The sequence below is a fragment of the Aeromicrobium sp. Leaf350 genome (assembly GCF_916858655.1).
Lineage (GTDB): Bacteria > Actinomycetota > Actinomycetes > Propionibacteriales > Nocardioidaceae > Aeromicrobium.
This window is the reverse complement of sequence record NZ_CAKASL010000003.1, coordinates 680,384-738,054: the sequence shown is the minus strand read 5'-3', so window position 1 is coordinate 738,054 and position 57,671 is coordinate 680,384. Positions and strand designations below refer to the sequence as shown.

Here is a 57,671-nt window from a genome sequence, read left to right as displayed (position 1 = left end):
GGGCGACGCCCCGCTGGCCGAGCGCCGGGCCGCCGCCCTCTCGCTCGACTCCGGCCTGCTGGCCGAGCTGCTGGGCCGCGCCGAGCTGCGCGACCTGCTCGACCCCGAGGTCGTGCGCGAGGTCGAGGCCGAGCTGCAGCGCACCGCCACCGACTTCCGGGCCAAGAACCCCGAGCAGGTCGCCGACCTCGTCCGCCGCCTCGGCCCCATCCCGGCCGACGAGGTGCAGGAGCGCAGCACGGAGCCGTCCGAGGCCCCCGCCTGGCTCGCCGAGCTGCAGGAGTCGCGGCGCCTCATCGAGGTCAACGTCGGCGGCCGCGCCATGTGGGCCGTCATCGAGGACGCCGGTCGGCTGCGTGATGCGCTCGGCGTCGCCCTGCCGCTGGGGGTGCCCGCCGCGCACCTGGAGCCGCCCGCCGACGCGCTGGGCGACCTCGTCTCCCGGCACGCCCGCACCCACGGACCGTTCTCCGCCACGGCCCTGGCCGCTCGGTGGGGCCTCGGCGTCGGCCCGGTCCGCGACGTCCTCAAGCGGCTCACGGCCGACGGCCGTCTGGTCGAGGGCGAGTTCCGCACCGATGCCGACGACGCCGCGGGCCCCGATCGGACCGAGTGGGTCGACGCCGAGATCCTGCGTCGTCTGCGCCGCCGCAGCCTCGCGGCCGCCCGACGCCAGGTCGAGCCCGTCGACGCGACGACCCTCGTGCGCTTCCTGCCGGGCTGGCACGGGCTCGATCGCGGTCGCCGGGGCGAGACCGGGCTGCTCGACACGATCGACCAGCTCGCCGGCGTGGCCCTCCCGGCCAGCGCCTGGGAGTCCGTCGTGCTCCCGGCGCGGGTCACCGACTACTCCCCCGCGATGCTCGACACGCTCCTGGCCGAGGGCGAGGTCGCCTGGATGGGCGCGGGCACGCTCGGTCGCACCGACGGCTGGCTCCGGCTGCTCCCGGCCGACCTCACCGGCCTGCACGATCCCCTCGAGCTCGACCTCTCCGACCTGCACACGGCGGTGCTCGAGCGGCTGCGCGCCGGTGGCGCGTTCCGGTTCACCGACCTCACGGCCCAGCTCGACGATCCCGAGATCCAGGCGGCCGACGTGCTGTGGGACCTCGCCTGGGCCGGGCTCGTCTCCAACGACTCCTTCGCCCCCGTGCGGTCCCGGTCGGGCAGCCGCGGGTCGACCCGCGCCCGACCGACCGGGCGCCCCCGGCGGCTCAACGCCCGGGCGCTCCGGCCGGCCTCGCCCCCGGCCCTGGCCGGTCGCTGGTTCGCCCTTCCGGACGACCCGGTCGACCCCACCCGCCGCGCCGTCACGCGGGCCGAGCTGCTCGTCGCCCGCCACGGCGTGCTCACCCGCGGCGCCGTCATGGCCGAGCAGGTGCCCGGCGGGTTCGCCGACGTCTATCGCGTGCTGCGTGAGTCCGAGGACCGCGGCGCCGTGCTGCGCGGCATGTTCGTCGAGGGGCTCGGGGCCGCGCAGTTCGCCGCCACCTCGACGATCGACGTGCTGCGCTCCCACGTCCGCGAGAGCGACGACGAGTCGGGCGGACCCGCCTACGCGCTGGCCTCCACCGACCCGGCCCAGCCGTTCGGGGCAGCCCTGGCCTGGCCCGAGACCCTCGCCGCCGCCGACAGCACCCACCGTCCGTCGCGGCGCGCCGGATCGCTGGTGCTGCTGCACGACGGCGCCCTCGTGGCGTACGTCGAGCGCGGCGCCCGGCGCATCCTCACGTTCACCGACGACCCCGCGCACCTCACCGCGGCCGCCGCCGCCCTGGCCGACCTCGGGCGCACCGGCCGCGTCGGGCGCCTCCGCGTCGAGACGGTCGACGACCGCACGGTCGGCGGCACCGCCCTGGGCGAGGCCATGAGCGCCGCCGGGTTCAAGGCCCACCCGAAAGGCCTGCAGCTCCGATGACCACCTACCACCACGGAGCGTGCCGTGCCTGAGGGCGACACCGTGTTCCGCACCGCCGAGAAGCTCCACCGCGGGCTCTCGGGCCAGGTGCTGACCGTCTCCGACCTCCGGGTCCCGCAGCACGCGACCGCCGACCTCACCGGCCTGGTGGTCGACGAGACCGTCAGTCGTGGCAAGCACCTGCTGACCCGCATCGGGCCGTGGACCCTGCACACCCACCTGCGCATGGAGGGGGTCTGGCACGTGCACCCGCACGGCACCGCGTGGCAGCGACCCGCACACTCGGCGCGCGTGGTGCTGGAGACCGCCGAGACGCAGGCCGTCGGCTTCTGGCTGGGCATGGTCGACCTCGTGCCACGCGACGCCGAGCACACCGTCGTGGGGCACCTCGGCCCCGACCTGCTCGGCCCCGACTGGGACCTCGACGAGGCGCTGGCCCGACTCTCCGCCGCTCCCGAGCGGCAGGTGTTCTCGGCCCTGCTCGACCAGCGCAACCTCGCCGGATTCGGCACCGAGTACGTCAACGAGCTGCTGTTCGTGATGGGCGTGCGTCCCACGACCTCCGTCGCCGGGGTGCCCGACCTGCGGCGCATGATCGTGCGCGGCCAGCAGATGATCCGCGTCAACTCCACGCGCTGGGAGCGCTCCTTCACGGGCAGCACCCGGCCCGGTCAGGAGCGGTGGGTCTTCCACCGCGAGCGCAAGCCGTGCCGCCGGTGCGGCACCCGCATCGCCGACGCCGACCTGGGCGACGTGCCGACCCAGGAGCGCAACGCCTTCTGGTGCCCGCACTGCCAGCCGTCGGCGTGACGAGCTCGCTCGCCGCAGGCAACAAGCTCGCTCGCGAGCGGTGACAAAGTCTCTCGCGAGGGGTCAGACGGCGGTGGGGGCCTTGGCGGGCGCGGTGTCCCAGACCATGGCCTCGTCCAGGTCGGTGCGGCGGTGGTCGATCGAGTCGAGCCACCAGTTCTGGCGGATCGTCCACGGCCGGCTCGTGCCCTGCTTCGGCAGCAGAGACGCGACCCGCTGCACGTAGCCCGAGGTCAGGTCGAGCAGCGGGCGCTCGTCACCACCGGGACCGTCCGGGTGCGGCGAGCCGAAGCGGCGGCCCGTCGACCGCAGGTGCTCGACGAAGCTCGCGACGTACTGCGACGTCAGGTCGGCCCGCAGCGTCCAGGACGCGTTGGTGTAGCCGACGCACCAGGCGAGGTTCGGCACGCCGCTGAACATCAGACCCTTGTAGACGTACAGCTCGTGCGGGTCGAGCACCTGGCCGTCGACCTCGATCTCGGCCGTGCCGAACGTGACGAGCTGCAGGCCCGTCGCCGTCACGACCACGTCGGCGGGCAGGTGGGTGCCGTCGGTCAGCTCGATGCCGTCCTCGGTGAAGCGGGCGATGTGTCCCGTCGCGATGTCGGCCCGGCCGTGCCGCAGGGCGCGGAACAGGTCGCCGTTCGGCACGATGCACAGGCGCTGGTCCCACGGGTCGTAGCTCGGGTTGAGGTGGGTGTCGACGTCGAAGCCCTCCGGCAGCGCGCGGCGGGCCCTGGCCAGCAGGATCTTGCGCGCGAGCCTCGGGAACCGCTGGCAGAACTCGTAGAAGCCCACCGCGACCGAGGCGTTGCGGAACCTCGTGATCCGGTGCGCGATGCCGTCGGGCAGCAGCCGCCGGGTCAGACCCGCGAGGGCGTCCTCCTGCGGGAGGCTCGTGATGAAGGTGGGCGAGCGCTGCAGCATCGTGATGTGCTCGACCTGGTCGGCGAGCGACGGGATCAGCGTCACCGCGGTGGCGCCGGAGCCGATCACGACGACGCGCTTGCCGCTGACGTCGAGGTCGTCGGGCCAGAACTGCGGGTGCACGACGGTGCCCGCGTACGCGTCGAGTCCCGGGAACTCCGGGGTGTAGGCCGTGTCGTAGGAGTAGTAGCCGCTGCAGAAGTAGACGAACGACGCCGTCACGGTGACCGGTCCGTCCGGACCGTCCGCGGTCACGGTCCACCGGGCGTCGTCGCTGGACCACGAGGTCCGCACGACACGGTGTCCGAAGCGGATGTGGGGCACCACGCCGTCAGCCAGCGCCGTGTCCTCGATGTACTGGCGGATGTCGGACCCGTCGGCGATGGACTTGCGATGGGTCCAGGGCCGGAACGGGTAGCTCAGCGTGTACATGTCGCTGTCGGAGCGGATGCCGGGGTAGCGGAACAGGTCCCACGTGCCGCCGATGCGGTCGCGCGCCTCCAGGATCGTGAACGAGGAGCTCGGCGAGATCTCGCGGAGACGGTGCGCGGCACCGATGCCGGACAGTCCGGCCCCGACGATCAGGACGTCGACGTGGTCAGCACTCATGAGCCGCTCCTTCGATGTGACACTGCGAATGTCACCATACCGATGGTATGTCCGGTTGTCACCGTCCTTGCCTAGACTGTGCGCGTGACCGACACCGACCAGGCCGCCGCGCTCCCCACCACCGCCCCCCGCGAGGGCCTGCGCGGCTACGGCATCTTCCTGATCGTGACCGGCGGCATCTCGCTCGCCGCCGCGCTGATCCTGACGATCGAGAAGGTCAATCTGCTCGAGAACCCCGAAGAGGCCCTGGCCTGCGACCTCAGCGCGTTCGTGAGCTGTGGCGGCGTGGTGAACCAGTGGCAGGCCTCGGTCTTCGGCTTCCCCAACCCGCTGATGGGCATCGTCGGCTTCACCATCGTCGTGATGCTCGGCATCCTGCTGGCCACCGGTACGGTCCTGCCCCGATGGTTCTGGGCCGGCATCGCGGTCGGCACCACGTTCGGCATCGGCTTCGTGACCTGGCTTCAGAGCCAGAGCATCTACGACATCCAGGTCCTGTGCCCGTACTGCATGGTCGTGTGGCTCATGATGATCCCGATGTTCGTCGTCTCGATCGGACACGTGCTGCAGGAGTACCGCCCCGGGTCGGGTGTCGCCCGCTTCGTGACCGAGTGGCGGGTCCTCATCATCGCGCTCTGGTACGTCGTCGTCGCGAGCCTGATCTGGTTCCAGTTCGGCACCACCCTCTGGGCCTGACGTCGGGGCCCGACAGGGCCCTGACAGGTCTGACACCCGGGAGCCACCGGCGGGTCACCCGGCGTACACCGTCGGGTCACCGCGACTCCCTACGTTCCCGCCCATGCCCTTCTCCCCCCTCCGCCCGGCGCCCCGACGCCGGCTCGGGGCCCTGGTCACGGCCACGGCCCTGCTCGTCCCCCTCACGCTCCTGAGCGCCGCCCACGCGGCCGTGCCGGTGCACACCGACTCCGCCGACGACGCCGAGATCTCGCTCGAGGTGCTCGGCACCTTCGGCACCGGCCAGTTCGACGAGAGTGCCGCCGAGATCGTCGCCTTCCACGCCGCGACCGATCGCACCTTCGTCGTGAACGCGCTGTCCGGCGAGATCGACGTCCTCGACGCCTCCGACCCGACCGCGCCGACCAAGATCGGCTCGATCGTCGCCTCCGACGCCGAGGCCATCGAGTCCGGTGCCGCCGCGAACTCGCTGGCGATCCGCGCCGACGGCCTGATCGTCGCCGCGATCGAGTCGCCCACCAAGACCGACGCCGGCTGGCTGCTGTTCGCCGATGCCGCCACGCTGGACGTGCTCGGCACCGTGCAGGTCGGCGCGCTGCCCGACATGGTCACGATCTCGCCCGACGGCACGCGCGCCGTCGTCGCGAACGAGGGTGAGCCCGACGACGACTTCCTCGTCGATCCCGAGGGTTCGGTCGGCGTCGTCGACCTGCCGAGCACGTTGGCCGCACCCAGCCAGGAGGCGGTGCGGACGGCGACGTTCCACGACTTCGAGGAGGGTGGCACCAAGACGCTGCCCGAGGACGTCCGCGTGTTCGGGCCGACGCCCGAGGAGGGCAACCCGGTCTCGCGCAACCTGGAGCCCGAGTACGTCGCGATCGATCCCGACGGCGCCACGGCCTACGTGGCCCTGCAGGAGGCCAACGCCGTCGCGGTCGTCGACCTGGCCACCGCGACCGTCGACGAGATCTGGCCGCTCGGCTTCAAGGACCACTCCCTCCCCGGCCAGGGCCTGGACCCCTCGGACCGCGACGGTGGCGTGAACATCGGCACCTGGCCGGTCAAGGGCATCTACATGCCTGACGGCATCAACGCCTACGAGGCCGCCGGCTCGACCTACCTGGTCACGGCCAACGAGGGCGACGCCCGCGAGTGGGGCGACTACGTCGAGGGCCTGCGTGCCAAGGACCTCGGCAAGAACGGCGTCCCGCCGATCTGCGAGGGCGTCCCGGCCGCCGCCGCCAAGGGCGACGCCGCCCTGGGCCGCCTGAACGTCACGACGGCGAACGGACTCAACGAGGCGGGCACCTGCTACCAGGAGCTGTACTCCTTCGGCGGGCGCTCGTTCTCGATCTGGTCGACCGACGGCACGCTCGTCTTCGACTCCGGCCAGGAGTTCGAGGAGACCGTCGCCCGCGTGCTGCCGCAGTACTTCAACTCCAACCACACCGAGTCGAACTTCGAGGGCCGCAGCGAGGACAAGGGCCCCGAGCCCGAGAACCTCACGATCGGCACGGTCGGCGACCGCACGTACGCGTTCATCGGCTTCGAGCGCGTGGGCGGCGTGATCGCGTACGACATCACCGACCCGGCGAACGCCGAGTACGTCACCTACCTGAACAACCGTGACTTCACGGTGTCGGCCGAGGGGTCGCTCGAGGACGCCGCGGACCCGGCGGCCGTCCTGGCCTCCGCGGGCGATCTCGGGCCGGAGGGCCTGACGTTCGTCAAGGCCGCGGACTCGCCCACGGGGCAGGCGCTGGTGATCGTCGGCAACGAGGTCTCCGGCACCACGACGTTCTTCGGGGTCTCGGACCTCGTCGAGCCCGAGCCCACCCCGCTCGCGGTGACGCTCGACAGCCCGACGGTCCAGGCCGGCGGCACGCTGAGCGGCGACGTCACCGGCGCGGAGGGCGGCGAGCAGCTGGCCCTGACGCTGTTCTCCGATCCCGTGGCCCTCGGCACGGTCACCGCGACGCCTGCGGGGACCGCCGCCTTCTCGGTCACCGTCCCGGCCACGGTCCCGGCCGGGGCGCACACGCTGCAGGTGGCGGGTCCGTCCGGCACCGCCACGGTCGCCGTCACCGTGACGGCAGCGCCGGGTGCCGATACCGGGACCGGCAGCGGCTCGGGCACCAGCGCCTCGGGCAACCTGCCGGGCACCGGCTCGGAGCTCGACCAGTGGATGATCGTCGCCGCGCTCACGCTCCTTGTCGTCGGAGCCGGGCTCGCGACGGCCGCCGGACGACGTCGCACCGACGGGTGACGACCTCCCGCCTGGGCCGGCCCCTCGGGGGTGGGGCCGGCTCAGGCGGGGTGGGCCGTGACGACGTGCTCGGCGAACAGGCCGGGCCACGCCACGACCCCGTACGGCGTGCGCGCCACCTCGAGCCGGCTGCCGTGGATCGACTTGTGCAGCCGGTTCGCGGTCGTCATGGGGTGCGTCCGGTCTCCGGTCCAGGCGAGCACCAGCGTCGGCACCTGGATGCGCACGATCAGCTTGCGGTGCGGGAGGTCGCTCGCGGCGGCACCGCGCAGCACGGACGGCAGCAGCTCCTCCGGGACGGTCGGGAGCGTCTCGGGTGCGTGACCCATCGCGGGCACGGCCGGGGTGTCGACGTCGAGCGCGTGGAACGCCGTGATGCCCTCCCGCTCGACCAGCTCCGCGTTCGCGAGGTAGGTCTCGGCCTGGGCACGACGCGTGCGGCCGGCGGTCGGCGGGGTCACGAAGGTCAGGCTCGCGAAGCGTCCGGGGTCGCGGGTCGTGGCGTGCATGAGCGTGCCGGTGCCCATCGACGGGCCCACGCCGTGGACCCGCTCCCCCGGCGCGACGTGGTCGAGCAGCGCCAGCAGGTCGCCGGCCAGCCGGTCCCACTGGTAGGTCTCGGGCTCGGCCGTGCCCGTCGACCCCCCGTGTCCGCGAGCGTCGTAGCGCAGGATCCGGTGGCCACGCAGGGCCCGCGAGAGGTCGAGCCCGAGCTGGCGGTCGCGGTCGCGGCTCGAGGTGAGGCCGTGCAGCTGCACGACCAGAGGACCGTCGGTGCCGTCGACGTCGTACGCGATCGCGGCACCACCCGTGGTGAACGTGTGCACAACACCTCGCACTCTGTCGTCCTGCCGCCCGCGGCCCGGCGCCCCCGCCGGTGCCCGGTTCCCGGGCGTCGCCGCGCCTAGGATAGCCGCGATGCGCCTCACCAACGTCGCTCACATGAGGCTCCCCCCAGGGCGTGTGACGAGTCTCTCCACGGGGCTGGTCGGGCTGCCCGGCGACGCCGTGCCCATCTCGTACGACCAGCGACGCCACGTGGGAGCCGGCGATCGCGACGGGTCGTGGATGGCGCTCTCGTTCCGGCTCGACCACGACGTCTCGCCCGCGCAGCTGGCCACGGCGTGGGCTGCGGTCGTGGCGCGCCACGGGACCCTCCGCACCGCGTTCTCCCGCACCAGCGAGCCGGGGGGCCCTGACCGGCTCGACCTGCACGAGGTCGGGGTCTCGGTCGGCGAGTGGGTCGAGCACCGCCCGGCCGACTCCGAGGAGACCACGCGCGCCGTCCTGCGTCGCGTCCTGGACGCCGCCTGCCGACCGTTCGGCGAGCCGTCACACCGCCTGTGCGTGATCATTCCGGACGATCCCACCGACTCCCGCCCGGTGGCCGTGATCGCGGCCGACCACAGCCACCTCGACATGTGGTCGCTGCTGGTGCTGCTGCGCGACCTGAGGTCCTGCCTGGACGACCTCCTCGCCGGCCGTGTCCCCGGCGGTGACCTCGAACCCGCCGCCTCGTTCGCCGCCCACACCCGACAGCTCGAGGAGCGACCGCCCGCCCCGGCCGCGGTCACCGAGCGGTGGGCCGACGTCCTCGCGGCCGACGAGGGAGCGCTCCCCCGCTTCCCCCTGCCGCTCGGCGACGTGTCCGAGCCGCGGCCCGAGGTCGTCGAGGTGCGTGACGTGCTCGACGCCGTCGACCTCGAGCACCTCGCCAAGCACGCAGCCGACCACGGCGTGAGGATCACGGCCCTCGCCCTGGCAGAGGTCGCCGCCGCGACCAGCGAGCTCTCGGGTCGCACGCTCAGGGCGGTCTTCCCGGTGCACAGCCGCGACGACGCGGCGTGGAGCGGAGCCGTCGGATGGTTCATCACCAACTCGGTGCTGGAGTGCTCCGACCCCTCACCGCTCGGGTGCTCCTCCGCCCTGAAGGAGAGCCTCCGACTCGGTTCGCACCCCCTCGCCCCGATCCTGGGTCACCTCGACCGCGAGCTCTCCCCGCCCGGCATGTTCGCGCTGTCGTGGCTCGACTCGCGTCGGCTGCCCGCGGTGCCAGCCGGGCTCGAGGTGCAGTGGGTCTCGGCCGTCACCCGTACCGACGGGGTCATGGCCTGGTTCCTCGCGGGTGACGACGGCCTGCACCTGCGGTGCCGCTACCCCGACACCACCGAGGCCCGCGAGAACGTCGGACGCTGGCTCGACGCGGTCGTCGACCGTGTCAGGGGTGCGGCGCGCCCCACGCCCGTGCCGCACCCCTGACGCAGGTCAGTCGCGCCGCGGACCTGCGTGGCGGCCCGGGGTCGCCTGTCGGCGTCGGACCACGGCCACGCCGACGGCAAGCAGGAGCAGCCCGGCCAGCAGGAGCAGGAGCGCCGGTCCGCCGGTGCTCGGCAGCAGACCGATGACCGAGTCCGACAGGACGGCCGTGGGCGGCGTGACCCGGTTCTCGGTGCACCACGGGGTCGCCGGGTCGCAGACCGTCGGGGGCGACGCGTCGCCGAGCACGAGGAAGTTCGCGACCACGTCGTCGCCCCGCTGACCGAGGTCCTTGACCACGACGGCGTACTCCACCACGACCGTCGCCCCGCCGGCCAGCTCCCCGGTGACGGAGAAGCGCTGGTCGACGACGGACGAGACCTGCGCCCCGAAGGCGTCGCCCACGACGCGAGGCGCGCTGCTGAGCCGGGCGTCGTCGAGCACTGCGGCGAGGTGGTCGGTGTGGTCGAGCGGCGCACCGACGCCTCCCAGGTTGGTGAAGGTCAGTCGGTAGGTCAGCGTCTGACCCGCCACCACCTGCGTGCCCGAGGCCGGGTCGACCGACTTCGAGACCGCCACCTCCGAGACCGGGTTCGTCGTGCACGTCTCGGTCGCCGGGTCGCACTCCGACGGCGGCTCCTCGTCTCCGGCGAGCAGGAAGTTCGCCAGGACCGAGTCACCACGATCCGCGGCCGCCGCCACCGTGACCTCGTAAATCACCTGCGAGGTGGCGCCTGCGGGCAGGTCGCCCGCGACGGTGAAGCTCTCGTCGAGGACCGTGATCGACAACCCGTCGGAGCTGTCGAGGGCCGGCCCGGTCGTGAGCGCCGCGTCATCGAGCACCCCGGCGAGGTCGTCGGTGTGGTCGACGGACGCGGGCACACCGCCACGATTGGCGAAGGTGAGCGTGTACGTCAGCACCTGGCCGGGCACGACCGCGGTGCCGGACGCCGGGTCGACCGACTTCGTCGCCGTCAGCTCCGCCACCGGCGTCTCGGTGCAGAGTCGTGTGGCCGGGTCGCAGTCCGACGGCGGAGCGCCGCCACCCGGCACCAGGAAGTTGGCCAGCACCGAGTCACCGCGACCGGTCTCCTTGACCGTGACGGAGTACTCGACCACGGCGACCCGGCCGGCGGCCAGCTCGCCTCTCACGTCGAGGCGATCGCCCGTGAACGGCAGCGGCACGATCGACAGGCCGAAGCCGTCGTTTCCGTCGAAGGCCGGACCGGCGGTGAGGGTCGCGTCGTCCAGCACCCCCGCCAGGTGGTCGGAGTACTCCACGGGGACGCCGACCGCGCCCCGGTTCTCGAACGTCAGCGCGTAGGTCAGCTCCGCACCTGGTGCCACGGGTCCGGCCGAGGGCGTCACCGCCTTCGAGACCGCGAGCTCGACGACCGGGTTCGTGGTGCACGTCGGCGTCGCCGGCTCGCACGGCACCGGGGGCTCGGCGTCGCCCTCGACCAGGACGTTCGCCAGCACCGAGTCACCACGGTCGGCCGCGGCGGCGACCGTCACCTGGTAGGTCACGGAGGCGGAGGCTCCGCCCGGAACCGTCCCGGTGACCCGGAAACGGTCGTCGCCGGCTCCCAGCGGGCTCGGCGTGACCGTCAGACCGGGGCTGGACGCGACGGGCTGCGAGGTCAGGGCGGCGTCGTCCAGCACTCCGGCGAGGTGGTCGACGTGGTCGAGCGCGACGGCCTCACCGCCGCCGTTCGCGAAGGTCAGCGTGTAGGTGAGGACCTGGCCGGGCTCGACCGCGGTGCCGGAGGCGGGGTCGACCGTCTTCGTGACGCTGAGGTCGCCGGGCACCGGATGGGTGGTGCAGGTGGGCAGCTCGTCCGGAGCCGGCACGCACTCGGTCGGGGGCTCCTCGCCCGCCTCGACCAGGTAGTTGTCCAGGACGCCGTCACCCTGCGCCGTCGTCGACACCCGAGCCGTGTAGCTGACGGTCACGGAGCCGCCCCCGGGCACCCGGCCGGAGATGGCGATCTCGGCGTCCCTCAGCTCGGCGACGACGTCAGCGGACGAGCTGACCGGCGCCCCGACCAGCTCGGCGTCGTCGAGGAGGTCGGACAGGTCGTCGACGTGGTCGAGGTCGACCGTCGCGCCTCCGGTGTTGCGGAACGTCAGCGTGTAGGTGACCGAGTCGCCTCGCACCAGCGCGGCTCCCGAGCCCGGGTCGGACGTCTTCTCGATCTCCAGGTCGCCCGGGATCTCGGTGCTCGTGCACGACGTGTCGTCGCCGCCGTCCTCCGTGACGCAGTTGTCCAGCACGGCGTCGCCGAAGCCGCTCGCCTTCGGCACGACGGAGTAGGTCACGGTGACGGGGTCGCCACGGGAGATCGTGCCCGAGACCTCGAGCCGGTCGCCGTTGTGGACGGCGGTGACCGCCGGGCTCGACGAGACCGGACCGGAGCTCAGCGTCGCGTCGTCCAGCACGTCGGTCAGCACGTCGGTGTAGCCCACGGTCGCCGGCTGCCCGCCGGAGTGGGTGAAGGTCAGCGTGTACGTGACGGCGCCGCCCGGCACGAACGAGCCCGCGACGGCCTTCGCGACCGACACGTCACCGGGGACGGGGTGCGTGGTGCACGTGCGGGTGCTCGCGTCGCAGGTGGGCGGCGGCGCCTCGCCACGAGGAACGACGTAGTTGTTCAGGACCCCGTTCCCGCCGCCGGGCACCGGGTCCGGCACCTCGACCGTGTACGTGACCGTGAAGGTCTCCCCCGCCGGGACCGTGCCGGAGACGAGCAGACGACCACCCAGGAGCGCGGCCGAGAGCGCCGGGTCTGACGTGGTGACGTCGGAGACGGTCGCGTCGTCGAGCACGTCGGTCAGCACGTCGTCGTGCGCGACCGTCGCGGGGCGACCACCGGTGTTGGCGAACGTCAGCGTGTACGTCGCGGTCGAGCCGGGAACCAGGGGCTGCCCCGACGCCGGGTCGGAGGTCTTCGACACGTCCAGGGCGGCCGGGACGGCCGTGTTGGCCAGGACGCAGGCGATGTTCGCGCCTGCCACCGGCGTCAGCGGCCACGACCCCGAGAACGGCTGCCCGGTCGGCAGACCCTTCTGCAGCCCCGCGGAGTCGGTGCACGTGAGCGAGGCCGTGTACGCAGCGAGGTCCGTGCTCCCGACGCCCGCCTCCGTGAGGTGGTGGACCGAGGTCGTGGCCACGTACGTGCCCGTCGTGCCGGTGCCCGCCGCAACCGTCGACCCGGAGCCCGCGGTGACGGCGTTCGCCGTCGAGCTGACGACCGGGCCGGCCGCCGATCCGGGCCGGATGGCCACGGAGAACTGGTCACCGGCGCGGCCGCGCGGGACGTCGAGCGCCTTCGTCAGGGTGATGCGGGGTGCCCGCACGACGAGGGTCGCGTCCTCGGGCGGCTCCAGGAACGACGTCGTGACCTGAGACGGTCCGTTGACGTACGAGCCCTCGGCTGCTGCGGTGACGTCCACCGTGACGGTGCACGAGGCCTGCCCGACCGCCAGGTCGCCACCCGCCACCGTGACGGAGGTGGAGCCTGCGGCCGCCGTGCGAGTCAATGCCGCGCCGGTCGTGCTGGTGCAGGTGCCGCCCACGTTCGGCGACGTCGACACGGTGAGCCCGCTCGGGAGCGCGTCGGTGAAGCCCCAGTCGACCTTGCTGGCCAGCTCGGTCGTGTTCGTCACGGTGAAGGTGAGGGTCGAGGTGCCGCCCGGTGCGATGAGCCCCGGCGTGAACGCCTTGTCCAGGCTCGGCGTGGCGTCGAGGAGGCGCAGGTTGTCGATCGCGGCGTCGTTGCCGCTGCCCGTGCCGGTCATGTTGACCAGCCCCATGCGCAGCTCGCTCGCGGCCCATCGGATCGAGCCGGGGGACGTCAGGGTGGTGACCTGGGTGTTGGGCTGCGCCCCTTGGGGGCACCCTGACACCGGCGTGCCGAGGTAGACCCGGTCGGGCGTCGCATCGGCCGCGGAGGCGGAGGTCTGGACGAAGAAGCGCATCTGGGCAGGGTTCGCGAAGCAGTTCGTGTTCGCGACGTCCAGGGACGCGACGTAGTAGCGCTGGGCCGGAGCCGTGACCTGGGGCGAGAGCAGCTGCACGTGACCGGCGCCCGGGCTGATGCCGTTGTGGGTGTACGACGAGATCGCGTGGTTCGCGGGGTCACCGCCGCCCAGCGCGGTCGCCATGCTCCGGATCCCCGCATACCCGCTGTCGGGTCCGATGTTCGTGCAGCCACCGAGCCCCGCAGGCGGGTTGGCGGAGCCGTTGACCCAGATGCCGTTGCACGCCGCGGCATCCAGCCACGCGGCGTGGGCGCTGAACTCCGGGAAGGCGGTCGTGAGCCGTTGCGGCGCGGTGCCCGACCCCGACGCCGGCGGCTCGAAGTCCTCGGAGAAGACGGGCCTCGGCGCCTCGGGGACCCCGGCCGCGACCGGCCGCAGGTCGTCGGTCGCCACCAGCGGCACGTCGCCGCCCGAGCCCGGACGCTCGGCCTGCACGACCACCGACGACAGGACCAGCAGGAGTCCGAGCGTCGTGACCAGGCGGGCTCGGAGGATCCCTCGATGCATGCGTACTCCCTTTGACTTCCCCACCCGGCGCGGCAGGACGTCGCATGCGACCACGAGGTTGGCCCCTCGACGGGCTGGTGCGGGCGGATCGGGGACGGGGATCCAGGGGCGACGCAGGTCGCCGCGTGATTGACGTCACAGCGTGGTTGCGTGGCGCGACGGGTGGGTCCGGTGGGGTTCGGGTGCGGAACCCCGATCCTCAGCCGACCGGCGCTGCGGGGATCCCTTGCTGCGCGCCTTCGGCGCGGACGCAGGGGCCCACTCGATTCCCCGCAGCTCCACGACGAACGTGACGAGGCCCCGGCCTCCCCGCAAGAGCGGGGAGGCCGGGGCCTCGTCACGTCGTGGAGCTGCGGGGAATCGAACCCCGGTCCTGTAACGCTGCATCAGGGCTTCTCCGGGTGCAGTCCGTCAGACGCTTTTCTCAGCCCCGGTGCTCGGACGAACACGTCACCGACAGGCTCAGTCACGAAAAAGTCCCGATCACGCCCCGTGACACGGCGTGACCAGCAAGTCCCCTGCATGAGACAGACGATCCGGGACGGGGACGCTCCCGGGTCTGCCCTTCACCAGTCGCTGTCAGGCAGCGAGGGCGAAGTCAGTGCGCTTGGAATCGGCACTTATGGGTTGCAACGATCGTTTGAGAGATGACGTTGCCTTCTCTACCCGCTTCACCTGATCCGAACGACAACAGTCGAAACCGATCAGCCCCTCTTGAGTTATCTGCCCAGCATAGCGCTGCGGGCCGACGGGACATTCCCGTAGGCCCGCAGCGCCGGTCGGACCGGCTGGTCTCAGAGCTTGTAGTCCTTGAGGAGCGCGCGGCCGATGATCATCTTCTGGATGTCGGAGGTGCCCTCGCCGATCAGCATGAACTTGACCTCGCGCATGATGCGCTCGATCTCGTACTCCTTGGAGTAGCCGTAGCCGCCGTGGATCCGGAAGGAGTCCTCGACGACCTCGTTGGCGTACTCGGAGGCGAGCATCTTGGCCATGCCGGCCTCGACGTCCATGCGCTTTCCGGTGTCCTTCAGGCGCGCCGCGCGGACCATCATCGTGTGGATGGTCTCGACCTTGGTGGCCATCTCGGCCAGGCGGAACAGCACGGCCTGGTGGTCGGCGATCTGCTTGCCGAACGTCTTGCGCTGCTGGGCGTAGGCGATGCCGAGCTCGAAGCCGCGGATCGCCATGCCGCAGGCGCGGGCGGCGACGTTGACGCGGCCGACCTCGACGCCGTCCATCATCTGGAAGAAGCCCTTGCCCGGCTCACCGCCCAGGATCTGCTCGGCGGCGATCTGGTGGTCCTCCAGGATGAGCTCGGTCGTCTCGACGCCCTTGTAGCCCATCTTCGCGATCTTGCCCGGCACCGTGACGCCCTGGGCCGTCTCGCCGAAGCCGGCCTCCTTCTCGACCAGGAAGGTGGTCATGTTCTTGTAGACGCTCTCGGCGCCCTCGTCGGTCTTGCACAGCACCGCGACCAGCGTGGACGTGCCGCCGTTGGTCAGCCACATCTTCTGGCCGGTGATCGAGTACGAGCCGTCGTCCTTCTTGGTGGCCTTGGTCGAGACCGCCGAGACGTCCGAGCCCAGACCCGGCTCCGACATGCTGAACGCGCCGCGGACCTCGCCGGTGGCCATCTTCGGCAGGTACTTCTTCTTCTGCTCCTCGGTGCCGTGCTGCATCAGCAGGTACGCGACGATGAAGTGGGTGTTGATGACGCCCGAGACGCTCATCCAGCCGCGCGCGATCTCCTCGACCACCAGCGCGTAGGTCAGCAGCGACTCGCCGAGGCCGTCGTACTCCTCGGGGATCGTCAGGCCGAAGACGCCGAGCTCCTTGAGGCCCTCGATGATCTCGGTCGGGTACTCGTCGGCGTGCTCGAGATCCTGCGCGACCGGGATGATCTTCTCGTCGACGAACTCGCGGATCGTCGAGAGGATCGCGGTCTGCTCCTCGGTCAGGCCCTCGGTGCTGGCGAGACGTCCCATGCGTGACTCCCTGGTCAAAGTGTGTGCAACGACGGGGTGACTCTAGCCCCCGTCGATCGAACGCACGCGCTCAGTCGACCCGTGGGGCCTCGACCAGGTCCGTCTCCTCGGGCGCGCGGTGGGTCACCACGAAGGCCAGGCCCGCCAGGATCAGCACGAGTCCGACCCACACGCCCGCGTGCGGCACCTGGTCGAGGAACACCCCGGCGAGCAGGGCCGCCAGCGGCACCTCCAGCAGCAGGAGCAGCGAGACGATCATCGGGCTGATGACCGCGAGCAGGTGGTTGAGGATCGAGTGGCCGAGGAACTGGGCCGCGACCGTCACGCCTGCGATGAGCAGCCAGTCGCGGGTCGAGAAGCCGGCCAGCGGGACGCCTCCGACGACAGCAGCCGCCAGCAGCGCCAGGCTGCAGACGGAGTAGCAGACCGCGGTGTAGGCCGTCGTCGACAGCTCGGTGCGCACGGCGCTGCCGGCGACGAGGTAGAGCGCGGCGAACAGCCCGCCGGCGACGGCGAGCCCGTCACCCACGAGCGCGCGGGTCGAGACGGTGAAGTCGAAGCCCGAGACCACCAGGACGCCGGCGATCGCCAGGGCGCAGCCGATGCCGGCCTGGAGTGGCACGGACGCGCCGCGGATCCGGTCGATCAACATGACCCACACGAGCTGGGTCGTCACGAGCGCCGTCGCGGCAGCCACGGACGTGAGCTTGAGCGAGGCGACCCAGGTGGCGAAGTGCAGCGCGAGCATCAGCCCGGCCACGACCACGAGACGGCGACCTCGCGGCGACAGCGCCTGCAGCTCGTCGCGGCGCCGCATCAGCGTGATCGGGGCGAGCACGACCGAGGCGGCCGCGTTGCGCCAGAACGCGATCGCCAGCGCGGGCGCCGCGGTCGCGGCCATGAGCGGTCCGGACGCGGAGACGCCACAGATCGCGACGACGGCCAGGAGTGCGTTCACCGGGACAGTCTGCCCGCCGCCCAGCACGTGACGTCGCACCGCGTCGCAGCACCTACCCTCGATCCATGACTGCACCCCGCGACGCCGACGGGTCGAGCCGGGCCTGGCAGCGCGACCATCCCTGGGCGTTCGTGTACGACCGGATCTCGGGCGACTCCCGGGTCGGCGCGCTGCTGTGGCGCATCGGCGTCGGGTCCGGGGTCGACGTGCTGCACCGCCTCGCCACGAAGGAGCTCGCACGGCTCGAGCCGGGCTCGACCGTCATCGACATCCCGTGCGGCGGGGGCATCGTCCTGCGCGACCTCCCGCAGGACCACGGCCTGCGCTACCTGGCCGCCGACATCTCGCCCGCGATGCTCGAGCGCACGCGATCCGAGGCGCGACGCCGCGGCCTGGCCGGGATCGAGACGACCGAGATGGACGTCGGCGACCTGCCGCTCGACGACGGCTCGGTCGAGCTCGTGCTCGCCTTCACGAGCCTGCACTGCTTCCCGGACCCGCGCGCCGCCGTGGCCGAGATGGCCCGCGTGCTCGCCCCGGGTGGTCGGGTGGCGCTCAGCACGATCCTGACCGACACCCCGTGGCCCTACCGCGGCGTCTGGCCCGTCGGCCGCGCCGCGGGGGTCCTCGGCCCCGGCTGCTCCGGATCCGAGCTGCGCGCCTGGAGCGCAGCATCCGGCCTGGTCGACATCGACCTGCGGGCCGCCGGCGGGCTGGCCTACCTGACCGCAACCCGAGACTGACGCCGCCCGAAGATGTTGCACGGCGCGACCGGTGACAGAGTGGACCGCATGCCTGGCACCAATCTCACCCGTGAAGAAGCCCAGCAGCGCGCGTCCGTGGTCGCCGACCCGACCTACGACGTCGCGCTCGACCTCACCACCGGCACCGAGCGCTTCGGCTCGGTCACGACCCTGACGTTCTCGGCCACCGCCGGCGCGTCGACGTTCGTCGACCTGGTCGACGCCGAGATCGACACCATCACGCTGAACGGCGCGTCGATCGATCCGGCCGTCTACGCCGACAGCCGCATCCCGCTCGAGGGCCTGCAGGAGCACAACGAGCTCGTCGTCAGCTCGCGCAACCTGTACTCGCACTCCGGCGAGGGCCTGCACCGCTTCGTCGACCCGAGCGACGACAAGGTCTACCTCTACACGCAGTTCGAGGTGCCCGACGCCCGCCGCGTGTTCACGACGTTCGAGCAGCCCGACCTCAAGGCCGAGTTCACCTTCCACGTCACGGCGCCCGCCCACTGGCAGGTCGTCTCCAACTCCCCCACGCCCGAGCCGGCGCCCGTCGACGGAGACGCCGACTCCGCCACCTGGCACTTCGCGCCCACCAAGACCATGTCGACCTACATCACGGCGCTCGTCGCCGGCGACTACCACGTGGTCCGCGACACCTACACCGGAGAGCGCGGCGAGATCCCGCTCGGAGTCTTCTGTCGCCAGTCGCTCGTGCCGCACCTCGACGCCGACGACATCCTGCTCATCACGAAGCAGGGCTTCGCGTTCTTCGAGGACGCCTTCGAGATGGCCTACCCGTTCGGCAAGTACGACCAGCTGTTCGTGCCGGAGTACAACATGGGCGCGATGGAGAACGCGGGCTGCGTGACCTTCCGCGACGAGATGATCTTCCGCAGCCGCCAGACCCAGGCCGCCTACGAGCAGCGGGCGAACACGATCCTGCACGAGATGGCGCACATGTGGTTCGGTGACCTCGTCACGATGAAGTGGTGGGACGACCTGTGGCTCAACGAGTCCTTCGCCGAGTGGGCCGCGCACCACTCCAGCGTCGAGGCCACCCGGTTCACCGAGGCGTGGACCGGCTTCACCAACAACCGCAAGAACTGGGCCTATCGCCAGGACCAGCTGCCCTCGACCCACCCCATCGCGGCCGACAACTACGACCTGCACGCGGTCGAGGCGAACTTCGACGGCATCACGTACGCCAAGGGCGCGTCGAGCCTCAAGCAGCTCGTCAGCTGGGTCGGTCTGGACGACTTCCTCGCCGGACTGCGCGCGTACTTCGCGAAGCACGCCTACGGCAACACCGAGCTCGCCGACCTGCTGCACGAGCTCGAGGAGTCCTCGGGCCGGGAGCTGCAGTCGTGGGCGGCCGAGTGGCTGCAGACCACGGGCGTCAACACCCTGCGCGCCGAGTTCCAGACGGGTGACGACGGCGCGTTCACGTCCTTCGAGGTCGTGCAGACCGCCCACCCCGACCACCCCACGCTGCGCCGCCACCGCATCGCGATCGGCCTGTACGACCTGACGGACGGGCGCCTGGTGCGCCGCGAGCGCATCGAGACCGACGTGACGGGCGAGCGCACCTCGATCGACGAGCTGGTCGGGCGGTCGCAGCCCGACCTGGTGCTGCTCAACGACGACGACCTCACCTACGCCAAGATCCGCCTCGACGAGCGCTCGTTCGCGACGCTCGTGCAGGGCATCGCGACGTTCGAGGAGTCGCTGCCGCGCGCGCTCTGCTGGGGCGCGGCCTGGGACATGACGCGCGACGCCGAGCTGGCCTCGACCGACTTCATCGACCTCGTGCTGGCCGGCATCGGCACCGAGACCGACCTGGTCGCCGTCGGCGCCCTGCTGCGCCAGGGCCTGGGCGCGGTCAACCTCTACACGCCCGAGGACGACCAGGCCGAGCTCGCCGCCCGGTGGGAGGCCGGCATCCGCTCGCTCGTCGAGGCGGCGGAGCCCGGCAGCGACCACCAGCTCGCGCTCGTGCGCGGGTTCGCCGGCGCCGCGCTGACGCCCGAGTACCTGCGCGCGTTGCTCGCGGGCGAGCTCGAGGGGCTCACGGTCGACGCCGACCTGCGGTGGAGCCTCGTCTCGGCGCTGGCCCGCATCGGCGACGCCGACGCCGACGAGATCGCGGCCGAGCTCGAGCGTGACGACACCAACTCGGGCCGCGAGCGCGCTGCCGGGGCCCTGGCGCTGCGCCCGCTCGCGGAGGCCAAGGAGGAGGCGTGGCGTCGCGCCGTCGAGGACAAGACCACGCCCAACGAGACCCGCCGCAGCATCGCTGCCGGCATCCAGGTCGCGGGGCAGGCCGAGGTGCTCGCGCCGTACGTCGAGAAGTACCTCGAGACGGCCGAGACGATCATCGACGAGATGGGCGTCTGGATCGGTCAGATCGCGCTGATCAACCTCTTCCCGAACGCCAACCCGTCGCTGTCGACGCTCGACCGCGTCGACCAGTGGCTCCAGACGACCTCGGCCCCGGCCGCGGCCGTCCGCTACGTGTCCGAGGGTCGCGACGACCTGGCTCGCGCGCTGCGGGCGCGGGCCGGCGTGACCGGCTGACGCACCGCCCCGCACGCAGAAGGGCCGCTGGAGGGGATCCTCCGGCGGCCCTTCTGCGTGGTGTGGCTCAGTGGTGGTCGACGTCGCCCGTCGAGACGTGGACCTCGTTGCCCGGGGCCGGCGGCACGTAGTTGTTGCGCGACAGCAGCGACGTGAGGACCCAGATGACGACGATCAGGCCGACCGGGATGCCGACGAGCAGCACCGAGTAGCCGAGCCAGCCCAGGCCCTCCTCCTGCTCCCAGGTGATGGGGGTGTCAGCCATGGCGGCGGCCGGCGCGACGACCAGCATCGTGAGCACGGACGAGACGAGGGCGAACAGGCGCGCGGGGGTCGACATGCCCTCATCGTACCGGCCCGTACGCTGGAGGACATGCCGGACCTCGACCTGTCGTTGCCCGACGGAAAGCTCTACGAGTACCTCGTCGAACGCCCCGCGGGCGTCCTGATCATCGTCGCCGTCGCCCTCCTGGTGCGATGGATCGTCAAGCGATTCATCGGGCGCATCGTGCGCCGCGCCAGCCAGGGCACCGTTCCCGGCGTGCTCGCCAACTCCAAGGCGGGCGAGATGCTCGCCGACCTGCGTCCGGGCGCCTCCGAGCGCCGTCGCCAGCGCGCCTCGGCGATGGGCGACCTGCTCGGGTCGATCGCCACGATGATCATCATCGGCATCGCCTTCGTGATGATCCTGGACCAGGTGGGCGTCAACATCGCTCCTCTGCTCACCGGCGCGGGCATCCTCGGCGTCGCCCTCGGCTTCGGCGCGCAGACGTTGGTCAAGGACTTCCTGGCCGGCATCTTCATGATCATGGAGGACCAGTTCGGCGTCGGTGACGTCGTCGACATGGGCGAGGCCGCCGGCACCGTCGAGGCCGTGGGCCTGCGGGTCACGCGGCTGCGCGACGTCAACGGCACGGTCTGGTACGTCCGCAACGGCGAGGTGCTGCGCGTGGGAAACCAGTCGCAGAACTGGGCCCGCACGGTGCTCGACGTGACGGTCTCCTACGACGCCGACCTCGCACAGGTGCAGCGGGTCCTCGCCGACGTCGCCCACACGCTCTACGAGGAGCCCGCGCTCAAGGGCATCATCATCGAGGAGCCCGAGGTGTGGGGCGTCGAGCGGTTCGACAAGGACGGCGCGGTCGTCCGCGTCGTGCTGAAGACCGCGCCGCTCGAGCAGTGGACCGTCGCGCGGACGATGCGTCAGCGCATCAAGGCGAGCTTCGACGAGGCCGGCATCCGCATCCCGACCTCGTTCCAGACCACCGTCGAGGACCAGCAGTGACGACCTCCGGCGCCGCGCCCACCTTCTACGACGAGATCGGCGGACGCGCCACGATCGAGAAGATCGTGCACGTCTTCTACTCCGGCGTCGCGACCGACCCGCTGCTGCGGCCGATGTATCCCGAGGCCGACCTGGGCCCGGCCGCGGAGCGGTTCACGCAGTTCCTCGAGCAGTACTGGGGCGGACCCACGACCTACAGCGAGCAGCGCGGCCATCCCCGGCTGCGCATGCGGCACGCCCCGTTCGAGGTCACGCCGGCGGCGAAGGACGCCTGGCTCGCGCACTTCCGCGACGGGCTCGACGCCGCTGCCCTCACGCCGGAGCAGGACGCCCGCTTCTGGGAATACGCCCAGCACGCCGCGCAGTTCATGATCAACACGCCCGGCTGAGCCAGATCTCGGGCTAGAGGCTCTCGAGGTAGGTGCGCTCGGCCGTGGTCAGCGACCGGGCCGCCTGGGTCTCGACGTCGAAGGCGACCAGGACCGCGCTGTTGCGGGCCAGCACCGTGTCACCGTCGCGCCACTCGCAGACCACCGTGAGCGACTTGCTCCCCAGGCTGGTGACGCCGACCGTCATCTCCCACGGCTCCCGGCGCCACGGGACCGGCGGTGCGTACTCGACCTCGAGGTGGGCCACCACGACGTGGCCGAGCTCGCGCACCGTGCCCGCGCGCGACATCCAGATGATCCGCGCCTCCTGGAAGTACTCGAACACGCGGACCGGGTCGACGCGGCCTGACGCGTCGACGTCGCCGCGTCGGCCGCGGAACGGGGCCGAGGTGCCCGAGACCTGGGGCGCGCCGAGGTCCGTGCGGGTCCCGAGCCTGGTGCGGACGCGGGCGTGGAGCACCGGCTCGCCCTGCTGCTCCGGGTCGGCCGACCGATCGACGTCCTGGAGGATCTCCTGCTCGAGGACGTCGCCGTCGAGCCGCTGGTCGACCAGGACGGAGCGCCTCGACAACGGCATGGGACGCACGAAGTCGATGCCGATCGAGACCGGCTCGAGGGCTGCGTCGAGCGTGCCGTCCTCGACCAGCGCGGCGCGGGCCTCGGCCGCGTACGCCAGGTACACGACGTTGTTGACGTGGTTCAGCTGGTCCAGGTCGGCCCAGCGCATCGGCAGGCGGTAGCGCGTCACCGGGCGATCATGCCAGCGACGAGCGGACGGCTCAGACGCCGGGTGTTCCGTCGATCTCGACGACGACGTCGCCCTCCTGGACGATCTGACCCTCGTCGACCGGGATCCGGACCACGTATCCGCCTGACGGAGCGATGACGGGGATCTCCATCTTCATCGACTCCAGCACCGCGAGCTCGTCGCCCGCGTTCACGGGGTCTCCCTCGCGCACGACGATCTTCCAGACGTTGGCGACGATGTCGGCGCGGGCGGCGATCACCCCTGGCCCGCCGTCAGCATCCGCAGCGCGTCCGAGAGACGGCCGCGGGTCTCCTCGGGAACGATCACGTCGTCCACGATGCCGGACTCGGCGGCGATGTACGGGCGGGCGACCTCCTCGCGGTACTCCGCGGCGAGCTCGTCGCGCAGGGCGATCGGGTCGTCGGCAGCGGCGAGCGCACGGCGGTGCAGCAGGGTCACGGCGCCGCCGGGCCCCATGACCGCGATCTCCGCGTTCGACCACGCCCACTGGAAGTCGGCACCGAGCGACTTCGCGCCCATCGCGATGTACGCACCGCCGTAGGCCTTGCGGACGACGACCGTGAGCACGGGCGCGGAGGACTCGATGTAGGCCTTCAGCAGCTTCGCGCCGTGCGTGATGACGCCGCGCCCCTCCTCGACCGTTCCGGGCAGGAAGCCGGGCACGTCGACGAAGGTCAGCACGGGCAGGCCGAAGCGGCTGCAGAACTCGACGAAACGCGCGGCCTTGACCGACGCCGCGGAGTCGAGGATGCCGCCGCGGGCGCCGGGCTGGTTCGCGATGATGCCGACCGGGCGGCCGTCGAGGCGACCCAGGACGGTCAGCACGCTGCGCGCGTGCTGGGGCATGAGCTCGAAGCGCTCGCCCTCGTCCAGAACGCCGTCGAGCACCCGGTTCATGTCGAAGACGACGCTTGCCTTCTCGGGCACCACGAACGGCAGCGCGTCCGCGGCCTCGGGCGCGGGCCCGACGGGCTCGGTGAACGGCATCGGCGCGCCGGCGTGCGAGGGCAGGAACGACAGCAGCCGGCGGGTCTCGGCGAGCGCGGCGGCCTCGTCGGGCACCTCGAGGTGGGCGACGCCCGACTTCACGGTGTGCAGCTGCGAGCCGCCGATCTCGTCGGCGGTGGCGTCCTCGCCGGTCGCCGCCTTCACGATGTCGGGGCCGGTGAGGAACATGTGGCCGTGACCCTTGACCATGATGGTCCAGTCGGTCAGGGCGGGCGAGTAGGCCGCGGCGCCGGCGCACGGGCCGAGGATGACGGAGATCTGCGGCACGCGGCGCTGGGCCAGGACGTTCTGGGTGAAGATCTCGCCGCAGCCGTGCAGCGCGAAGACGCCGTCGGGCACCCGGGCGCCACCGGAGTCGTTGAGGTAGACGATCGGGAAGCCGCGATCGATGCCGAGGCGCTGGGCCTTCACGACAGCGTCGGCGAACACGGCACCGATCGCGCCGGACGCCACGGCGGCGTCGTGCGCGATGACGACGACGCCACGCCCCTCGACGAGGCCCCACCCCGTGACGACGCCGGTCCCCTGTCCGTCGGCCGTGCGCAACGGCGCGATCTCGACGAAGGAACCGGCGTCGACGAGCATCTCCACCCGTTCGCGTGCGGTGTGCTCACGGGCGCCCCGCGGTTCGACGCGAGCGTTCCGCTGACGGCGGCGCTGCGTGAGCGATGCCCGGTGGGCGGTCGCGTCGAGAGCGGCAAGGTCGAGCTGGGTCACCGTGGCCTCCACAAGCTGGTGGGTAAAACATGAGGTTCTCCTCAACTCTAGCACCCAACGTGAGGATCTCCTCATGTTTCTTCCGCGTGGTGCGCGTCACGTGCCCCCTCCCCCTGCCGGAAGCGATGCGCTACCGTGCTGGGGACGTCGCTAAGCAAGCGCTTAGCCAGACCCGACCTCTTCCCGCAAGGAGAACTCGTGACCGAGACCCGAACCGCGATCGTGACCGGCGCCGCCCAGGGCATCGGCGCCGCGACGGCCCAGCGCCTCGCCGCCGACGGCCTGCAGGTGGCCGTGCTCGACCTCGACGCCGACCGCACGCAGCCCGTCGTCGACGCCATCACCGCTGCCGGTGGCACGGCCCTCGCCGTCGGGGCCGACGTCAGCGACCCGGCCAGCGTCGACGCCGCCGTCGCGAAGGTCGCCGAGGAGCTGGGCGCCCCGACCGTCATCGTCAACAACGCCGGCATCATCCGCGACAACCTGCTCTTCAAGATGACCGTCGAGGACTGGGACTTGGTCATGGCCGTGCACCTGCGCGGCTCGTTCAACACCGTCAAGGCGGCGCAGAAGTACATGACGGAGGCCAAGTTCGGCCGCATCGTCAACCTGTCGTCGACCTCGGCCCAGGGCAACCGCGGCCAGGCGAACTACTCCGCCGCCAAGGCCGGCCTGCAGGGCTACACCAAGACCCTCGCGATCGAGCTCGGCAAGTACGGCGTCACCGCCAACGCCGTGGCCCCCGGCTTCATCCAGACCGACATGACGGCGTCCACCGCGGAGCGCATCGGCGTGCCGTTCGACGACTTCATCAAGTTCAACGCCGAGCAGATCCCCGTGGCCCGTGTCGGCCAGCCGGAGGACATCGCCCACACCGTCTCGTTCCTCGTGAGCGAGGGCGCGGGCTTCGTCTCCGGCCAGGTCATCTACGTCGCCGGCGGACCGAAGGACTGAGTCGATGACGGACGCAGTCGACGGCCTCGACCTCGACGCCGTCGGCGCCTGGCTCGCCCGGGAGGTCCCCGGCCTCCTGGGCGAGCCGCTCACGGCCTCGCTCATCACGGGCGGCAAGTCGAACCTGACGTACCGGGTCTCCGACGGGACGACCGAGGTCGTCGTGCGGCGCCCCCCGCTCGGCCACGTGCTCGCGACCGCGCACGACATGGGGCGCGAGTACCGCGTCATGGCGGCGCTCGCAGGCACCGCCGTGCCGGTCCCGGTGGTGCACGCGCACTGCGAGGACCCCGAGGTCACCGGCGCTCCGTTCTACGTCATGGCGTCCGTGCCGGGCACGCCGTACTCGCGTGCCTCGCAGCTCACCGAGCTCGGTCCCGAGCGCACGCGCGCGATCGCGGACCGGCTCGTCGACACCCTCGTCGAGCTGCACGCGGTCGATCCCGCCTCGGTGGGCCTGGGCGACTTCGGTCGTCCTGACGGCTACCTGGAGCGACAGCTGCGTCGGTGGCGCAAGCAGCTCGACTCCTCGCGCAGCCGCGACATCCCCGGCATCGACGAGCTCGCGGCGCAGCTCGAGCGCCAGCTCCCGACGCACTCGGGGGCCACGATCGTGCACGGCGACTACCGACTCGACAACGCCCTCGTCGACACCGACGACCGCATCACCGCGGTGCTCGACTGGGAGATGAGCACGCTCGGCGACCCGCTGACCGACGTGGCGCTGATGCTGGCGTACCAGAAGATGTCGGCGGCGGACGGCGGGAGCACCGTGACCGATGCGCCCCTCGCCCCCGGGTACCCGACGCCCGAGGAGGTGCTGGAGCGCTACGCCAGCGTCTCGGGCCGCGATCTCGGCGCGATGGGCTTCCACGTGGGGCTCGCGTTCTTCAAGCTCTCGGTCATCCTCGAGGGCATCTACTTCCGCCACAGCCAGGGCCAGACGGTTGGCGGCGGCTTCGACGGGCTCGGCGACGCCGTGGCCGTTCTCGTGGCCGAGGGGCTGGAGGCCACTAGGGTGTGACGCGTGACCGTCGAGATCCTCGAGCCACGCAAGCGCCCGACGCAGGAGCGTTCCCAGAAGAAGTTCGACCTTCTTCTGGCGGTCTCGCGCGAGCTCCTGCTGGAGGTCGGGTTCGAGTCGTTCACGTGCGAGGAGGTCGCGCACCGGGCCGAGCTGCCCATCGGGACGCTCTACCAGTTCTTCGCGAACAAGTACGTCATCGTGTGCGAGCTCGACCGGCAGGACGCGGTCGCGGTGCGCTCGGAGCTGGCGACGTTCGCGGCCCAGATCCCCTCGCTCGACTGGCTGCGGTTCCTCGACAAGGTGCTCGACCACATCGCGGCCCTCTGGGCGGCCGACCCGTCGCGCCGGGCCGTGTGGCACGCCGTGCAGTCGACGCCCGCGACGCGGGCCACCGCGGCGGTCACCGAGCGTGACCTCGCTGCGGCCGTCGCCGGTGCCCTGGCTCCGCTGACCCCGGGCACGCCGCGCGAGCGGCGACGCATCATGGCCGAGGTCATCGTCCACGTCGCCTACTCGATGCTGAACTTCTCGATCCGCGACGGCCAGGAGCACGCCGAGGCCGTCATCGAGCTCAAGCGCCTCCTCGCCGCCTACCTCCTCGCCGCCGAGGCCTGACCGTACCCCTCGCGAGAGACTTTGTTACCCCTCGCGAGTGAGGTGGTTGGTGGACAGGAGAGGGTTCGTCGCTCCTGTGCACCAACAAGGTCGCTCGTGACCACCAACAAGGTCTCTCGTCAGCGGTAACAAAGTCTCTCGCGAGGGGTCAGGTGGTGAGGGTGACGTAGGCGGTCGCGTAGTCGGCGTCGTGGGAGAGGCTGAGGTGCCACGTCAGGTCCGCGGATCCGACGCCGAGGGACGAGGCGGCCGCGGCCGCGACGTCGCCGAGCAGGCGGACGGCCGGGCGGCCCCAGGCGTCGGCCACGACCTCGATCCGGCGGTGCACCCCCTCGGGCATCACCGGCGGCGAACCGTAGAGCGCCGCCGACCAGGCCTTCACGACCGCCTCCTTCGCCGCCCAGCGAGCCGCGAGCGACGCGTCCGGATCGGCCCGCTCCGCCGCGTCGGCCCGCTCCCCCGGCGTGAAGGCGTCCGCAAACCGCGTGCCCGGCTGCGCGAGCTGAGCCGCGAAGCCGGGCACGTGGACGAGGTCCACCCCCACACCGAGGACGGTCACGCGCAGCCGGGACCCGAGTAGACGTCGCCGACGAGGCGCGCCTCCGGATCGAGCAGCAACGCCGCCTCACGCGTCTTGACGCCGGAGTCACCCAGGCGACGGTCCGCCGGGCGCTGGTACGCCGGCTCGCCCCCGTGCATGACCTCCACCAGGCGACGACGGCCGGCGAGACGCCGCGCCTCCGCCCGCGTCAGGTACTCCGCCCGCTGGTCGGCCGGCACCGTGGCGAGGAAGGCCGCCGGGTGGGCCAGCGCGATGAGCCCGGCCACGTGGCCGAAGCCGAGGCTCGTCACGAGCCCCGCGCGCAGTCCGCTGGTCGCGAGCGGCTTGCGCAGCCACACGAGGTGCTCGTGCTCGGCGAGGACGTCGTCGACGCAGTCCAGGCTCCGGTTCGGCGGGATCGTGCCCGCCTCGAGCACCTGGCACAGCCCGATCAGCTGGAACGCCGCGGCGCCACCCTTCGCGTGACCCGTCAGGGTCTTCTGCGAGACGACGTAGAGCGGACGACCCTCGTCGCGACCCAGCGCGGCGGAGATCCGCTCGTGCAGGTCGGACTCGTTCGGGTCGTTCGCCGCCGTCGAGGTGTCGTGCTTCGACACCAGGGCGACGTCGTCGTGCGTCAGGCCGAGGGCCGACAGACCGCGACCGAGCGGCGACTGCGCGCCACCCAGTCCCGCCGCCAGCGCGCCGATGCCGGGGGCTGGGATCGAGGTGTGCACGCCGTCGGCGAAGGAGCCCGCGTAGGCCACGACGCCGAGCACCGGCAGGCCGGCCGCCAGCGCCACGTCACCGCGCGCCAGCAGGATCGTGCCGCCGCCCTGCGACTCCACGAACCCACCACGGCGGCGGTCGTTGGCCCGGCTCAGGTAGCGGTCCTCCAGGCCCTTGGCCCGCATGACCTCGGTGTCGGCGGTGGCCGACATGTCGGCGAAGCCGATGATGCCCTCCGCGCTCAGGTCGTCGAAGCCGCCGGCCACGACGAACTGGGCCTTGCCGAGGCGGATCTTGTCGACGCCCTCCTCGACCGACACCGCGGTCGTGGCGCACGCCGCGACCGGGTGCACCATCGCCCCGTACGAGCCGACGTACGACTGCACGACGTGCGCGGCGATGACGTTCGGCAGCGCCTCCTGCAGGATGTCGTTGGCCTTCGCCTCACCCAGCAGCGTGTCGATGTAGAGCGACTGCATCGACGTCATGCCGCCCATGCCGGTGCCCTGCGTGTTCGCGACGAAGGCCGGGTGCACCCAACGCATCAGCTCGGTCGGGTTGAAGCCGCTCGAGAGGAACGCGTCGACGGTGCAGACCAGGTTCCACAGCGCGACCCGGTCGACGGACTCGACCATCTCGGCCGGGACGCCCCACACCGTCGGGTCGAACCCGGTCGGGATCTGACCGCCCACCGTGCGGGTGAGCTTCATCCGACGCGGCACGCGGATCTCGGTGCCCGCGAGGCGCGTGACGGTCCAGTCGCCGTCCTCGGCGGGGGTGATGCGCGTGTGCTCAGGGTCGCCGGCCTTCATGGCCTCCGCCTCGGCCCGCGACCCGACCGTGAAGGTCAGGTCCGCATCGAGGAAGACGCTGGCGAGCAGCGGCACCGTGTGGTCGGTGATCGTCGTGTCGTCGGCGTACTCGCGCACGCCCACCCGCTCGCGCACCACGTCGTGGTAGCGCTCCACCAGGTCGGCCTCGGCGACGTCCTCGTCGGACTCGACGTCGATCCAGGTGCCCTTCTCCCAGCGGATCAGGCCGGTGCTCCAGGCGAGCTCGGCGACACCGGCCGCGGACAGCCGGTCCTCGACCTCGGCCTCGAAGCGCGTACGCGACGAGCCGTACGGGCCGAGCTCACCCGCGCCGACGATGACCACGAGGTCCTCGGGCGTGGCCTGCAGCTCGGGCCACGACGGCGCGGCCGGCACGTCCCGAGGAGCGTTGGGCGACGGCGCGAGCGCCGAGATCGTGGCGACCTCGGGCGCGGCGTCCGCCGACGGCCGGCCCAGCGAGGCGGCGAGCCCCGGCAGGTCGACGTCGGCACCGGCCAGACCACCGGTCAGGTCGCGCACCAACGGGGCCCGCAGGGCCTCGTCACGCGACCGCGGCGTGCAGGCCTCGAGGAGGGCAGCAGCCATCTCCTCAGGGGCCCAGGTGCGGATGCCCTTCGCCTCGACGGCGGCCACGAGGGGATCGTTGCCACCCATCAGGCCCGTGCCACGGACCCAGCCGATCAGCGCGTGGACGAGCGTGACCCGCTGCGACCAGCGCTTCTCGACACGCCACTTCGCGACGATCGCGTCGAGCGCGGCCTTCGCCTCGCCGTACGCCCCGTCGCCGCCGAAGGTGCCCCGGTTCGGGGACCCCGGCAGCACCACGTGCAGGCGTGAGGCGATGTCGTGCGCACGACCCTCGAGCGCGAAGGCGCCGACGAGCCGCTCGACCGACCACACGAGGATGCGCATGTCGATCTCGTTCGACGGGCCGGCGTCCGCCAGGTCACCGCGCACCGGACCCGCCGCGAACGGCAGGAGCAGCGTCGGCGTCAGGGCAGGCTTGACGACCGTGGCCACGGGGCCGGAGGTGTCCGACTGCTCCGTGACGACCCACGACGCGAGCGCGTCGACGTCGGTGAAGGAGGCCATGTTGGCCGGGACGACCCACAGGGCCGCACCGCCGCGGGCCCGCGAGCGGTACAGCTCGCGGAAGGCAGCCAGGCGCGAGGGGTTGAGCGACGACGTCGTGGCGACGACCGTGGCGCCACCGGCGAGCAGCTCACCGACGACCGCCGAGGCGATCGACCCCGGGCTCGCACCGGTCACGACCGCGACCTCGTCCGACCAGGGGCCGGATCCGGTGGCGGTGGCGTCCGCGGCGATCTGCTCGAACCGCGCCGCGATCGACGGGTCGGTGGCGTTCGCGGCCCAGAAGCGGGCCTGACGCGCCACGACCTCGCCGGTGCCGGTGAACTCCGCCGACACGTCCTCGCCGTGCGCGATCCGGACGAGGTCCTCACGGGCGGAGGCCCAGCGATCGTCGAGCAGCAGCGCGCGACGCGTGTCGAAGACGGGCGTGACCTTCGTGGCCCAGTCGGGTCCGAGCTCCTTCTCGACCAGCTCGAGCACCGCGGCGTCGTCCGCCTCGGCCTCGGTCTGCGCCGCGTGGTCGACGACGTCGGCCAGGCCGAGCTTGTCGAGCACGATGCGCGCGGCCGAGGCCAGCGCGCCGTCCGGACCCGCGATGTGGGCGGTCAGCTCGCCGAGCGCCTCGACGTCGACCGTGCCGCCGCCTCCGCCGCCGGCGGAGGGCATCTGCACAGCGGTGCCGTGGGCTGCGGCGACCGCCGCGACGGCCGCGTCGACCGCGGCGTCGAGGTCACCCGCCGAGCCGATCGTCAGCTCGCCGAGCTGGCCGCCGCGCACGCTCGCACCCTCACGGGTGTCGAGCGCGACGCGCACCAGCACGTGCTGGGCCCAGCCGGCTCCGAGTCCCCACGTCTGCGTGACGCGGTCGCTGATCGTGGCCGGGCGCTTGCCCGTCGGGCCGAGCACCTTCTTCAGGTGGTCGCCGATCGCGGCCGAGAGCACCGGTCCGAGCGGCTTGTAGCCACGGGCGAGACCGTTGACCTGCGAGCCGAGCGTCGGGATGTCGGCCTCGGCCGCACCGTCGATGGCCCCGAGCGACAGCTCGCCGCCCAGGTCGAGCAGCAGCTGGTTGCGACGCGAGGACGCGCCGTCGCACAGCGACTCGATCGTGTCGGCCGCACCGATCTGCTCCGGCCGGAGCTTGGTCCACCAGGCGATCAGCACCGAGGTGGCGTCCGAGGCCGCGAACGGCAGGTCGGCCGCGGTCTGCGTGGCCGGGCCGCCCGAGGCGGGTGCGGCGGCAGCGGCCGGTGCCGCGTCGGCGCTGGGGGCCTCGTCCGTCACCTCCGGCTCGTCGTCGACGACCGGCTCCTCGTCGCTCGCCAGCACCACGGCGGCGTCGCGCTCGACGTTGAGCACCTGCACGGTGTCCCGGCGACGCGTGTGGGCGCCGACGGGCAGCTTGAGCGTGGAGGCGGCGAGGTTGGCGATCGTGGGCGACTGGCCCACGCCGATCTCAACGAGGCGCTCGACCCCGAGTCCGCCCTCGTCGGTCGGGGCGAACATCAGGTCCTGCGTCTCGATCCAGCGCACGGGGCTGGCGAACTGCCACGCGAGCAGCTCGATCAGCAGGGTGCGGCACAGCGCACCGGGACGCGCGCTCCAGGTGTCGAAGTCCGCCAGGACCGTGCGCAGCACGCCGATGCCCCGACCCTCGGGGTCGACGAGCTCGGCGACCTCGGTCACGTACGCCTCGCCGAGGCTGAACGGACGCGGCACGAGGTTCGGCACGTAGCGCCCGATCAGCACGTCCGGGTCGATCTCGGCCGGGAGCAGCTCGTCCAGGCGGGCGCGGAAGTCGTCCACGCCACCGTGCAGGACGCGCGAGTGGAACGGCACGTCGATGCCCGGCACCAGGATGAAGGCACCCTTGCCGTTGAAGCGCTCGCGGCGCTCGGCGATGTCGGCCTCGAGGGCCTTCAGGCCCCGGACGCTGCCGGCCAGCGCGTACTGGGAGTCGCGCAGGTTGAGGTTCACGATCTGCAGGAACTCACCGGTGCGCTCGGCGAGCTCGTCGACGTAGGCGCCCACGGTGGAGTCGTCCAGGCCGATCTGCGAGGGGCGGATCGCAGCGAGGCGGTAGTCGCTGCGGCCGTCGGCGTCACGCTCGACGAGCGTGTGCATGACCGAGCCGCGCTGGAAGACCACCTCGACGACGGCCTCGAGCGGGATGACGCCGGAGACGGCGGCGAGCGCGTTGTACTCGCCGACCGAGTGGCCGGCCAGCACGGCGCCCTCGACGAAGGCACCGGCCTCGCGGAGCTCGGCGGTCTGTGCCGAGCCGAGCACGGCCATCGCCACCTGCGTGAACTGGGTCAGGAACAGCACGCCGTCGGGGTGGCGATGGGCCACGCCGTTCGCGACGAGCAGGGTCGGGTTGTCGCGGACGACCGTCAGGATCGAGAAGCCCAGCACCTCACGGGTGTGGGCGTCGGCCCGGTCCCAGACGTCGCGCGCGGCGGCGGAGCGCTGGTACCCGTCCATGCCCATGCCGGCGTGCTGGATGCCCTGTCCGGGGAAGACGTACGCGGTGCGGGGGGCGACGACGCGCGCCGTGGCGGCCATCGCGAGCTCGCCGTCGGCGCGGACCGTGACCTCCACGACCTCCGAGCCACGGTCGAGCGCCACGCGGTCGACGCGGACGTCGAGCGCTGCGCCCAGGCGGACCGGTGCGAGGAAGCGAGCGGTCCAGCCCTCGACGGGACGACCGACGGCGCGCTGGGCGAGGGCCGAGACCCACATCCCGTGCACGATCGGCGACCCGAGTCCGGCGAGCAGCGCCGCGGCGTCGCTCGTGTGGATCGGGTTGTGGTCGCCCGAGACCGCGGCGAAGGCCCGCATGTCGACCGGAGCGGCGACGGCGACCTTCGAGCGCGAGCGGCGGGGTGTGTCGCGGGGATCCTCGACGAGGCCACCACCACGCTGCGGGTCGGTCAGGGAACCGGCGCCGGAGCGGCCCCGGATGGCGAGGCGCTCGCGCAGGCGGGCGACCTCGGTCGTGCCGGTGCGCACCTGGACGTCGATCGTGACGACCCGGCCCACCTCGGTGTCCTCGACGCTCGCGACGGAGGCGGCGATGGAGAGCTCGTCACCCTCGGCGGGCACCTCGAGCACCGCGATCTCGTGGTCGAGGTGCACCAGGTCGAGCGCGCCCTCGACGACGGGCAGGCCCGTCGCGGTCGTGGCGGCGGCGAGCTCGGCGAAGACGGTCGGCCAGGCGAGTCCGACCAGGACGTCCGGCACGAAGCCTTCCGCCAGGTCGTCGCTCGACCCGGTGCCGGGCGTGGTGACGCCGGCGTGGTCGGCGACGAGGTCCCACGACCAGGCGTGAACGAGGGAGTCCCCGCCCGGCCGTGGGAAGGAACCGCCTGCCGCACCGCGCAGCAGGTCGGTCATCGCCGCAGCAGCGGCCGCGACCTCGACGACCGGCGCGGCACCGAGGGTGGTGCTCGCCGGGACGTCGAGCGGCAGCTCCACGGCACGACCGTTGCCCACCGGGACGGTCAGGACCGCCCGGTCGGCGTGCGCCAGAAGGGTGGCGCCGGTCGGAGCATGGTCGGCGCGGGTGTCGCTCGTGACGGACCAGCCGTCGGCACCCAGCCGGTGGACGGGATTGACGACCGTGCGTCCGGCCCACAGCACGTCGTGGGCGGCCAGCACCAGCCCGAGCACGCCCGGGGCGCGCTCGTCGCGACGGCGCCCCGAGACGCGGCACGTGGAGCGGCCGGCCGCGAGCAGCCCGTCGATCGTCTCGTCCTCGAAGCGCTGCAGGAGCTCGGCGACGGGCTCGTCGACCCGGGTGATGCCGCGGACCGCGACGGGTCCCGGGATCACGCAGACCGCGTCGGCGCCGTAGCGCGCGTCGTGGGCCTGCCACAGCGAGTCGGAGCGCCACCAGCGGCGGACGTCGGCGTCGATGACCGGGACGAACGTCACCGGCTTGCCGGGGCGCCGGCACACGTCGAGGAAGAAGCTCGTGTCGGCCGGGTGGAGCACGACCTCGTCGAGCGTCGTGTGCTCGGCCCGCAGAGTCGCGAGCGCCTGTGCCGGGTCGGTCACGTCGACCGGCTCGGGGAACAGCGTCGGCACGGGACCGTGGTCGGCCGACACGAGACGCGCCTCGGCCCGCTGCGCGAGCTCGTGGAAGCGGTCGCGGAACGAGACGTCGATCCATGTGGCCGACCCGTCCGAGTCAGGCACCGTGGTCAGCGCGGCGAAGCGCTCGAGCATCGCGCCGTAGGCCATGTGGGCGACGTCGCCGAAGTACGGCTTGGCGGTCGCGTCGAGGGCCACGACGATCTCGTCGTGGCGCGCCGCCACGGCGTCGGCGTCGCCGGCGACCTCGTCGAGCAGGCGACCCGTGCGGGACGCCGTGTTGTCGATCTCGTGGATGTCGGCACCGAGCTGGCTGCGGCCCGACGACATGCCGCGGACGGCCTTGCCGGCGCCGATCCACGCGGCCGTGCCGGGCGTGTCGACGAGGAGCTGCTTGACCTGGGGCGACGTCGTCGCCTCGGCGGCGGCCATGCCGGCGGTGCCGACGAGGACGCCGTCGACCGGCATGAGCGGCAGGTCGTGACGACGGGCCCACTCACCGGTCAGGTAGGACGACGCGGCCTCGGGGGTGCCGATGCCGCCGCCGACGCAGACCACCACGCCGGGGGTCGAGCGCAGGTCGGAGTACGTCGCGATGAGGAGCTCGTCGAGGTCCTCCCACGAGTGGTGGCCGCCCGCCTGGCCGCCCTCGATCTGGATGATCAGGCTCGTGCCGGAGGTGCCCGCCTCGGCCTCGGCCAGCGCCTTGCCGATCTCGAGGACCTGACGGATCTGACGCACCGTGCCGGGCTTGAACACGACGTGCTCGATGCCCACCTCGTGCAGGTCGGCCACGAGCGCGACCGCCTCGTCGAGCTCAGGCACGCCCGCCGTCACGATGACGGAGTCGATCGGCGAGCCGGCCGCGCGGGCCCGCTGCACCAGACGCTGCTGACCCAGCTGGAGCTTCCAGAGGTAGGGGTCCAGCAGCAGCGAGTTGAACGAGAAGCTGCGACCCGGCTCGAGCAGCTCGTCGAGCTCGGCCATGCGGTCGTGGAAGATCTCGGCGGTGACCTGGCCGCCGCCGGCGAGCTCGGCCCAGAAGCCGGCGTTCGCCGCAGCAGCGACGATCTTCGCGTCGACCGTCGTCGGCGTCATGCCGGCGAGCAGCACCGGCGACTTGCCGGTCAGACGGGTGAAGGCGGTCTCGAGGCGCACGGTGCCGTCGGGCAGGTGCACCACGGTCGGCAGGTGGCTCGACCACGGGGTCGGTCGCACCGGCGCAGCGCCGGGCACGGTCAGCTCGCGGCGACCACGACGCGTCGTGACCGAGACGATCCCGACACCGCGGGGGCCGGCCTCACCGGCCGTGACGGTCGCCGCGAGGGCGGCGGGGCCGAGGTCGAGCAGCCACTCGGCGCCCGAGGCGAGCACGCCGTCGAGCTGTCCGACCCAGTCGACCGGGTCGACGAAGGCGACGCGGGTGAGGTCGCGGGCCCAGTCCGGGTCGAGCCCGAGGGTCGCGGCCCAGCCGGCGGCCAGCTCGGCCGCCTCGGCGAGGTCGGGGTGGTGGAACGCGATGGCCGAGCCCAGCGGCTCGACGACGGGAGCGAACGCGGCGCCACCGGTCTGCTTCTTCTCCCTGGCCTCGCGCTCCGAGGCGGCGCGACGCTCGAAGGCGGTCAGCACGGCGGCCACGTCGGCCGACGGGCCGGTGACGACGACGGCGCGACGGCCGTTGCGCAGACCGCTGACGGCACGGTTGCCGGGCAGCGACGCGAGGACCTCGTCGACGGCACCGGGGACGACGTCGCCCACCGAGACCATCACCGGGGCGTCGGCCGAACCGGTCAGACCGCGACGTCGGGCGACGACCTGCGTCGCGATGCCGGCCAGACGGGCGAGCACGAGGACGTCGGCCTCGTCACGACCCCGCAGGACCTCGACGGCGAGAGCGCCCTGGGAGTGACCTGCGGCAGCGGTGGCCCGGTCGGTGTCGATGCCCCAGGCGCGCATCGCGCGGATCGCGGCGACCTGCGTCAGGAGGATGCCGGGCACCGAGAGCGCAGGCACCGCGAGCTCGGCGTCGCTCGGGTGCGCCGGGGCGTCCCCGGCGTCGACCGACTCGCCCGCGGCCAGGGCGTCGGCCCAGGCCAGCGGCGTGAACCGGGCGTCGACGCGGGCCAGCTCGGCCGCCACGGGCTCGAGGCGGGCCTCCACACGGGCGACCAGCTCGGCGAGCTCGGCACCCGCTCCGTGGTCACGGACCAGCGAGGCGAGGGTCGGCAGCCAGGCGGCTCCCTGTCCGCCCAGGACGACGCCGAAGCGCGATCCCTCGTCGCGCAGGTCGTCGATCAGTGCTCGCACGGACGCTGCGCCCGCGGGTGCGGTCAGCGGCGTGCGGGCGTGGACGGGATGGGCAGGCGTGTCGAACGTCGTCACAGAGAAACCCCTCAAACGGTGCGGTGTCCCTGCATCCTCCCAAAACATGAGGCTATCCTCAAGTTTTTCGTGAGGGTTTCCTCATGTTTCTCGTCACGTGGACTGTCCACTGAGCCACGAAGGGCGCCGACCCTCCGGTCGGCGCCCTTCGTGGGTGTGGGAAGTCGAGATCTCAGACGCCACCGGTGAGCAGCAGGCCGCCGTCGATCGAGACCGTCTGGCCCGTGATCCACGCCGCGTCGTCCGACAGCAGGAACGACACGAGCGAGCCGATGTCCTCCGGCTCCCCCAGTCGCTTGAGCGGGTACGGCGCAGAGACCTCCGCCTCGCGGTCCTCGTAGAGGGCCTCCGCGAACTTCGTCTTCACGACGGCCGGAGCCACGGCGTTCACGCGGATGTTCGGGCCCAGCTCGACGGCGAGCTCCTCCGTCACGTGGATCAGCGCCGCCTTCGAGGCGCCGTACGTGCCGATGTTCGGCGCGGGGCGACGGCCGGCCACCGACGCGATGTTGACGATCGCGCCGCCGTTGGCCTCGAACGAGGCCCGATACGCCTTCTGCGCCCAGCCGATCGCCGCGACGACGTTGGTCGCGAAGATCTTGTTCGCCGCGCCCAGGTCGATGTCGATCATCCGGCCGTACGCCGGGTTGATGCCCGTGTTGTTGACCAGCTGGTCGAGCCGCCCGAACGCCTCGAGCGCCGTCGCGACGACCTCGCCCTGGTGGTCGTCGTCGCCCGCGTTGCCCGCGACCCAGCGGGCCGTGTCGGGCCCACCGAGGCTCGCGGCGGCCTCCTCGAGCGCCTCGGGCTTGCGGGCCGTGATGACGACCTGCCCACCCTCGGCGACGATGCGCTCGGCCACCGCGTAGCCGATGCCTCGGCTGGCTCCCGTGACGATCGCGACCTTGCCCTCGTGGCGCAGGCGGCCCGCGGTCACGACAGGCGCTCCAGCACCATGGCCATGCCCATGCCGCCGCCCACGCACATCGACTCGACGCCGAACTGCTTGTCGTGGTGCTGCAGCGAGTTGATCAGCGTGCTGGTGATGCGGGCGCCGGTCATGCCGAACGGGTGACCGACCGCGATCGCGCCGCCGTTGACGTTGAGCTTGTCGAGCGGGATGCCGAGCACCTTCGCCGAGCCCCACGCCTGGACGGCGAACGCCTCGTTGATCTCGTACAGGTCGATGTCGTCGATGCCCAGACCGGCGTTCTTGAGCGCCGCCGGGATGGCCTCGACCGGGCCGAGGCCCATGACCTCGGGCGACAGACCCGTGACGGCGGTCGACACGATGCGGGCGAGCGGCGTGAGGCCGAGCTCCTTAGCCTTGGTGTCGCTCATGATGACGACCGCGGCGGCGCCGTCGTTGAGCGGACACGCGTTGCCGGCGGTCACGGTGCCGTCGGGGCGGAAGACAGGACGCAGGCCGCTGACCGCCTCGAGCGTGACGCCCGCGCGGGGTCCGTCGTCGGTCGACACGGTGCTGCCGTCGGGCAGCGTGACGGGGGTGATGTCCTTGGCCCAGAAGCCGTTGGCGATGGCCGCCTCGGCGAGATTCTGGCTGCGCACCGCGAACTCGTCCTGCTCTTCGCGGCTCATGCCGAGGTGCTGGGCGACGTTCTCGGCCGTCTGGCCCATCGCGATGTACAGGTCGGGCAGCTCACCGGACTCGCGCGGGTCGGTCCACGTGTCGGCGCCACCCTCGGCGCGCTTCGCGGTGCGGGCGATCGCGTCGGCGAACAGCGGGTTCTCCGAGCCGGGCAGGTCGGCGAAGCCGTTCTGGAAGCGGCTCACGGTCTCGACGCCGCCGGAGAGGTAGACGTCGCCCTCGCCGGCCTTGATCGCGTGGAAGGCCATGCGCGTGGTCTGCAGCGACGACGAGCAGTAGCGGTTGACCGTGACGCCCGGCAGGTGGTCCAGGCCGGACAGGACCGCGACGGCGCGCGCGATGTTGTGGCCGCCCTCACCGGCGGGCTGGCCGATGCCGAGGTGCAGGTCCGTGATGTCCTTCGGGTCGAGCGCCTCGACCTTGGCGAGCGCGGCCTTGACCATCTGCACGGTCAGGTCGTCGGGACGCATGTCCTTGAGCGAGCCCTTGACGGCTCGCCCGATCGGCGAGCGGGCGGTCGAGACGATGACGGCTTCGGACATGTCGTTCTCCTTCGGTCCTGCGGGATGGGAGGTCGTGCTGGGGTGGGCTCAGAAGCCCAGGTCGCGGCCGATGAGCTCTTTCATGATCTCGTTCGAGCCGGCCCAGATCCGGGTCACACGGGCGTCGCGCCAGGCGCGGGCGACGCGGTACTCGTTCATGAATCCGTAGCCGCCGTGCAGCTGCACGCAGTGGTCCAGGACCTTGTTCTGGACGTCGGAGGTGTACCACTTGGCCTTCGCGGCGTCGATCGCCGTGAAGCGCCCCTCGGAGTGCGCGAGGACCGCCTGGTCGATGTACGCCTCGGCGACCTCGATCTGCGTGACGAGCTCGGCGATGAGGAACTTGTTCCACTGGAAGTTGCCGATCGACTGCCCGAAGGCCTGGCGGTCCTTCGCGTACTGGATCGTCTCGTCCAGGATCTGCTTGGCGTGCGCGACGTTGGAGATCGCGCAGCTCAGGCGCTCTTGCGGCAGCTTCTGCATCATGTAGATGAAGCCGCGGTCGACCTCGCCGATCACGCGGTCGTCGCCGACGCGGACGTTCTCGAAGAACAGCTCGGCGGTGTCGGACTCGGTCTGACCGACCTTGTCGAGCTTGCGGCCGCGGCTGAAGCCCTCGTCGCCGGCCTCGATCGCGAACAGCGTGATGCCCTTGGCGCCCTTCTCGGGCGAGGTGCGGACCGCCGTGACGACCAGGTCGGCACTGAAGCCGTTGGTGATGAACGTCTTGGAGCCGTTGATGACCCAGCCGTCGCCGTCGCGGACGGCGGTGGTCTTGAGGGCGGCCAGGTCGGACCCGCCGCCGGGCTCGGTCATGCCGATCGCGAGCAGGATCTCGCCCGAGACGATGCCCGGGAGCCAGCGCTCCTTCTGCTCCTGCGTGCCGAGCGCGACGATGTAGGGGGCCGTGATGTCGGTGTGGATGCCGACGCACGAGGCCAGCGCGGCGCTGACCTTGCTGAGCTCCTCGGCGAAGACCGCGTTGAAGCGGAAGTCGTTCGCCTCCGACCCGCCGAACTCCTCGGGGACCTCCAGGCCGAGCAGACCGAGCTCGCCTGCCTGCGTCCAGAAGTCGCGCGGGAGGGCCTTGTCCTCGATGTACTGCTCGATGTGCGGCGCCACCTTCTTGGCCAGGAAGTTCGCGCAGGACTCGCGGAACGCCTCGTGGTCGTCGGTGTAGATCGTGCGGTCCATGCGGGCCTCTCGGGACGCGGGTGAGCGGATCGGGGCGCTGCCCGGTCGCCAGAGGTGCCGCCGGATTACTAAGCGCTTGCTTAGCATGCCATCGCTGGTCCATGCTGTCCACCATGACGACGACCGCCCGCGACCGGCTGCTGGACGCCGCCGTCGAGGCGTTCGCGGAGCACGGCTTCGGGGGCACCACGACCCGCGACATCGCGGCGCGGGCGCAGATGAGCCCGGCCGCGGTCTACGTGCACCACGCGACGAAGGAGGAGCTCCTCTTCGCGATCTCGCTGCGGGGCCACCAGGAGGCGCTCGACGTGCTGGCCCGCGCGGCTGCGGCCGACGACGCCCCCGAGCGCCGGGTCGCGACGATGGTGCGCTCGTTCAGCGAGTGGCACGCGCGCAACAGCCGGATCGGCCGGGTCGTGCAGTACGAGTTCGGTGCGCTCTCCGCCGACCACCGGGCGGTCATCGCCGACCTGCGGCGCCGGATGGAGCAGTACATGAGAGACGCCCTCGTCGCGGGGGTCGACGAGGGCGTTCTCGAGGTGAGCGACGTGCGCGGCACCGCGCGGGCGGTGCTGTCGCTCAGTGTCGATCTGGTGCGGTGGTTCGAGCCCGGCGGCGCTCACACCGCGGCGGAGCTGGGACGCCTCCACGCCGACCTCGCGGTCCGCATGCTGCGCCCCAGCGGCGCCTAGGGGTCAGGCCTGGAGACCCCCTGACGGAGTCAGGCCTGGAGCCCCCCTGACGGAGTCAGGCCTGGAGCACGGCCTCGGCGTTGATCGTCAGCGAGATCTTGTCGCCGATCATGGCCTTGTCGGCGCCGGCGACGGGGATGTTGAAGTCGATGCCGAACTCCTTGCGGCTGATCTCGCCGGTGGCCTCGACGCCCACGCGGGTGCCGCCCCACGGGTCGCCGCCCTCGCCGAGGAACTCGACCGCGAGCTCGAGCGGCTTGGTGACGCCCTTGATCGTGAGGTCGCCGTTGACGACGAACTCCGAGTCGCTCTTCTGCGTGACGCCGTTGGTCGTGAACGTCATCTTGGGGTGCGTCTCGACGTCGAAGAAGTCGCTGCTGCGCAGGTGGTTGTCGCGGTCGGCGGTGCCGGTGGCGATCGAGCTGAGGTCGACCTCGACGGTGACCTTCGACGCGGTGACGTCCTCGGCCGTGACGAGCGAGCCCTCGAAGGTCTCGAACTTGCCGCGGACCTTGCTCATCAGGTGACGGACCGAGAAACCGATCTCGGTGTGGGTCGGATCGAGGTTCCAGGTACCCGGGGTGACGACGCTCATGAATGCTCCTGCAGATCGAGGGTGGCTGTGAAAGATTGATGGTTCAACAGTCAAGACTGTAGCATGTGGTTGAGCGTTCAACAAACTCCCGGTGACGATAGGATGGCGACATGGAGACGACCACCGACACGCAGTGGCTGACCGAGCCGCAGCAGCGCGTGTGGCGCTCGTTCCTGGGCGCCACGACGCTGCTGATGGACCGCCTCGACCGTGACCTGCGCACCGCCCACGACCTGTCGATGCCGGAGTACGAGATCCTCGTGCGCCTCTCGGAGTCGCCGGACCGATCGATCCGCATGGCCGAGCTCGCGGCGCAGATCATGCACTCCCGCAGCCGGGTCACCCACACCATCACGCGACTGGAGCGCAAGGGCATCGTCCTGCGCCAGCAGGCCGCCTCGGACGGCCGCGGCGTCACCGCCGTGCTGACCGACCACGGCTTCGCGGTGCTCGAGCAGGCCGCCCACACCCACGTCAACGGCGTGCGCGCCTACCTCGTCGAGAACGCCTCCGCCGAGGAGTTCGACGTCCTCGGCCAGGTCATGGGTCGCGTCGTCTCCCAGCTCGACGTCAACGGCACCTGCGCCACCCCCTGACCCAGATTTGCGCCGAGTTGGGCGCCTTCGGCAGGACGCTTCGGCACGACTCGGCGCAAATCTTGGTCCACAGGCTCTGGCCGTCCCCAGGTCCGTGCTGATCCCTCTCCTGTGGGCGTAAATGTGGACATGGTCGAGGAATGCGACCTGTCCCTGAGGAGCTCCACGGCCGACCATTCACACGTGCCGAAGCGTTGATGCTCGGTGTCACGGACAGCGCTCTCCGCGGCAAGCGGTTCGTGCGTCTCCATGAGGGCGTGTATCGCACGGCCCAGACGGAGGCGACGCTCGAGATACGCCTCCAGGCCGCGCGGCTCACACTCCCGCCGGGTGTGGCTGTCAGCCACCTGACCAACCTTCGCCTGCGCGGTTTCGTCGTCGGGCCGCTGTCACCACTCCACTTCGCAGCGCAGCACCGCCACCAGCACCGCGACCCGGCGATCGTCCTGCACCGCTATCGCCACGAGCTCGAGCTCGAGATGCGGCACGGCTTCGTGGTCCTACCGCCGGCACGCACGTTCGTCGACCTCGGCACCATGCTGGACGACCGGCGGTTGCTTCGTGTCGGCGACTGGATGGTCGGCACCGGACTGGTCGACCTCGACCTCCTCCACGCGTACTGCGTCGACTCACACCTCGACGGTGTGCGCCGAGCGCGGCGGGTCGTGAAGCTCGTGCGCGATCGCGTCGGCTCCCCTCGGGAGTCGGACCTGCGGTGGTGGATGCATCGCGCCGGGCTGCCGGAACCGGAGGTCAACGTCGACATCATCGACGGCACCGGACGTTGGCTGGCGAGGGGCGACCTCGTCTATCGACGGCAGAAGGTGCTCGTCGAGTACGACGGCTGGCAGCACGAACGGGACGCGCAGCAACGGCAGTGGGACCACCTGCGGCGCGAGCAGCTCGAAGCGGCAGGCTGGCGAGTCATCGTCGTCACGAGCGCCGACATGGAGAAGCCACACCTCGTCATCGCCCGCATCCGCCAGGCCCTGGCGTCGGTCTGACCCAGAATTGCGCTGAGTTGAGCGCAAATCTGGCCCTAAAACCGCGCAACTCGGCGCAAATCTGGGTCAGTCGCGGGTGAGGCGGCGGTGGGTGACGCGGTGGGGGCGGGCGGCCTCGGCGCCGAGGCGCTCGACCTTGTTCTCCTCGTAGGAGGCGAAGTTGCCCTCGAACCAGAACCAGTTGGCCGGGTTCTCGTCGGTGCCCTCCCACGCCAGGATGTGCGTCGCGATGCGGTCCAGGAACCAGCGATCGTGCGACGTGACCACGGCGCAGCCCGGGAAGTCGAGCAGCGCATCCTCCAGCGCCGACAGCGTCTCGACGTCCAGGTCGTTGGTGGGCTCGTCGAGCAGCAGCATGTTGCCGCCCTGCTTGAGCGTCAGCGCCAGGTTCAGGCGGTTGCGCTCACCACCGGAGAGCACCCCGGCCTTCTTCTGCTGGTCAGGCCCCTTGAACCCGAACGACGCGACGTAGGCGCGGCTGTTCATCTCGAAGTTGGCGACCTTGATGAAGTCGAGCCCCTCGGAGACGACCTCCCACACGTTCTTGTTCGGGTCGATGTTCGCGCGGGTCTGGTCGGCGTAGCTGATCTTGACCGTCTGGCCGACATTCAGCTTGCCGGAGTCGGGCTCCTCGCCACCGGTGATCATGCGGAACAGCGTGGTCTTGCCGACACCGTTGGGGCCGACGACACCCACGATGCCGGCGCGCGGCAGCGTGAAGCTGACGTCGTCCCACAGCACGCGGCCGTCGAACGACTTCGTGAGGTCCTGCGCGTCGAGCACGACGTCACCCAGGCGCGGACCGGCCGGGATGTTGATGTCGGAGGTGTCGATCTTGCGGGCCTTCTCGGCCTCGGCGGCGAGCTCCTCGTACCGGGCCAGACGGGACTTGGACTTCGTCTGGCGGCCCTTGGCGTTGGACCGGACCCACTCGAGCTCGCGCTCCAGCATCTTGGCGCGCTTGGCGTCCTTCTGGCCCTCGATCTTGAGACGTTCCTTCTTGGTCTCGAGGTACGTCGAGTAGTTGCCCTCGTAGCCGTGGATCGCGCCGCGGTCGACCTCGGCGATCCACTCGGCCACGTTGTCGAGGAAGTACCGGTCGTGGGTCACGGCCAGGACGGCGCCGGGGTAGCTCTTCAGGTGGCCCTCGAGCCACTGCACCGACTCGGCGTCCAGGTGGTTGGTGGGCTCGTCGAGCAGCAGCAGGTCGGGCTGCTGCAGCAGGAGCTTGCACAGCGCCACGCGGCGGCGCTCACCACCGGAGAGGTTGTCGACGAGCAGCTCGGGCGGCGGGCAGCGCAGAGCGTCCATCGCCTGGTCGAGCTTGGAGTCGATGTCCCACGCGCCGACGGCGTCGAGGTAGTTCTGCAGCTCGCCGGTCTCGGTGCCGAGGGCGTCGTAGTCGGCGTCGGGCTCGGCCATCTCGGCGTAGGCCGCCTCGAGGCGCGCCATCTTGGCCTTGATCTCGGACACGGCCTCCTCGACGTTCTCCAGCACCGTCTTGCCCTCCGACAGCGGGGGCTCCTGCTGGAGCATGCCGACCGTGGCGTCGGGATCGCGCACGAGGTCGCCGTTGTTGGGCTGGTCGAGACCGGCCATCAGCTTGAGCAGGGACGACTTGCCCATGCCGTTCGGCCCGACGACGCCGATCTTCGCCCCGTGCAGGAACGAGAGCGAGACGTTGTCGAGGACGACCTTGTCGCCGTGGGCCTTGCGGATGTTGCGGAGCGAGAGAACGTAGTCAGCCATGGTGACCCCAGCCTACCGACGGCCTCGCAGGTCAGCCGAGTGCGTCGACGATGCCCGCGCGGTACCGCTCGTAGACCGCGATCTCGGCCTCGACGGGCGCCACCACGAGCGATCCGCTCACGTCGGCGATCGCCGCGCGCAGCTCACGCTCGACCCGCGCCGTCTGGCTGCGGGCGACGAATCGTGCGGCCACCCGCGACGCGAGCGCAAGCAGCACGCCACCCACCAGGGCCGCGACACCGAGCACCAGCGACAGCGGCTGGCCGTCGGCCGGACCGAACCCCGACACGACCGGCGACTCCGGCACCCCGAGGTCGACGACACGCTCGAGCACCCACCAGACGAGCCCACCGACGGTCGTGAGCAGCAGCAACCACTGCAGGACGTTGATCAGGTGGAGCCAGGCGGCGCCACGGAGGCCGATGCGCGTGGACGCGACGGCCTGCTCGACCGCCTCGGACACGCCGGTGCTGTCGGTCGCCGACTCGGCGGCGCGGCGGACGGAGTCGCGCCACGGCCGCTCCAGGCCCACCGACGCCTTCTCGACGAAGACGCGCACGGAGGTCTCGACCGCCGAACGCTGCGGACGGATCGAGTCGGGCAGGCTCGAGCGCTCCAGCTCGCGCTGGTCGAGGTCGAGGCCCAGCTCGTCGAGCGGGTCCTTGCGCAGCCCGCCGATCCAGCGGGTCAGTGGCCAGCCGGTCAGGCGAACGGCTCGCCGACGGCTCGAGGCGCCGACCGCCGTGGCCAGCTGGCCGCCACCGACGGAGTCGAAGAGCGCCCGGTCGAGCTCGTCGCGGTCGGCCTCGGTCACGCCCGGGACGTTGCCCCGGCCGCCGACCGCGGCGATCGACTCGGCGGCGGCGGTGACGTCGGCACCGAGACGCTCCTTGGCCGAGGCGCGCGCCCGGATGCGGGTCACGAGCTCACGCTTCAGGTCGTCGACGCCGTCACCGCGCGTGGCCGAGACCCCGATGACGGGCACGTCGGTCATGCCGCCAGCGGACACGATGCGTCGCACGTCCTCCACGGCACGGCTGCGCTGCTCGTAGGGGATGCGGTCGATCTGGTTCAGCACGACGAGCGAGACGTCGTTGTAGGAGGCCATGGGCCGCAGGTACCGGTCGTGGATCGCGGCGTCGGCGTACTTCTGCGGGTCGAGCACCCACACGATCAGGTCGGCGTACTGCACGAGCCGGTCCATCTCGACGTGGTGCGAGACCTCGGTGGAGTCGTGGTCAGGGAGGTCGAGCAGCACGAGGCCGTCGAGCTTGGTGTCCTCCGAGGAGCGGTCGAGCATGCTCATGCGCGAGACCTGGTGCCGCGGAGGGATGCCCATCCACTCGAGCAGGCCCTGGGCGCCGTCCGGACCCCACGCGCACGCCAGCGCCCACGAGGTGGTGGGACGGCGCAGGCCGACACCCGCCAGATCGAGGTCGGTCAGCGAGTTGAACAGCGACGACTTGCCGGAGCCCGTGGCGCCGGCGAGCGCGACGATGGTGTGCTCGCCCGAGAGGCGCAGCCGCTCGACGGCGCGACCCGAGAGCTGGTCGGCGGTCGAGAGCACCGACTGCGGGAGCCGGCCGTGGGCGGCGGTCGCCGCGGCCACCAGGCCGTCGACCCGGCGACCGATCTCGCCGATGTCGTCCCGGTACACCGGGGTCGGACTGTCCGTGTAGCTCATATCTCCCGTCCCCCCTGTCCGGTCGAGTGGGTGCCGCGGACGACCCGGGTCTCCAGGTCGTCGAGGTGCCGCGCGTACTCCGCGCGGCGGGCGGCGTCGCGCACGCTCTGCTGGGTCTCGCGCACGGCGGCCGGGTCGGGCGACAGCACCGCGAACCGGGCGCGCTCCTCGCGCACGAGCAGGTCGACCTGACGCTCCAGGTCGGTGCGCGCCTGCTCGGCGAGCGCCGTGACGACCTCGGCCGACAGCACGGCGTCGAGCACGCGGCGGCTGATGCGTCCGGTGTCGGTGCCACCGCCACCGAGGGCCGCGATCATGAGCGAGACGGCCAGGCCGGGCACGCCGATCGCGAGGACGTCGGTCGAGAGGCGCCGGTCGGCGACGGCGAGCCGCAGCTGCTCGACCACGCGCTGCTGCCAGTCGCGGGCGACCCGCTCGGCGCGGGCCCGGAGGTCACGCGGAGCGCGGTCCAGGCTGGGACGAGCGGCGACGATCGCATCGCCGGCCGTGGACGAGGACCACTGGGCGACGACGGACGTGGCGGCCGACTCGACGTGGTCGACGAGCAGCACCGCGAGGTCGTGCTCGATCGCGGCCGAGACGTCGTCGGCCTTCGAGCGCTTGCCCGTGACGCCGTCGACGAGGCGCTCGCGGATGCGGCCCACCTTGCCCTCGACGGACTTCAGCATCTCGCCGGTGCCCACGAAGTTCTGCCAGCGGACGGCGACGTCACCGCTGACGAGGCCCCCGTCGGCGAGCGCCGCGCGGAGGGCACGGCCGGCGTGGTCGAAGCTGCCGTCGACGGCCGCACGCAGCTCGTCGGCGGCTCGGACCTGCAGGTCGAAGGCGTCGGCGAGGTCGTGGCTGCGCAGCACGTTGTGCCGCACCGCACCGTCGAGCGTGGAGCGCACGATCAGCGCGCGCGTCTCCTCGTTGCTCGCGAGGTCGTGCAGCCAGTCGACGATCGGCGCGACGGTCTCGGCCGGAAGCAGGCCGTCGGTGTCGACCGGGGTCTCCGGAACGGTGAAGAGCGGCGAGTCGGACAGGCCGCGGGACGTCATCATGCGGGCCAGGTGCCCGCGGACCTCGGCGACGCCGTCGCGGGACGTGCGGTCGAGCACGACGGCCACGGAGGTGCTGCGCTCGGCGGCCTGGCGCAGGTAGTCCCACGGCACCTGGTCGGCGTAGCGCGCCGCGGAGGTGACGAAGAGCCACAGGTCGGCCGCGGCGAGGAGCTGGGTCGCGAGCTCGCGGTTTCCCTCGTCGATCGAGTCGACGTCGGGGGCGTCGAGGATCGAGAGCCCCCGCGGCACGTGCTCGCTGGCGCGCAGGCGCAGGCCGTAGGTCGTGTTGCCGGGCAGGTCGGTGCGCGGGAGGTCGGGCAGGATGCGGTCGGCCAGGAACCAGGCGGCGTCGTCCGGGTGGTGCGTCAGCACGGGCGAGCGCGTGGTGGGCCGCAGCACGCCGGACTCGGTGACGACCTCACCGACGATGGAGTTGACCAGCGTGGACTTGCCCGCCCCGGTCGATCCGCCGACCACGACGAGCACCGGTGCGTCCATCTGGACCAGGCGCGGGAGCACGTAGTCGGAGAGCTGGTCGGCGATCGCGGCGCGCAGGGCACGCGCCTCGGTGGCGTCGTCGGTCTCGAGCGGAACGTCCGCGTAGCGGATGCGGTCGAGCAGCGCACTCAGCGCACCGAGGAGCTCGCCCGGGGCGTCTACGCCGGCCACGACCACTCCTCTCACGTCTCATGCGTCACACGGTTCGTCGAAAGCCTAGTGGACGCGGGTCGCACGGCGCCCCGACGACCACATCAGGACCACGGCCGAGGCGGTGCTCCCGGGCCGAAGTAGGCCGGGAACGGCTGCGGGACCGGGGGTCGCGGCAGCGGCGTGAGGGCCGGCGGCAGGTGCAGGCGCGGACGGATCTCGTCCATCTCGGCCCGCACTGCGAGGGTGTGGTCGACCCCGCGGCGCAGCGGGCGGCGCAGCATGACGCCGTCGTGCGAGAAGGCCAGGTCGGTCGCCAGGGCCTGGTACCGCCGCAGGTCACGGACCGCCTCACGGCCGCCGTGCTCCCGGGCGTGTCGCCGGGCCTGCGCGCGGTAGCCGAACCACGTGAGCCACGGCAGCTCCGCCGGATGGATCCAGCCCCGCTGCGCGAGGTAGGACAGCGAGCGGCGGAGGACGGCGAACTGGCGCAGCCGCAGCATCACCGCCAGCACGACAAAGCCGGCGAAGACCAGCATGAGCAGCAGGTAGAACAGGATGAAGCCCAGCGGACCGACGTAGCTGATCGAGCCGTTCCACATGCCGTGCAGGACCATGCTGCCGATCCAGCCGCCGATGACGATCGGGACGCGGGCCCACCAGGAGCGCGTCAGCACGGCGAAGCCGATCGCCAGCCCCAGCGCGGACGTGAACAGGGGGTGCGCGAAGGGGCTCACGATGCCGCGGATCACGAAGGTCGCGGTGGCGCCCTGTGCGCCGCTGATGCCGAGCTCGGGACCGCCGAGGTAGCTCGCGGAGTAGTAGAGGACGTTCTCGACGAAGGCGAAGCCCAGGCCGACGACACCGGCGAAGAGCAGCCCGTCGAGCAGGCCGCCGATGACTCGGCGCGCCCGCAGGAAGGTCGCGAGGAGGAACAGGCCCTTGCCCGTCTCCTCCACGAAGGGGGCGACGAACGTCGCGGTCGCGGAGTCGCTCAGGTCGAACGTCGTGGCCAGGAGCTCGTTGAACACCAACGCGATCCCGACGGCTCCCGCCGCACCCCAGAGGAAGGCGGCCACGACGTACCGCCGCGGCTCCGGGTCGTAGCGGTCCATCCACCAGTAGAAGAGCCCTACCAGCGGCAGCGGGATCAGGCCGAGGGCGATGCCCAGGACGACGGCACGGGCGGAGTCCGCCCGTATGCCGAGGTAGATGATCAGTCCGACGGCCGCGATGCCCAGCACGCCGTTGCCGATCAGGAGCGCGAGGCGGCCCCGCTGCTTCCACGGGTCGCGCACCGGCGCCGGCGCGAGGTCGGGCCCAGGCGTGGGGGGCGCGGCGTCGACGGTCACGTCACGCATCGTAGGCGACAGGACCACTACGCTTGGTCGTCGAGCGCCCGTAGCTCAGAGGACAGAGCAGGAGCCTTCTAATCTCCCGGTCGCAGGTTCGACTCCTGCCGGGCGCGCCACCCGCCACCCCAGCCCGCGGTTTCCCACGAGACCGTCGGAAACTTCCTGGGTTCACCCAGGATTCCCGTGTGCTGCGCACGAAGTTTCGTATGCGGCACGCGGGAATCGAGCGGTCTCGTGGGAATCCGCGCCGGGGTCAGGAGCCGAACAGGCCGAGCGCCTGGGCGGCGTCGGCCGCGACGAAGAAGCCGACGAGCCCGAAGACCCAGCCCGTCATCTCCTCCGCCTGCCGCGTCAGCCAGTCGTCGAGCCGGCGCAGCGGAGCCTCGACCCGGCTCGACGCCGCGGCGCGCGCCCCGGCGAGGACGAGCGCGGGCAGGATCATCACGACCGCGTAACCACCCACCAGCCCGACCTGTGCGGCGAGCGCCAGGTCGGACGCGGCCAGGATCCCGATGGCCGCGAGGTACGGCAGCATCGTCGGCACCTCCACCGCGACGGCGACCGTCGCGGTGCCCGCGATCGAGCGCCCGGCGCCCTCGCCGTCGCGCAGCCGGTCGCGCCACAGGAGCGCACGGCCCGAGAACCGGCCGACGACCGCCGAGCTGAACGAGGACGCGAGCAGGACCAGCCCGATCCCGAGCTGCACCCCGCGCAGCGCCTCGAGGTCACCCACGTCGGCCAGGACCGGCGTGAGCGACTCCCCCACGAGCAGCAGCACCACGCCGATCGCCGCGTACATCGCGGCCACCGTGGCGAGGAACGTCAGCAGGGGCCGCCAGGCGACCGGTCCGGGCCGGAGCAGCCAGACGAGCGGGATGACGAGCGTGCCGATGCTGGTGGAGTCGACCAGGGCCAACCCCACCAGCACCGCGAGCGTCGTCACCCCCATGACGGCTGCGCCTCAGTACGTGTCGGTCAGCCCGCGGGCGTCGTGGCCGTCGGGGCGTCGGTCGGCGCCGTGCCAGGGTCGGTCGTGGGCGGGGCCGGCTCGCCCCGCTTCTCGGCGACGGCGGCCTGGATCTGCTCGATCAGGGTGCCGTTGTCCTCGACCTGCTCGTCGTCGATGAAGATCGTCGGCGTGCCGGTGACCCCGCGCTCGCCGCCGGCCTCCTTGGCCTTGCTGATGCGGTCGAAGTACGTGTGGTCGCTGATGCAGTCGCCGACCCCCGTGAAGCCGAGCGACTCCGCGGCCTCGGTGAGCTCCTCGTCCTCCGGTCCGGGCGTGCCCTCGGAGGGCTGGTTGGCGTAGAGGAAGTCGTGGAACGTCTTGTAGGACGCCGCGTCGTACTCCTCGTACACGCAGATGGCCGCGTTGGTGGCGCGCTTGGAGTAGTCGTTCGGGCTGCCGCCGCGCTCGTCGAGGAACGAGAAGGGGTGGAACTTGATCGTGATGTCACCCGCGGCGACCAGCGCCTGCAGCTGCTCGCCGAAGGCCGACTCGAGCGCCTGGCAGGCGGGGCACTGGAAGTCCTCGTACATCTCGACGACGACGGGCTCGTAGCCGTCGGTCGCGGGCGTGGCGCCGGCGTCCTCGGGCGTGTAGTCGACGCTGAACGCCTCGGGTCCGTTGCCACTGCTGATCGTGCTGACGCCGTACGCGGCGAGGCCCACGAGCACGATCACCACGGCGACGATGGTGCCGGTGATGACGCTGCGCTGGCGCTTGGCGGCCTTCTCCCGCTCCTTGCGCATCTGCTCGGCGCGGGCAGCGCGCTCCTGACGGTCTTTGCTCACGAGTCAGCCTCTCAAGGTCCATGCCGGTGGGCACCAGCGACGGACCGGGTCGGTCCGCAACTTCCGACGATCGTAACGATCAGGGACACACCAGAAGTTCCCCGTGTCGTCGGGCGGCCGATCGAGGGCCCTGCCGCCGCCTGGGTGGCGGCGTCGCAGGCGGCGCGTAGGGTGAACGACCGTGAACGACTCATTGGTGTGGATCGACTGCGAGATGACCGGGCTGTCGCTCGAGACCGACGCCCTCATCGAGGTCGCGGTGCTCGTGACCGACTTCGACCTCGAGGTCAAGGGCGAGGGCATCGACCTGGTCATCAAGCCGCCGCAGGCGGCCCTCGAGCAGATGAACGAGGTCGTCACGACGATGCACACCAGCTCGGGCCTCCTCACCGAGCTCGACGCGGGCCTCAGCCTCGACGACGCCCACGCGCAGGTGCTCGAGTACGTGCGTGGATTCGTGCCCGAGCCCGGCAAGGCCCCCCTCGCGGGCAACACCGTGGGCACCGATCGCGCGTTCCTGGCGCGCGACATGGCCGAGCTCGAGCAGTACCTCCACTACCGCATCATCGACGTCTCCAGCATCAAGGAGCTCGCTCGCCGCTGGTTCCCCCGCGCCTACTTCGCGGCCCCGTCCAAGGCCGGCAACCACCGCGCCCTGGCCGACATCGCCGAGAGCATCGAGGAGCTGCGCTACTACCGTCGCGCCGTGTTCACGCCCGACCCGGGCCTCGACTCCGATGCCGCCCGCGCCATCGCGGCGGAGGTCGGCGGCTCGGTGACCAGCACGCTCTGAGCCTGCGCTATGCTCTACCTCGCCGTTCCGGGTCCAGCCCGGGGCGCGTGGTGGGCGTAGCTCAGTTGGTAGAGCCCCGGCTTGTGGTGCCGGTGGTCGCGGGTTCAAGTCCCGTCGTCCACCCCACGGAGACGGTCTCGGCGGTGTCGCCGGGACCGTCTCGTCATCTCCCAGCGCATGCGACCTGGTTCGGTGGGTACCTGTCGGTGACCGACGACGGGGGGACCCACACATGGCCAGCACCGCCAAGACCCTCGGGGGACTGACGCTCGCCGGGATCGCCGTCGCGGTGGGCGCCCGCCGCCTGCACCGCACCGAGCCGCCCACTCCGACCGAGCCTGAGCGCGACCTGGTGTCCGCCGAGCAGCGCGCGGACGCGGCGCCCGCGCCCGACGCGCCGGCCAAGCCGGACTCCCCTGACGACCTCACGAAGCCCGCGTGGACCTACGTGCTGCGCAGGACGGCACGCGAGTTCTCCCGCGACCAGTGCACCGACCTCGCCGCGGCGCTGACGTACTACGCGGTGCTCGCACTGTTCCCTGCCGCGATCGCCCTGCTGTCGCTGGTCGGCGTCGTCGGCCAGGGGGCGGAGACCGTGCGCACCCTGATGGACGTGCTGCGCGACCTCGGCGCGGGCGGCATCGCCGACACGCTCGAGCCGACCTTGACCGAGATGACCAACACGCCGGGACTCGGGCTGGCGCTCGTCATCGGTCTGCTGGCAGCCCTGTGGTCGGCCTCGGGCTACGTCGGTGCCTTCGGCCGTGGGATGAACCGGATCTACGAGATCGAGGAGGGGCGCCCGATCTGGAAGCTCCGCCCCGTGATGCTCCTGGTCACCCTGATCACCGTGCTGCTGGCTGCGCTCGTCGCGATGAGTCTCGTGCTCACCGGACCGGCCGCCGAGGCCGTCGGCGACGTCATCGGCCTCGGCTCGACCGCGGTCCTGGCCTGGAACGTCGCCAAGTGGCCCGTCATGCTCGCCGTCGTGGTGCTCATCGTCGCGATGCTCTACTACGCCACGCCGAACGTGCAGCAGCCGAGGTTCCGCTGGATCAGCGTCGGCGCTCTCCTCGCGATCGGTGTCTGGGGCGCGGCGTCGGCCCTCTTCGGCTTCTACGTCGGCAACTTCTCCAGCTACGACAAGACCTACGGCTCGCTCGCCGGCGTCGTCGTGTTCCTGCTGTGGCTGTGGATCACCAACCTGGCGCTGCTGTTCGGCGCGGAGCTCGACGCCGAGCTCGAGCGAGGCCGCGAGCTGCAGGCCGGCCTCCCCGCCGAGGAGACCATCCAGCTGCCCCCGCGCGACACCCGCCAGATCGCGAAGTCGGCGGAGAAGCAGCAGGATGACATCGAACGTGGACGACGCCTCCGGCTGAGCCGAGGCGCGGAGCAGGCACCCGACGACGACGAGGAAGGCAGCTCATGAGCGCATCGAAGCAGGCCGCCAGCCCCCGCAAGGGCAGCAAGACGGCCAAGATCCTGTACCGCCCCTGGGGGCTGGTGGCGAGCATCCTGGGCGGTCTGGTCGCGAGCAAGGTCTTCCACCAGATCTGGAAGCGCGTCGACCCGCAGAGCACCGATGACCCGCCCACGGCGCTGCAGTCGGAGTACCGCCTGCGCAAGATCCTCGTGGCGGCCCTGGCGCAGGGCGCGATCTACGCGGTCGTGAAGGCCGTCATCGACCGCGGCGGCGCCCGCCTGTTCGAGAAGTGGACCGGCGAGTGGCCCGGCGACTGACGTTCGTGCCGCTCACCAGCTGGCGGTGAGGTCCTGGCCGAGCCAGGTCTCGATGAGCCAGCTGGAGATCGAGACGCCGCTCGGCGGCAGCAGCAGCGTGCCGGCCTCGCCGTAGCGGACCAGCTCCTCGCGGGTGACCCAGGCCGCCTCGGCGATCTCGTCCTGGTCGACGTCGATCGTCGCCTCGGTGGCCTTGCCGAAGAACCCCAGCATGAGGCTGGCGGGGAACGGCCACGGCTGGCTGGCGCCGTAGGTGACCTCGCCCACCGTGACCCCGACCTCCTCGCGCACCTCGCGCCGCACGGCGTCCTCGAGGGACTCCCCCGGCTCGACGAAGCCGGCCAGCGTGGAGAACCGGCCCTCGGGCCAGGCGGGGTTGCGGCCCAGCAGCGCGCGGTCCTGGTCGTCCGTGATGAGCATGATGACGGCGGGATCGGTGCGCGGGAAGTGGCTGGCCCCGCACTCCGGGCAGTGGCGCAGGTGACCGGCCTGCTGGATCTCCGTGCGCGAACCGCACCGGGGGCAGAACGGCGTCGCCGCCAGCCATCGGGCGATCGCGACGGCGTGCACCGCGAGCGAGAGCTCGTCGGGCGGCAGCTGCGGCGCGAGCACGCGGATGCTCGTGCCGTTGAGCTCGTCGGGCACTCGACCGTCGACCACGACCGCCGCGTGACCGCGACCACCGGCCTCGCCGAGCCAGAGCCACTCGCCCTCGGGTGCCTCGTCGGCCGAGAGCCAGGCCAGGCCGGGGCCGTCGACCGTGGCCACGTGCTCGCCGCCGAGGACCATGACGCGGACGTCGGCCACCTCGCGGCTCGTCGCTCGCAGGTGGGCGGCTCGGTCGTGTCGGGCCCCGTCGAAGGCGAATCGGCTCACGTCGTCAGGCTAGCCCTCGCGCCCTGCGGTCGCGCTCCTAGGCTGGGAGGCGTGAGCGCTCCCCGATGGACCCGCGCCGAGCTGGAGTCGTTCGCCGGCCGCACGATCGAGGACCTCCTGCCGGATCGGCTGCGGCTGCTGTTCGTGGGCATCAACCCGGGCCTGGTCAGTGCCGCGACCGGACTGCACTTCGCGCGCCCCGGCAACCGCTTCTACCCCGCGCTGCAGGCGGCCGAGATCATCGACTCGCTCACGGCGGAGGAGGCACAGCCCGAGCTCGCGGGCGCGGGCATCGGCATCACGAACCTCGTGCCCCGCGCATCGGCCCGCGCCGACGAGCTCGACGACGACGAGCTGCGGGTCGGCCGTGATCGTCTCGAGCACCTCGTGGCCGAACGACGGCCCGCCGTCGTGGCGGTCGCGGGCATCACGTCGTACCGGACGGCGTTCGCCGAGCCGAAGGCCGTCGCGGGCCGACAGCCGGACGGGCTCGCAGGAGCCGCGCTCTGGGTGGTGCCGAATCCGAGCGGACTGAACGCGCACGAGACCGTGGCCTCGTTGGCCGACGCCTACGCCGAACCCGCTCGCGCGGCCGGCGTGCTGCCGCGCTGACTCAGGCCTCGCCCGCGAGCAGACGCTCAAGTTCGGACCGCCCCGGGAGGTCGTCGTACGTGACGGTCTCGCCGAGACGGACGTAGTGGAACGAGCCGAGCACCCGCGCCGGATCGACGTCGTTCTGCTCGGCCCACGCCAGCCGGTAGACCGCGAGCTGCAGCGGGTCGGCGCTCTTCGAGCGGTTGGTCTTCCAGTCGACGATCTCGAAGCCCTCGGTGCCGTCGGGCAGCACGATCGGGAAGACGGCGTCGATGCGGCCGATGAGTCGCTGCGCGCCGAGCTGGATCGAGAAGCCCTCCTCGATCGAGTGCGGGGTGCGGGCAGCGAACGGCCCCGCCTCGAAGGCGGCCTTCAGCTCGGCCAGCTCGACGTCGTCGGCGACCTCGGCGGCACTGCCCGGCAGGTCGGACGGGTCGAGCAGCGGCGGCTGCGCGAAGGGGGCGAAGTGGTCCTCGACCCACGCGTGGAACGTGGTGCCGAACCGGGCGGCCGCCGACGGGCGGCGCGGGACCGGCCGGGCCAGGTCGCGCACGAAGCCCTGCTCGTCGGCCAGGAGCGCCATCGTCTGCGTGGCCGACAACGTGGCCGGCAGCGTGACCTCGACCGTGGTGCTCTCGGCGCGCTCGGCCTGGGCGAGCACCAGCTCGAGCTCCTCGGCGAGCTCGGCGTGCGCGGCATGCACCGGCACCGGAGCGTCCGCCTGCATCGCCGCGCGGACCTCCTCGGCGAACGCGCGCCGCGACTCCATGCCGACGACGGGGTGCGGCCACGCGAAGGCGATGTCGTCGACCAGCGGGTTGGCGTCGTCGACGCTCGGCTCGGGGGCCCAGACCAGGGGCTCACCCCCGTGCTCCGACAGCCACACCACGGCATCGGCGAGGAACGGCGAGACGGGGCGAGCCTTCTTCTGCGTGCGCCCCCAGCGGTGGCCGCTGAGGTGCAGGTGGCCCTTCGCCCGCGTGAGCGCGACGTAGGCCAGCCGCACCTCCTCGAGGTACGACTCGCGAGCGGTCGCGAGCTTGAACTCCTTCTCGCCCGCCGTGGTGAAGTCGTCGAGGTCGGTCAGGGTGTCGGCGTCGCCGCGCAGTGCCGTGGGCAGGGCGGACGCGGTCGAGGTCCAGCGTGAGCGCGCCTTGCGCGACGGGAAGACCCCGTCGGCGAGGAACGGCACGAAGACCTCGTCGTACTCCAGCCCCTTGGCCTTGTGCACCGTGAGCACCTTGACCGAGTTGGCCTCCGACGGCGCACTGACGTCGAGGCCGTCGGCGTGCTCACGCTCGGCCGTGAGGTACGACATGAGCCCGCCGAGCGAGGCGTGGGCGTCGGCGACCGCGTAGCGCGCGACGGCCTCGTGCAGCAGCGCGAGGTTGTCGGTGCCGATGCCGGCGACGTCGAGCTCGATGTCGAGCTGCAGCTCGCGGACGACCCGGTGCACCAGGTCGGTCAGCGGCTCGTGGACGTGACGGCGCAACCGGGCGAGGAGGGCGGCGACCTCGGCCATCCGCTCGCGCGCCTCGGCGGAGAACGCCGCGGGACCCGGGTCGGCGACCGCCTCGGCGAGCGACACGATCTCGGTGGGGTCGACGCCCGCGGTGGCGCGGTCGAGCTCGGCCTTGAGCACCGCGTCGAGGTCACCCGCGTCGGGATCGTCTCCCGTGCGAAAGGTCTCGCTGAGCCGGCGCGCCCGACGCCCCAGCAGCGCGAGGTCGCGGTCGCCCACGCGCCAGCGGGGCCCGGCCAGCAACCGCACCATCGACGGGTTGGCGGTCATGTCGTCGAGCACCTCGAGCACCGCCAGCACGTCGAGCACCTCGGGCTGCGCCAGCAGGCCGGTGAGACCGACGATCTCGACCGGGACGTCTCGGGCACGCAGGGCTTGCACGATCTCGGCGTTCTCGTTCTTGGTGCGCACCAGGACACCGATCTCGTTCCAGACCGGTGGATCGTGCCGGAGGCCCGCGGCACGGACCGCGTCGGCAACGGCCGTGACCTCGTCGGCGACCGTGCTGTGCAGCGCGACCGTGACCTCGCCCGGCGGGTTCTCGGGCGCCGCCTCGAGCGGCCGCACGACGTCGGACTCGGCGTAGAACTCGCGCGCCACGTGTCCCGCGAGGTCGATGATGCGGTGGCCGCAGCGTCGACTGACCGCGAGGCTGAAGGGCTCCTGCCGCACCACGCCGTCGGGCGTGAACTGCTCGATGAAGCCCTCGAGGTTGCCCGTGGCCGCGCCGCGCCACCCGTAGATGCCCTGGGCAGGATCGCCCACCGCCGTGACCCGGCCCTGGAACAGCGAGGCGAGGAGGTCACGCTGGGCCACCGAGGTGTCCTGGTACTCGTCGAGCAGCACGACGTCGAACCGCTCCCCCAGCTCGGCGGCGACCTCGGGCAG

General features: G+C 71.9%; 42 protein-coding genes, 2 tRNA genes and 1 other RNA gene (2 of these 45 running past the window's edge). 21 read left to right on the top strand and 24 right to left on the bottom strand.

What is annotated here, in order from left to right; genetic code table 11:
* Nucleotides 1-1,918 carry the final stretch of an ATP-dependent helicase gene (locus LO931_RS17255; protein WP_229055096.1) on the top strand. 2,624 nt of this gene lie to the left of the window's left edge, so only the last 1,918 of its 4,542 coding nucleotides appear in the window; its start codon lies off the left edge, out of view; the stop codon is at nucleotides 1,916-1,918.
* A gap of 24 nt (nucleotides 1,919-1,942) precedes the next feature.
* Nucleotides 1,943-2,728 (top strand): DNA-formamidopyrimidine glycosylase family protein, encoded by a 786-nt coding sequence (locus LO931_RS17250; RefSeq protein ID WP_229055095.1) that lies wholly within the window; start codon nucleotides 1,943-1,945, stop codon nucleotides 2,726-2,728.
* A gap of 63 nt (nucleotides 2,729-2,791) precedes the next feature.
* Here the strand turns inward: LO931_RS17250 and LO931_RS17245 are convergent, their stop codons facing one another.
* Entirely contained in the window at nucleotides 2,792-4,264 is a 1,473-nt protein-coding gene (locus LO931_RS17245) for an NAD(P)/FAD-dependent oxidoreductase (RefSeq protein WP_229055094.1), read from the bottom strand.
* An 84-nt stretch (nucleotides 4,265-4,348) separates the two neighbouring features.
* Between LO931_RS17245 and LO931_RS17240 the strand changes: the two genes are divergently transcribed.
* Together LO931_RS17240 and LO931_RS17235 are read left to right on the top strand one after the other, a co-directional pair.
* The gene (locus LO931_RS17240; RefSeq protein WP_229055093.1) at nucleotides 4,349-4,960 is read left to right on the top strand and encodes a vitamin K epoxide reductase family protein; all 612 of its coding nucleotides are present in this window, start codon (nucleotides 4,349-4,351) and stop codon (nucleotides 4,958-4,960) included.
* 103 nt (nucleotides 4,961-5,063) lie between these two features.
* Entirely contained in the window at nucleotides 5,064-7,226 is a 2,163-nt protein-coding gene (locus LO931_RS17235; protein ID WP_229055092.1) for a choice-of-anchor I family protein, read from the top strand.
* Between the two features lie 41 nt (nucleotides 7,227-7,267).
* On the opposite strand, the gene LO931_RS17230 is transcribed toward LO931_RS17235, so the two are convergent.
* On the bottom strand, nucleotides 7,268-8,053 hold the full coding sequence (locus LO931_RS17230; protein WP_229055091.1) for an alpha/beta fold hydrolase: 786 nt from the start codon (nucleotides 8,051-8,053) through the stop codon (nucleotides 7,268-7,270).
* Nucleotides 8,054-8,189: 136 nt separating this feature from the next.
* Between LO931_RS17230 and LO931_RS17225 the strand changes: the two genes are divergently transcribed.
* Nucleotides 8,190-9,485: a condensation domain-containing protein gene (locus LO931_RS17225; protein ID WP_229055090.1), complete on the top strand. Its 1,296-nt coding sequence runs from the start codon at nucleotides 8,190-8,192 to the stop codon at nucleotides 9,483-9,485.
* 6 nt (nucleotides 9,486-9,491) lie between these two features.
* On the opposite strand, the gene LO931_RS17220 is transcribed toward LO931_RS17225, so the two are convergent.
* The 4 genes from LO931_RS17220 to LO931_RS17205 all read right to left on the bottom strand — a co-directional run bounded on the left by LO931_RS17220 (nucleotide 9,492) and on the right by LO931_RS17205 (nucleotide 16,976).
* Nucleotides 9,492-14,030, bottom strand: coding sequence for a hypothetical protein (locus tag LO931_RS17220; protein WP_229055089.1), 4,539 nt, complete (start codon nucleotides 14,028-14,030; stop codon nucleotides 9,492-9,494).
* Between the two features lie 342 nt (nucleotides 14,031-14,372).
* Nucleotides 14,373-14,742, bottom strand: a transfer-messenger RNA (tmRNA) gene (gene ssrA, locus LO931_RS17215).
* Nucleotides 14,743-14,824: 82 nt separating this feature from the next.
* Nucleotides 14,825-16,018 (bottom strand): acyl-CoA dehydrogenase family protein, encoded by a 1,194-nt coding sequence (locus LO931_RS17210; RefSeq protein ID WP_229055088.1) that lies wholly within the window; start codon nucleotides 16,016-16,018, stop codon nucleotides 14,825-14,827.
* A 70-nt stretch (nucleotides 16,019-16,088) separates the two neighbouring features.
* Complete coding sequence (locus LO931_RS17205) at nucleotides 16,089-16,976, bottom strand: DMT family transporter (protein WP_229055087.1); 888 nt, start codon at nucleotides 16,974-16,976, stop codon at nucleotides 16,089-16,091.
* Between the two features lie 65 nt (nucleotides 16,977-17,041).
* On the opposite strand from LO931_RS17205, the gene LO931_RS17200 reads away from it, so the two are divergent.
* Nucleotides 17,042-17,719, top strand: a complete 678-nt coding sequence (locus LO931_RS17200; RefSeq protein ID WP_229055086.1) for a class I SAM-dependent methyltransferase — start codon at nucleotides 17,042-17,044, stop codon at nucleotides 17,717-17,719.
* 48 nt (nucleotides 17,720-17,767) lie between these two features.
* Complete coding sequence (gene pepN, locus LO931_RS17195) at nucleotides 17,768-20,296, top strand: aminopeptidase N (RefSeq protein ID WP_229055085.1); 2,529 nt, start codon at nucleotides 17,768-17,770, stop codon at nucleotides 20,294-20,296.
* Nucleotides 20,297-20,363: 67 nt separating this feature from the next.
* Here pepN and LO931_RS17190 read toward each other — a convergent pair whose 3' ends face one another.
* Nucleotides 20,364-20,636, bottom strand: a complete 273-nt coding sequence (locus tag LO931_RS17190; RefSeq protein ID WP_229055084.1) for a hypothetical protein — start codon at nucleotides 20,634-20,636, stop codon at nucleotides 20,364-20,366.
* Nucleotides 20,637-20,669: 33 nt separating this feature from the next.
* On the opposite strand from LO931_RS17190, the gene LO931_RS17185 reads away from it, so the two are divergent.
* Both LO931_RS17185 and LO931_RS17180 read left to right on the top strand, forming a co-directional pair.
* Nucleotides 20,670-21,581 (top strand): mechanosensitive ion channel family protein, encoded by a 912-nt coding sequence (locus LO931_RS17185; RefSeq protein ID WP_229055083.1) that lies wholly within the window; start codon nucleotides 20,670-20,672, stop codon nucleotides 21,579-21,581.
* Nucleotides 21,578-21,970, top strand: coding sequence for a globin (locus LO931_RS17180; RefSeq protein ID WP_229055082.1), 393 nt, complete (start codon nucleotides 21,578-21,580; stop codon nucleotides 21,968-21,970). The genes LO931_RS17185 and LO931_RS17180 overlap by 4 nt, the downstream gene beginning before the upstream one ends.
* Before the next feature lie 13 nt (nucleotides 21,971-21,983).
* Here LO931_RS17180 and LO931_RS17175 read toward each other — a convergent pair whose 3' ends face one another.
* Genes LO931_RS17175 through LO931_RS17165 form a run of 3 tightly spaced genes read right to left on the bottom strand, consistent with a single transcriptional unit; the run spans nucleotide 21,984 to nucleotide 24,464 of the window.
* Nucleotides 21,984-22,718, bottom strand: a complete 735-nt coding sequence (locus tag LO931_RS17175; protein ID WP_229055081.1) for an acyl-CoA thioesterase — start codon at nucleotides 22,716-22,718, stop codon at nucleotides 21,984-21,986.
* 31 nt (nucleotides 22,719-22,749) lie between these two features.
* A complete protein-coding gene (locus tag LO931_RS17170; RefSeq protein WP_229055080.1) occupies nucleotides 22,750-22,977 on the bottom strand; it encodes a biotin/lipoyl-binding carrier protein in 228 nt (75 codons plus the stop codon).
* Nucleotides 22,974-24,464: an acyl-CoA carboxylase subunit beta gene (locus LO931_RS17165; RefSeq protein ID WP_229055079.1), complete on the bottom strand. Its 1,491-nt coding sequence runs from the start codon at nucleotides 24,462-24,464 to the stop codon at nucleotides 22,974-22,976. The genes LO931_RS17170 and LO931_RS17165 overlap by 4 nt, the downstream gene beginning before the upstream one ends.
* A gap of 198 nt (nucleotides 24,465-24,662) precedes the next feature.
* Between LO931_RS17165 and LO931_RS17160 the strand changes: the two genes are divergently transcribed.
* The 3 genes from LO931_RS17160 to LO931_RS17150 are packed head-to-tail and all read left to right on the top strand — an operon-like array spanning nucleotide 24,663 to nucleotide 27,060.
* A complete protein-coding gene (locus LO931_RS17160) occupies nucleotides 24,663-25,418 on the top strand; it encodes an SDR family oxidoreductase (protein WP_229055078.1) in 756 nt (251 codons plus the stop codon).
* Between the two features lie 4 nt (nucleotides 25,419-25,422).
* Nucleotides 25,423-26,442 (top strand): phosphotransferase family protein, encoded by a 1,020-nt coding sequence (locus tag LO931_RS17155; RefSeq protein ID WP_229055077.1) that lies wholly within the window; start codon nucleotides 25,423-25,425, stop codon nucleotides 26,440-26,442.
* 3 nt (nucleotides 26,443-26,445) lie between these two features.
* The gene (locus tag LO931_RS17150) at nucleotides 26,446-27,060 is read left to right on the top strand and encodes a TetR family transcriptional regulator (RefSeq protein WP_229055076.1); all 615 of its coding nucleotides are present in this window, start codon (nucleotides 26,446-26,448) and stop codon (nucleotides 27,058-27,060) included.
* A 148-nt stretch (nucleotides 27,061-27,208) separates the two neighbouring features.
* Here LO931_RS17150 and LO931_RS17145 read toward each other — a convergent pair whose 3' ends face one another.
* The 5 genes from LO931_RS17145 to LO931_RS17125 form a co-directional block, all read right to left on the bottom strand.
* Nucleotides 27,209-27,619 (bottom strand): holo-ACP synthase, encoded by a 411-nt coding sequence (locus tag LO931_RS17145; protein ID WP_229055075.1) that lies wholly within the window; start codon nucleotides 27,617-27,619, stop codon nucleotides 27,209-27,211.
* Complete coding sequence (locus tag LO931_RS17140; RefSeq protein WP_229055074.1) at nucleotides 27,616-36,732, bottom strand: type I polyketide synthase; 9,117 nt, start codon at nucleotides 36,730-36,732, stop codon at nucleotides 27,616-27,618. Before LO931_RS17140 ends, LO931_RS17145 begins: the two co-directional genes overlap by 4 nt.
* Nucleotides 36,733-36,904: 172 nt before the next feature.
* Nucleotides 36,905-37,669: an SDR family oxidoreductase gene (locus LO931_RS17135; protein ID WP_229055073.1), complete on the bottom strand. Its 765-nt coding sequence runs from the start codon at nucleotides 37,667-37,669 to the stop codon at nucleotides 36,905-36,907.
* The gene (locus LO931_RS17130) at nucleotides 37,666-38,883 is read right to left on the bottom strand and encodes an acetyl-CoA C-acetyltransferase (RefSeq protein WP_229055072.1); all 1,218 of its coding nucleotides are present in this window, start codon (nucleotides 38,881-38,883) and stop codon (nucleotides 37,666-37,668) included. The genes LO931_RS17135 and LO931_RS17130 overlap by 4 nt, the downstream gene beginning before the upstream one ends.
* A 48-nt stretch (nucleotides 38,884-38,931) precedes the next feature.
* Nucleotides 38,932-40,077 (bottom strand): acyl-CoA dehydrogenase family protein, encoded by a 1,146-nt coding sequence (locus LO931_RS17125; RefSeq protein ID WP_229055071.1) that lies wholly within the window; start codon nucleotides 40,075-40,077, stop codon nucleotides 38,932-38,934.
* A gap of 113 nt (nucleotides 40,078-40,190) precedes the next feature.
* Here LO931_RS17125 and LO931_RS17120 point away from each other — a divergent pair, with 113 nt between their 5' ends.
* Nucleotides 40,191-40,769, top strand: a complete 579-nt coding sequence (locus LO931_RS17120) for a TetR/AcrR family transcriptional regulator (protein WP_229055070.1) — start codon at nucleotides 40,191-40,193, stop codon at nucleotides 40,767-40,769.
* A 55-nt stretch (nucleotides 40,770-40,824) separates the two neighbouring features.
* Here the strand turns inward: LO931_RS17120 and LO931_RS17115 are convergent, their stop codons facing one another.
* Nucleotides 40,825-41,364 (bottom strand): YceI family protein, encoded by a 540-nt coding sequence (locus LO931_RS17115; RefSeq protein WP_229055069.1) that lies wholly within the window; start codon nucleotides 41,362-41,364, stop codon nucleotides 40,825-40,827.
* Between the two features lie 110 nt (nucleotides 41,365-41,474).
* On the opposite strand from LO931_RS17115, the gene LO931_RS17110 reads away from it, so the two are divergent.
* Both LO931_RS17110 and LO931_RS17105 read left to right on the top strand, forming a co-directional pair.
* Nucleotides 41,475-41,960, top strand: coding sequence for a MarR family winged helix-turn-helix transcriptional regulator (locus LO931_RS17110; RefSeq protein ID WP_229055068.1), 486 nt, complete (start codon nucleotides 41,475-41,477; stop codon nucleotides 41,958-41,960).
* Between the two features lie 332 nt (nucleotides 41,961-42,292).
* Nucleotides 42,293-42,964: a DUF559 domain-containing protein gene (locus tag LO931_RS17105; RefSeq protein ID WP_229055067.1), complete on the top strand. Its 672-nt coding sequence runs from the start codon at nucleotides 42,293-42,295 to the stop codon at nucleotides 42,962-42,964.
* A gap of 66 nt (nucleotides 42,965-43,030) precedes the next feature.
* Here the strand turns inward: LO931_RS17105 and ettA are convergent, their stop codons facing one another.
* The 4 genes from ettA to LO931_RS17085 form a co-directional block, all read right to left on the bottom strand.
* A complete protein-coding gene (ettA, locus tag LO931_RS17100; RefSeq protein WP_229055066.1) occupies nucleotides 43,031-44,713 on the bottom strand; it encodes an energy-dependent translational throttle protein EttA in 1,683 nt (560 codons plus the stop codon).
* A 31-nt stretch (nucleotides 44,714-44,744) separates the two neighbouring features.
* Nucleotides 44,745-46,397, bottom strand: a complete 1,653-nt coding sequence (locus LO931_RS17095; protein ID WP_229055065.1) for a GTPase — start codon at nucleotides 46,395-46,397, stop codon at nucleotides 44,745-44,747.
* Entirely contained in the window at nucleotides 46,394-48,130 is a 1,737-nt protein-coding gene (locus LO931_RS17090; protein WP_229055064.1) for a GTPase, read from the bottom strand. The genes LO931_RS17095 and LO931_RS17090 overlap by 4 nt, the downstream gene beginning before the upstream one ends.
* 83 nt (nucleotides 48,131-48,213) lie before the next feature.
* A complete protein-coding gene (locus LO931_RS17085; protein ID WP_229055063.1) occupies nucleotides 48,214-49,461 on the bottom strand; it encodes a PrsW family intramembrane metalloprotease in 1,248 nt (415 codons plus the stop codon).
* 43 nt (nucleotides 49,462-49,504) lie between these two features.
* On the opposite strand from LO931_RS17085, the gene LO931_RS17080 reads away from it, so the two are divergent.
* Nucleotides 49,505-49,580: transfer RNA gene (locus tag LO931_RS17080), tRNA-Arg, on the top strand.
* 137 nt (nucleotides 49,581-49,717) lie between these two features.
* Here the strand turns inward: LO931_RS17080 and LO931_RS17075 are convergent.
* Together LO931_RS17075 and LO931_RS17070 are read right to left on the bottom strand one after the other, a co-directional pair.
* Entirely contained in the window at nucleotides 49,718-50,413 is a 696-nt protein-coding gene (locus tag LO931_RS17075; RefSeq protein ID WP_229055062.1) for a GAP family protein, read from the bottom strand.
* Nucleotides 50,414-50,439: 26 nt separating this feature from the next.
* Complete coding sequence (locus LO931_RS17070) at nucleotides 50,440-51,258, bottom strand: DsbA family protein (RefSeq protein WP_229055061.1); 819 nt, start codon at nucleotides 51,256-51,258, stop codon at nucleotides 50,440-50,442.
* 181 nt (nucleotides 51,259-51,439) lie between these two features.
* Here LO931_RS17070 and orn point away from each other — a divergent pair, with 181 nt between their 5' ends.
* The 4 genes from orn (at nucleotide 51,440) to LO931_RS17050 (ending at nucleotide 53,791) form a co-directional block, all read left to right on the top strand.
* Nucleotides 51,440-52,051, top strand: a complete 612-nt coding sequence (gene orn / locus LO931_RS17065) for an oligoribonuclease (RefSeq protein WP_229055060.1) — start codon at nucleotides 51,440-51,442, stop codon at nucleotides 52,049-52,051.
* Between the two features lie 50 nt (nucleotides 52,052-52,101).
* Nucleotides 52,102-52,177: transfer RNA gene (locus LO931_RS17060), tRNA-His, on the top strand.
* Nucleotides 52,178-52,283: 106 nt separating this feature from the next.
* Nucleotides 52,284-53,480, top strand: coding sequence for a YihY/virulence factor BrkB family protein (locus LO931_RS17055; RefSeq protein WP_229055059.1), 1,197 nt, complete (start codon nucleotides 52,284-52,286; stop codon nucleotides 53,478-53,480).
* Nucleotides 53,477-53,791 (top strand): DUF4235 domain-containing protein, encoded by a 315-nt coding sequence (locus LO931_RS17050; RefSeq protein ID WP_229055058.1) that lies wholly within the window; start codon nucleotides 53,477-53,479, stop codon nucleotides 53,789-53,791. The genes LO931_RS17055 and LO931_RS17050 overlap by 4 nt, the downstream gene beginning before the upstream one ends.
* Nucleotides 53,792-53,803: 12 nt before the next feature.
* Here the strand turns inward: LO931_RS17050 and nudC are convergent, their stop codons facing one another.
* Nucleotides 53,804-54,667 (bottom strand): NAD(+) diphosphatase, encoded by an 864-nt coding sequence (nudC, locus tag LO931_RS17045; protein WP_229055057.1) that lies wholly within the window; start codon nucleotides 54,665-54,667, stop codon nucleotides 53,804-53,806.
* A gap of 51 nt (nucleotides 54,668-54,718) precedes the next feature.
* On the opposite strand from nudC, the gene LO931_RS17040 reads away from it, so the two are divergent.
* Entirely contained in the window at nucleotides 54,719-55,279 is a 561-nt protein-coding gene (locus tag LO931_RS17040; protein ID WP_229055056.1) for a mismatch-specific DNA-glycosylase, read from the top strand.
* Between the two features lies 1 nt (nucleotide 55,280).
* Here the strand turns inward: LO931_RS17040 and LO931_RS17035 are convergent, their stop codons facing one another.
* Nucleotides 55,281-57,671, bottom strand: partial view of an ATP-dependent DNA helicase gene (locus tag LO931_RS17035; RefSeq protein WP_229055055.1) — the 3' portion only. It continues 762 nt past the right edge of the window; 2,391 of the gene's 3,153 nt are visible here — the last part of the coding sequence; the start codon falls outside the window, past its right edge; its stop codon occupies nucleotides 55,281-55,283.

Bases quoted from the DNA above. Each gene is read 5' to 3' on its own strand.
- LO931_RS17110 (WP_229055068.1), top strand. From the start codon at position 41,475: ATGGAGACGACCACCGACACGCAGTGGCTGACCGAGCCGCAGCAGCGC.
- LO931_RS17235 (WP_229055092.1), top strand. From the start codon at position 5,064: ATGCCCTTCTCCCCCCTCCGCCCGGCGCCCCGACGCCGGCTCGGGGCC.
- LO931_RS17190 (WP_229055084.1), bottom strand. From the start codon at position 20,636: ATGTCGACCCCCGCGCGCCTGTTCGCCCTCGTCTCGTCCGTGCTCACG.
- LO931_RS17185 (WP_229055083.1), top strand. From the start codon at position 20,670: ATGCCGGACCTCGACCTGTCGTTGCCCGACGGAAAGCTCTACGAGTAC.
- LO931_RS17220 (WP_229055089.1), bottom strand. From the start codon at position 14,030: ATGCATCGAGGGATCCTCCGAGCCCGCCTGGTCACGACGCTCGGACTC.
- ettA (WP_229055066.1), bottom strand. From the start codon at position 44,713: ATGGCTGACTACGTTCTCTCGCTCCGCAACATCCGCAAGGCCCACGGC.
- LO931_RS17155 (WP_229055077.1), top strand. From the start codon at position 25,423: ATGACGGACGCAGTCGACGGCCTCGACCTCGACGCCGTCGGCGCCTGG.
- LO931_RS17055 (WP_229055059.1), top strand. From the start codon at position 52,284: ATGGCCAGCACCGCCAAGACCCTCGGGGGACTGACGCTCGCCGGGATC.
- LO931_RS17120 (WP_229055070.1), top strand. From the start codon at position 40,191: ATGACGACGACCGCCCGCGACCGGCTGCTGGACGCCGCCGTCGAGGCG.
- LO931_RS17210 (WP_229055088.1), bottom strand. From the start codon at position 16,018: ATGGGACGTCTCGCCAGCACCGAGGGCCTGACCGAGGAGCAGACCGCG.
- LO931_RS17050 (WP_229055058.1), top strand. From the start codon at position 53,477: ATGAGCGCATCGAAGCAGGCCGCCAGCCCCCGCAAGGGCAGCAAGACG.
- pepN (WP_229055085.1), top strand. From the start codon at position 17,768: ATGCCTGGCACCAATCTCACCCGTGAAGAAGCCCAGCAGCGCGCGTCC.
- LO931_RS17115 (WP_229055069.1), bottom strand. From the start codon at position 41,364: ATGAGCGTCGTCACCCCGGGTACCTGGAACCTCGATCCGACCCACACC.
- LO931_RS17125 (WP_229055071.1), bottom strand. From the start codon at position 40,077: ATGGACCGCACGATCTACACCGACGACCACGAGGCGTTCCGCGAGTCC.
- LO931_RS17075 (WP_229055062.1), bottom strand. From the start codon at position 50,413: ATGGGGGTGACGACGCTCGCGGTGCTGGTGGGGTTGGCCCTGGTCGAC.
- LO931_RS17245 (WP_229055094.1), bottom strand. From the start codon at position 4,264: ATGAGTGCTGACCACGTCGACGTCCTGATCGTCGGGGCCGGACTGTCC.
- LO931_RS17095 (WP_229055065.1), bottom strand. From the start codon at position 46,397: ATGAGCTACACGGACAGTCCGACCCCGGTGTACCGGGACGACATCGGC.
- LO931_RS17200 (WP_229055086.1), top strand. From the start codon at position 17,042: ATGACTGCACCCCGCGACGCCGACGGGTCGAGCCGGGCCTGGCAGCGC.
- LO931_RS17130 (WP_229055072.1), bottom strand. From the start codon at position 38,883: ATGTCCGAAGCCGTCATCGTCTCGACCGCCCGCTCGCCGATCGGGCGA.